Below are 54,001 nucleotides of genomic sequence, written 5' to 3'. Positions count from 1 at the left end.
CAGGCGGAAGCGGCGTTAAAGACGTTGGATCCGAATGCTACTGTCACCCCGCCGCCGGCACCGCAGCCGCCTCAACCAAAGGTAGATCCGGGGCAGCCCGGCAGCGAACCGGGAGGGAAGACGGATCCGCAGCCGCCTAAACCGCAGGTAGATCCGGCGCAGCCGGGTAGCGGTGATTCTGGTACGACACAAGGTGGTTCAGGCTCAACGTTGTCAGAGGAATCAAAACAACAGATTATCACGAATAAGCAAGATATTGAAAAGAACAAGCAGGCTATCGTAGTCATGGGACATAAAGTTGATGTCATGGAAGCTAAAGTGAATGAAGCGGTACAAGCTGCTCAAGCGGTTAAGTCGGATGTCAAGAAAGTGGGCGCTCGTGCGGCGGCCTTAGCAGGATTACATCCTGTTGATGATGGTACGGCTAAATTCAGCATAGCTGCTTCTACTGGTGTATATAAGGGCGAAAATGCGATGGCTATGGGCTTATTCTATCGTCCGACACGAGATATTCTCATCAGTGCAGGGAGTACTGTTGGTGATGAAGTGGCATATAACGTAGGTGTTAGCATTAAGGTTGGCACAGCAACGGTGCATGAAAAGATGGCAACATCAACACCGACTACGCAAGAATTGTATCGTGTTATCGAAACGTTGCAACGTCATATTGTCGCATTGGAACATAAAGTACAACAAATGGATGAAACCAATATGGCAAGACAAGTTAAGTAAGGCGTGATAAAAGAGGCTCCGATGGAGCCTCTTTTTGGGTAGACAAAAAGGACAGGGAAGAGATATGCTTCCCTGTCCTTTTTTTGAGGATTTATAATAAGGTGCGAATGGCATCGGCTATTTTTTGAGCGATATAGGCATTATTCATGGTATATACATGAATGCCATCGACGCCATGGGCTAAAAGATCAATAATTTGGGCGATAGCATAGGCGATGCCAGCATCACGCATGGCAACAGGATTATCGCCGTATTTGGCGATGAGGTGTTGGTAGTGTAGGGGTAAGGTAGCACCACAGAGGGATACCATGCGTTCAATTTGTTTTTTATTGGTTACGGGCATGATACCGGCAGCAATGGGTACATGAATGGATGCAATTTCACACCGTTCTAAAAAGCGATAAAATAAGGTGTTATCAAAAAATAATTGTGAGATGAGAGAAGAGGCCCCGGCATCTACTTTTTCTTTTAAGTGAATAATATCTAAGGCGGGACGTTTTGATTCAACATGTCCTTCAGGATAACAAGCACCGATAATATGAAAATCGGGGGATTCTTTTTTGATGAAGCGGATTAAATCACTGGCGTGAGCAAAGTCATGGGCAGGTTCTTTTTCCGGGGTCATATCACCGCGTAAAGCGAGGATTTTATGAATACGATGTTTTTTCAATTCTTTGAGGGTATTGCACACTTCTTCTTTTGTCAGATAGATGCCCGGAAGATGGGCAACGGGTTCTAAATTAAATTGCTCTTTTATGGTAGCTGCAATTTCGGCGGTACGATTACTTCCCGTTCCTTGAGCACCGCAAGTTACACTGATAAAATCAGGATGTAGTACACTTAATTCGGTAAGGGTGGGATAAACGGAGGCGAGGGGCATTTCTTTTTTTGGAGGGAAGACTTCAAGTGAGAATGTAGTTTTATTTTTTACTGACATGGTAAAACTCCTTTGTAATGATAAACAGGTACCGTTAACAGGTACCTGTTTTATGATGATATTAAAAGCTTGGCAGAATAGCGCCTTTATATTTCGTTTCAATAAATTTTTTCACTTCTGGGGATTGTAAGGCCTTGATTAATTTTTGAATTTCTGGACGATTTTCATCACCGCTCCGAACCACTAAAATGTTTGCGTATGGCGAATCTTTTGGTTCTAAGAACAACGCATCTTTTAATGGATTTAAGCCTACGGGAATAGCAAAGTTGGTGTTTATTACAGCGAGGGTCACGTCATCAATAGCACGTGGAACTTGGGCTGCATCGAGTTCAACGAATTTTAAATGATGTGGATTTTCGACAATGTCTTGCAAGGTCGAGGTAACAGAACCACCATTTTTTAATTTTAATAAGCCTGCACTTTGGAGCAATAATAACGAACGACCACCGTTTGTGGGATCATTTGGAATAGCTATTTTGCTGTTGTCTGTTACGGCTTTTAAATCTTTTATTTTATGGGAATAGATACCCATAGGTTCGATATGTACTTTGGCAACGGCTTTTAATGTAGTGCCACGTTCTTCATTAAATTTATCAAGATAAGGGGTGTGTTGATAGAAATTAGCATCAATTTCCTTATCTTGTAGGGATAAATTAGGTTTTACGTAATCTGTAAATTCTACAATTTTTAAGTTTACTCCTTCTTTTTCGAGTAACGGTTTAATTTCTTTTAAAATTTCTTCATGTGGTACAGGTGTAGCACCTACGGTCACGGTCACGGTTCCTTTAGCGGTAGATTCATTGGTTGTACTGCCACAGCCAGATACCAGCAATCCTAAGGCAACGAGTGCGGTGGCTGCAAGTGTAGCAAAACGATTTCTTTTTTTCATTATATTTCCTCCTTTTTTCATCGGGATCGCTTTTGTTATCCAATAAAAAAATCCTCTTTCCGTGAAGAGAAAGAGGTAACTGTAATTTATCTCTCGGAATCTCTTCCGCAGGAATTAGCACCGTCGTTATCGGTTGCCGGGTTTCATCGGGCCAGTCCCTCCACCACTCTGGATAAAAGCGTATCTATTTTGATGTTGCATTTATTATACCATTATACGTGTATTTGTCAATTGATAAATAGATAAAAAAGTTTGTGTTTTTTATAATATAAAATACTTGACAAATATTTTTTTTTGCGTATACTAATAACAACAGCAATTATAGTATGTCGATGATCGAAACGAGTATACATACAGTGACGGGTACAGCGAGCCGATGGTAGTGTAAGTTCGGCCCTGCTCCGTATGGGGAATGGATTCGAGAGATGCAGCCTGAAACGGTAGGAGTAGGGTGAGCCGGTGTTGTTCCATCGTTAAAAAAGAACCGTGTATCGCTTCGGCCGTACATGTAGAGTGAACGCACGGCGTTAATGTGGGTGGTACCGCGGAAGTTGATGAGTCTTTCGTCCCAATAGGGATGAAAGGCTTTTTTTGTATGGAAAGGAGAAAATGAGATGCTGGAAATGAGAAATATTTCTTTTGCTTATGACAAAGGAGCCTCTGTATTATCAAATTTACAATTACAAATTCATGAGGGTGAATGTATTGCTTTATGTGGAAGAAATGGTAGTGGTAAAACAACGATTACACGATTGTTAATGGGATTAGAAAAACCGCAACAGGGGTCTATATATTACCAAGGGAAGAATATTACTACGTGGTCTCCAGCAGAGCGAAGCCGTATTATTGGATATGTGTTTCAGAATCCTGAGCGGCAGATGTTTCGACCAACTGTACGTGAAGAAGTTGCGTATGGGGTGAAACAGCTTCATTTGACGGAAGAAGAGCAACAAACACGGGTAGCTGAAGCGTTACGAGAAACGGGACTTTCTGAGGTTGCCGAGGCCTATCCACTGAATTTGAATCGCAGTGAGAAACAGCGGGTTGCTATTGCTTCAGCACTGGCGATGAAAACGAAATTTGTCGTGTTGGATGAACCGACAAGCGGTCAGGATAGGGCATCGACAAAGCGATTAATGGAATTGTTGCAGAAGGTACATCAGCAGGGAATTACGGTTGTTTTGATTACGCATGATATGGATGTTATTGCTGAATATTGTCAGCGCGTGATTGCTTTGGGTGCTGGGGGGATCCGTTTTGATGGTACGCCAGAAGCGTTATTTACGACATGTGAGGAGTTGTATTCGTTGGGGTTGCGGCGACCTGCTTGTGTTCGCCTTTCGTTGGCGGTGCCAGCGGTGGGATATTGCAGGACCATGCGGGAGTTTACCGCGAAGATGAGCCAATATATAGGAGGTAATGTGTAATGAAACGATTTGTGCCTTTGAGTAAGTTAATTGCTACGTTTGCTTTTTCTTTTTGTGCATTGGTTATGCATACGCCAGGGCCTCTTGTGGGATGGGTTATCTTAGAGCTTATTTTGTTACTTATTAGCGGACAGTTGCGACAGAATGGAAAAGCCGTATTTAGTTTAGTGATTTTTGCAGTTTTTCTAGGGGTGGTGCAATATTTAGGTGGCGGTTCGTTGGTATCTGCTTATGTAACGGGGTTACGTATGTTGGCGATGACGATCATCTTTATTATTTTATTGACAACGACACGTTTACAAGATTTGACTGCTTCATTGGTAACGCAATTGCGTATTCCTTATGAATATGCTTTTATGTTTACGGCGGCACTTCGTTTTGTTCCTGATTTTATCGCGGAAAGTAAGTATGTACAGGAAGCACAGTCTTGTCGTGGATTGGTATCTACGGGAAATGTGTTTAAAAAGTCAATTCAATATATGAGTGTAGTACAGCCGTTGTTATTAAAGTCGCTAGGGCGTGCAGAAACAATGGCGTTGAGCTTGGAGTTGCGGGGCTTTGGCAGTACGGAACATCAGTTTATGAGTAATGTGAGATTAACTAGTCGGGATTATATATTAGTGGTTGTGATGGTAGCTGTAAGTGTAGGGATGGTTTACCTACGTATGCAGGGACAGGTATAGGAGGAAAGGGTATGCAAGTAGTAAAAGATATGGCAACATTAGAATTTCAACATCGTCAAGGTGGTCAGTTTCGGTGGATTACAATATCTACGTTATTATTAGCTGTAGGAACGATTTTGCATCTTGTTTCACCGAGCGTTGGTGGGGTCACGCCTAATTGGTCTACTGCTGCATATGGAGTGGCTATTTGTTTGACGCGTCCTTCATATAAACAAGGATTAGGTATTGGTTTAGTCGCTGCATTAATTAATATGTTAACGTCTAAATCGGGATTTCCTTATGGCAATTTGTTGAGTGAACCCGTTGGGGCATTGACGTGTACCTTTTTAGTTCATTGTTTGCCGCATGCACAAATTAAAGGTAAATCGTTATTGCCCAGTCTTTGCGGTTTTATTGGTACATTTATGAGTGGCCTGGTATTTGTTTCTATTTTAAAAGTTGTGATGAATTTACCTATGGTTGTATATTTTACAGGGATGATTCCTTTAGTTGCCATTGTTGGTGTATTAAATGCGTTAGTTACGCCGGTATTATATTTTCCTGCCTTGCGCTTATTTGTATCCCGGGGATTGTTGGACACGGCACAGGTCGAAAAGAAGGCATCTGATCATAGTCAATTAGTGTTAAAACCGACACAAGAGGGTCTTATTTCACTAGAACATGTATCGTATATTTATAATCGTCAAAAAACGCCCGTTTTACAAGATGTGCAGTTTACTATTCAGAAAGGTGATTTTTTGGTTCTTACGGGTGCATCGGGAAGTGGTAAAAGTTCTGTATGCAAGGCGTTGACAGGGGCTATTCCCCATTTTTGTGGGGGCGTTATGCATGGGATGGTCTTTGTTGATGGCGTGGCAACAACGCAGACGACAATTTCTAAATTATCAAGTAAAGTTGGCTATATGTTAGATGATTATGATAGTCAGTTGGTGGCAATGACGGTGGAAGAGGAAATTGCATTTTCGTTAGAAAATCATGGTGTTGCTGTCGATAAGATTAATCAGGTTATTGATGATGTGTTAGAAAAGGTACAGTTGTCGGGATATCGTAAACGTACATTGGCTAATCTTTCAGGGGGACAACGGCAACGTTTAGTTATTGCTAGTATTTTGGCATTGAATCCGGAAATTCTCGTGTTAGATGAACCGACATCGGCGTTAGATCCGGAAGGGACGAAGGCTTTTTATGAATTGTTACATACGTTAAATGTGACTTATGGACATACGATTATTGTTGTTGAACAAGATTTAAATAGTGTATTACCTTATGCTAATCGATTGGTTTTATTGGATAAGGGGCGTGTTGTGAGTGATGGCACGGTAGAGCAGACATTACGTTATATGTATAGGCATAAGGTTTATGATATTGCGATTCCACCTATTGTGACGTGCCGTTTTGAATTAGAAAAATTGGGCGTGATTTTTGATAATCCGTTTATTTCTATTGAAGCGGGAGAAGAAGCATTACAACAATTGTATAGGCAAAAAAAGCAAGTATCGTAATAACGGGTATAAAAAAAAGGTTCGTAACTATGTTACGAACCTTTTTTTGGTCGGAACGGCGAGATTTGAACTCGCGACCTCTTCCACCCCAAGGAAGCGCGCTACCAAGCTGCGCCACGTCCCGTTGACTTCATTATATTACCAAATACATGTATATTTGTCAATGAGGGGGACTATAAGGTGAATATGATTTGCAATAAAATGGATGTTCCTGTGGTATAATAAATAATGAATAGGTATATGAAGAAAAGAGGAATGAGAATGAAACCATTTGTCCATTTACATGTGCATACACAATATAGTTTATTGGATGGTTTATGTCGAATTCCCCGTATGGTACAAATGGCAAAGGATATGAATATGCCAGCTATTGCGATTACGGATCATGGGAATTTATATGGGGCAATGCATTTATATAAAGAGGCAAAAGCACAAGGCATTAAACCGATTATTGGGTGTGAAATTTATATGACCCGTGGTAGTCGTTTTGAAAAAAAGACAAGGGAACGGTTATGCCATCTTATTTTATTAGCAAAAACAACGCAGGGATATCATAATTTGGTGAAGATTGTTTCTAAGGGATATACGGAGGGTGTTAATAATTACCACAAGCCACGTGTGGATTATGAGTTGTTGGAACAATATCATGAAGGGGTTATTGCTCTTAGTGCGTGTATCGAAGGACATATTCAACAAGATATTTTAAATCATGATGAGGAAGGTGCTATAAAAGCATTAGAGCGGTTGGTAGGTATTTTTGGTAAGGATGATTTTTATTTAGAAGTGCATAATCACGGGTTACCCGAAGAAAAGATTGTACGAGACACATTTAAACAGTGGGCACCTCGATATGGGCTTAAATTGGTGGCAACAAATGATTACCATTATTTGGAAAAGGAAGATGCAACGGCTCAAGAGGTTAAATTGTGTATTTCTACGGGAGATACGCTGAATAATCCGAATCATTTTCGATTTACCAATGATTCTTTTTATATGAAGTCATATGATGAAATGGCAGAGTTGTTTCCCGATATGCTCGAAGCCTTGGATACGACATTGGAAATTGCTGAGAAGTGTAATGTGGAGATTGATTTTTCTCAACGTCATTTGCCAGCGTTTCCTGTGCCTGAGGGGGAAACAGATGCGTCTTATTTGCAAAAGCTTTGTGAAGAGGCGTTAACGCAAAAATATCATCCCGTTACGGAGAAAGTGCGGCAACGGTTGGCATATGAGTTGGATGTTATTTCTAAAATGGGATTTCCTTCGTATTTTTTGATTGTTTGGGATTATGTGAAATTTGCTCGTGATCATCAGATTGCGGTTGGTCCCGGAAGAGGCTCGGCAGCAGGTTCGGTAGTTGCATATTTGCTTGGGATTACGGGGTTAGATCCGTTGGCATATGATCTCTTGTTTGAACGGTTTTTAAATCCGGAACGAGTTACGATGCCTGATATTGATATGGATTTTTGTTATGAAAATAGAAGCCGTATTATTGATTATGTCACTGAAAAATATGGTAAAGATCATGTTTCTCAGATTATTACGTTTGGTACATTAGCAGCTAAGGCGGTTATGCGTGACGTGGGAAGAGTATTGGATATTTCCCTTAGTGAAGTGAATCGTGTCGTTAAAATGATTCCTAATGAGTTGGGTATTACGTTGCAAAAAGCGTTAGAAACAAGTGCTGATTTTAAAGCTGTTTATACGAGTAATGAACAGGTTCACCGTTGGATTGAGTTAGGTAAATCATTGGAAGGGTTGGTACGGCATCCATCGACACATGCAGCGGGAGTCGTTATTTCAGCGGCCCCTATTGATGATTATGTGCCGTTGCAATATACGAAAGAAGGGTATTTAACGACACAATATGATAAGGATTTAATTGAAGAGCAAGGGCTGCTTAAAATGGACTTTTTAGGTTTGCGTACATTGACGGTTATTAGCGATACGTTGCGGCTTATTAAAGAAAATCATTATGTCGATATTGATATCAATAATATTCCTTTAGATGATCCGGCGACTTGTCAATTATTAACCGTGGGTGATACGGCCGGTGTCTTTCAAATGGAGTCGGATGGTATTACGGCTTTAGTTAAAGAGTTGGCACCGAAGCATTTTGAGGATATGATTCCTTTGGTTGCTTTATATAGACCGGGTCCGTTAGGTAGTGGTATGGTCGAAGATTTTATTAAACGGAGTCACGGAGAAACAGAAGTAACGTATTTACATCCTCTTTTGGAACCAATTTTAAAGGACACGTATGGGGTTATTTTATATCAAGAGCAAGTTATGCAAATTGCCTCATCTATGGGAGGCTTTTCGTTAGGGCAAGCGGATTTATTGCGGCGTGCCATGGGGAAAAAGAAAGAAAGTATTTTAAAAGCACAGCGTGAAAGTTTTTTACAGGGAACGAGGACCAATCATATTGATGATGAAATTGCTAATAAGGTATTTGATTTACTGGTGTATTTTGCGGGATATGGGTTTAATAAATCACATTCGGCAGCATATGCGTATGTAGCTTGGCAAACGGCGTATTTAAAGGCTCATTATCGAGCAGAATTAATGGCGGCGACGATGACGAGTATGATCAATGATGTGTCTAAAATTAGTTATTATATAGGTGAATGTCGTCACCATGGCGTACCTGTTTTATGTCCTGATGTTAATGCGAGTGTTTCTACGTTTTCTGTTGTTGATGGGAGCATTCGTTTTGGTTTATCCGGCGTGAAAAATGTAGGGGAAAATGCTATTGATTTGATTGTGCGTGAGCGAGATAAGGGGGGACCTTTTTTATCGTTAAGTGATTTTTGTAGCCGTGTTGATAATCATGTGGTCAATCGGCGTGCCCTCGAAAGTTTGATTCGTTGTGGCGCGATGGATTCGTTTGGAAAATATCGTTCACAATTATTATATGTATTGGATCAAGCGATGGCGATGGGGGCATCAAAGCAAAAAGATCGCGATTCCGGGCAATTAGACTTATTTGACTTTGGTGAGGAAGACAATGCGGAAGCATCTGTATTGGAACTTACGTATCCAACGATTGATGAGTTTTCCATGGAAGAGATATTGGCGATGGAAAAAGAATACGATGGATTTTATTTTAGTGGACATCCGTTGAATCGGTATGAAAAAATCATGAAAACATTGGTTCCGTTTTCACGATTATATGGAGAAGAGGCGTCTTCGTATGACGGTAAAGAAATTGTTTGTGGTGGATTAATTACGACAAAAAGGCAAGTGATGACGAAACGAAATGAGATGATGGCTATTTTGACGGTTGAAGATTATACACATAGTATGACCGTTGTTGTTTTTCCTAAAGTGTATCGTCAATGTGCAGGTATCTTGGTAGAGGATCAGGCGGTAGCTATTCGTGGGAGTGTCGATGTAGCTGATAATTCGGTGCAAATGTTAGCTAATTCTTTGGTGCCTTTAGCACAACAGGAGCAAGTATATGCAGAGGAACGCAAACAAGCGTCTGGCAAGGTGGAACGGCAGCAAGAAGTGTGGCGTACGGAAACGGGCGAAGCAGGTGAAAAATTATTCCTTAAAATTCCTGCGGAATTAGAACAATCTTCATTAAGTGATAAAATTCTTAGGGTTTTACAGCAACATCCGGGAACGGTAAAAGTGTATTTTTATTTAGTCGGGAGTAAGAAAACGATCATTGCTTCTTCCGTGTATTGGGTTACGCCGACGGTATCTTTACGTCAAGCGTTAGTGGCGTTGTTAGATGAAACATCGGTGGTGTTACAGTAGTTGTTTTATGAAGGGAGAAAGGGACCGGAAAGGACTTTGCTTTTTGGTCCTTTTGGTAACTCATAGACGGTACTGATATATACATGGTAATGGGGGTTTTGCTGTTTAATAGCTTTATTAAGGGTATCCAGAATTGTTGATAAAGGTGTTTTTTCTAGTTCGTGTGGCGGAACATAGAGGTCACAAATGATATTTAATCTTGTCATGCCAGCGGTAATACGAAGGTGATGACTTTCGTAATGAGGAAATTGTGATTGAATAATTTGGTCTAAGGTATGTCGCACGCGAGTGATAATTTTGTCATTTGTACAAAGGGGATCCATATGTATGTTTACTTCCATGTGGTATTGATTGCGTAAATCATCTTCTAAATTATCAAGGGCGGCATGGGCTTCTGACAAATCGGTTGTGTCGGGGATTTCTGCATGAAAGGAAGCAAATATTCGTCCTGGTCCATAATCGTGTACTCGTATGTCATGGATTCCTGTAATATACGGGGAGGATAAGGCACAATCGGTGATTTCTTGAAGTAATTGAGGCGACGCCGCTTTGCCTAAGAGGATGTTTATGATATCTTTGGCCGTGGAAAATCCCGTATACATAATTAATAAGCCCAGTAACATTCCTGTTAAGGCATCTAGGGGGAGTGTTGTATATGGTTGTAGGAACGTGGAGATACATACGACGCCTGTCGCAATAACGTCATTTAGGCTATCCGTGGCAGTTGCTTTGTGAACGGAAGAGTGAATGGTTTTGCTAATATAGAGATTATATTGATACATCCATAATTTTATTCCTATAGAAAATAATAAAATTAGAAAACTGAGGTATGATGTCGTTAAAGTGATAGGAAGAAAAAATTTATGAAAAGATGTTTCGCATAGACTAAAACCAACAATGAGAATAATCGTGGCAACGGTTAAGGAGGCGAGGTATTCAAAACGTCCGTGCCCGAAGGGATGGTTTTTATCAGGAGGCTTGTTACTGAGTTTTGCACTGATAATGGAAATAAAGGATGTAAACATGTCCGAAAGATTGTTAAAGGCATCTGAAACAATTGCCATGCTATGGGTTATCGTACCGATGGTGAGTTTGAGGATGAAAAGGAGGATGTTGCAAATAATACCAAGTAAACCGCCGAGAATGCTATACTGTTCGCGTACCTTGGGATCGTGTGTTTGATGATAGTTTTTTATGGTGTGTTTGATAATTAGTTGAATCATGAAAGCAGCCCTCCCTTAAGGTGTATACATGTTACATTATATTATTATTTTTCAATACCCCAACGAGCAGCAATACCACGATCAAATGGGTGTTTTTGTTTTTTTATTTCTGATATATAATCCGCATAAGGATGAATGTGGGGACAAGGTGTTCGTCCGGTTAGGACGACTTCTGTTTGAGTGGGTTTGTTTTTTAAAAAGGTAATGATGGACGCTTCGTCGATCATTCGTACATGGCAGGCGATGAGAATTTCATCTAAAATAAGTAAATTGGGTTTTAATTGATGACATTTTTCTTGTATGCGTTGCCATAGTGCTTGTTGTTGTAGTTGTTTTTGTTTTCGTTCTTGTGGTGTTAGTTGGGATGTAAATTTAGATGAACCGGTAGAGCGTATGATTGTAATTTTGGGTAGTTGAGATAAAATGGCTAATTCTCCCGTGGGCGTTGTTTTTAAAAATTGCGAAAAGAGAACACTTCCGTCGTGCCCAGCACAACGAATGGCTAAGCCGATGGCAGCAGTTGTTTTTCCCTTGCCGGTACCATAATATATGTGTATTAATCCTGTTTTCATAACGCATGTCCTTATTGATATATTATTTCGTTTGGTTTAGTATAGCACGGGTAGAGGGGATTGAACAGCAAGGCAGTTGTTTTTTTCGTTTGCTACTCAGATGAATATAAACGTGATATAATATTAAATTATTATAATATAGTATAATACGGGAGGCATGATGATGGATTCGCGTGTACGGTGCTGGCTTAGTGCACTTACTGATGCAGGATATGAGGCTTATCTTATCGGCGGTGCTGTACGAGATTTTTTGCTTGCCCGTGTGCCTAGTGATTATGATGTGGTTACGAATGCACGACCAGAGCAGATAAAACAGATTGCCGTTGCTCATGGTTGGATCTGTATGTCGTCACGGGGAGAACGTTTTGGTGTCGTAGTTATCCGCGTTGATACGTTAGAAATAGAGACGACAACGTATCGTAAGGAGGTATATGACCGAGAAGGATATCGACCGACACGTATAACATATGTTTCGTCATTACAAGAAGATGTGCGACGGCGAGATTTTACGGTGAATGCTCTTGCGATGGATGAGTATGGGCATATTATTGATTATGTGCAAGGACAAGATGATCTTATTGCACGACGGTTAGTTACTATTGGTAAGCCCGAACAACGGTTGCGAGAAGATGCGACCCGTATTTTGCGAGCTTGTCGGTTTGTAGGTCAGTTAGATTTTAAAGTCGATGCGGTGTTAGAAGCAGCGATACCAACCGCACTTTCCCAATTTAGGACGATTTCACTTGCTGTAGTGTTACGAGAGTGGGAGCACATAATGAGAACGGAGCATGTAGATAAAGCGTTGGCGTTGGCGTGGCGGACGGGTGTTTTTTCTCTTATGTGCAGGCAGCGTAACAAGGGGATAGATAGGACGGTACCTTTTTTTACAGATGAGATAGGTATGGTGGCTAAGCCTGGCGTATTTGTTGCAGCGGTACCACCGATAGAGCAAGCGGTGTTGTCGTTGGTCGTGTCTGTGCCACCATGTGGGGTTGTACGCTATGCCGCGTTATTTTATGGGTTGTTAAGATGTTATGTATTTCCTTCTGCGGGTGAGAAACTTACACTACCACAGGTTGAACGAGGGGCTGCTTGGGTAGAAAAGCTGTTGATGTACTGGCAGACATCGGTATCATGGAAACGGCGTGTGTGGTGGCTGGTTTTTAATCACTTGCGTTTTAGTTATTTTGGTAAGCATTTAGGGAAAGCATTAGATCCGTGGCTGAGGAGAGAAGCAAGGAGTGCCTTTTTTCGTATACAACAAGATTGGATAGAAGCGGTGCAACAATTGTGCTGGTTAGTTATGGCGGATAGTATTATGAAGGATGCGGTACAGACGGTGCTTGTACCACGGGAGAATGCAGGTACAGGGATGTTGGCTGCCGCAATGAAAATACCTGTGTCTACACGATATTTGTTGTATAGTAAGGAGCTTGTAAGCGTTTGTGGACAGAAAAGCGGTGCCTGTTTACAAGCCGTATTGAAACAGGTACAGAATGGCACATTGGAAAATAGTCGCGAGAGTGTAGATCGGGCTATCGTACAGTGGTTACAGCGACAATAAATGAGGGATAGATAATGGAAAACAAGATGCGAGAAGAACAAGATAAAAGAATTAGGAAGCAAGCAAAATGGGTAATGATGCTCTTAGTATTCGTGTTTTTTATTGTGTTTATTCGTATTTTTGAATTGCAAATTGTCGATAGTGCAGAAATGACGAAATATATTGATCGTCAAGCGGAAACGGATCGCAAGTTACAATCGCCGCGAGGTACTATTTATGATCGCAATGGCAAAGTATTGGCTATTAGCGAAGTGGCACAGTCGTTATATGCAGATCCGAATATGTTGCGACGAGATGCAAAAAATTATAAGGCTAGTGGGCAGGGCGATCTTATTGGTGTTTTGTCTTCTGAGTTAGCACCTTATGTTAAATTGGATGCGGCAGAAGTGCAACATCGTTTACAGCGTAATACGGGGTTTGTTTGGTTGGCACGAACGATGGATAGAAGTTCGTATGAAGCCGTTCGACAGATTATTCGTAAACATAAAGTAACGGCGTTGCGTTTTGTAGATGAAAATAGACGGTATTATCCTAATGGTATGTTGGCAGCCCAATTGATAGGTTTTGTGGGAGAAAATGATAAAGGTTTAGATGGGATTGAAATGGTATTAGATAGTGTTATTCGCGGGAATGTACAATCTATTAAAACGTTGATTGATCCAGCTAAAGTTCCTATTTTGGATTCTGCTTTAACGAATGTCTTGCCAGAAAAAGAACGAACTGTTAAGCTTACTATTGATAGTACTATTCAATTTGTAGCAGAAAAAGCGTTAAATGGTATTATGGAAAAAAATCATCCTGAAGGTGCCGCTATTATTATTATGAATCCGAAAACAGGTGAAATTTTAGCTATGGCAAGCAGACCTAATTTTGATCCCAATGATTTTGGTAAGGGGAATCAAGAGTCCTATAAAAATAGGGCGGTGGTTAATTTATATGAGCCAGGATCTACCTTTAAATCTATTATGGCGGCCGCTGCTGTTGACTCGGGAGCGTGGAGTCTTAATTCCTCGTATGTTGATACAGGGACTATTCGCGTGCAAGACCGAGTTATTCATAATTGGGATAAATCAGGGATGGGTAATGTCACGTTACGAGAAATTTTGAAATTCTCTATTAATACAGGGATGGCTCACATTGCATTGCAAACTGGTGGGGATACGTTGACGTCCTATGCTAAAAAATTTGGTTTTGGTAAGATGACGGGTATTGAATTGCCGGGAGAAGGTACAGGAATTTTGTTTAATGCAAAAAAAATGAGCCAAGTAGATACAGCTATTATGGGGATTGGACAAGGGGTCGCTGTTACGCCGTTGCAAATGGTGCAAGCTTTTGGTGCGATTGCCAATGGCGGGAAAATGATGAAGCCGTTTGTGATACAAGAAATTGATAATCCCGATGGTAGTGTATATAAAAAGACGTTACCGAAACAAGTAGGTCAACCGATCAAGAAAGAAACGGCTGATGCAATTTCTCGCATCTTATCAGAAGAAATTACATCGGGGGGCGGTCAGAATGCTAAAATTGACGGCTATACTTTTTGTGGTAAAACAGGTACAGCCCAACGGCTTAATAAAGAGGGAACCGGGTATGCGATGAATCAGCATATTGGTTCTTTTATTGGGTTTGGTCCTTTTGAAGATCCTCAATATGTTGTGTTAATTGTCGTTGATAATCCGAGCGGTGTATATTACGGTGCACAAGTAGCGGCTCCCGTATTTAAAGAAATGATGACGGAAATTGTTCGCTTTAAAGGAATTAGACCATCCCATCCGACAGATGTGAAGGAAATCGCCTCATCTAGTCAAAATCGTAAACAACGGGATTTTCCTGCTATTACGGAAACAGATAAGGGGATTGTACTGCCTTCCTTTATTGGATGGGATACACGCGAAGTTAATTCTTGGTTACATAAAGCTGGATTAGGCTTCGTTCCTCGCGGTATGGGATATGCCGTATATCAATCTCCACGGGAGGGGAAAACGGTGGCGCATGGAAGTACTGTTACTGTTACATTTTCACGTTAGGAGGGAAGGAGTGTGCAAATTTTAAATGGAAAAGAAGTTGCCGCTTTTCATAGAGAGAAATTACAACAGCAAGTTGCTTTATTGAGGGATAAGAACATTATTCCTGAGTTAGCATTGGTCTTAGTCGGCGAGGATCCTGCAGCAGTGATGTATGCGGCGTCATTACAAAAGGCGGCACAACAAATTGGTATAACAGGACGGCTGTATCAGTTTCCAGATATGGTGACAGAGACGATGTTATGTACGGCTATACAAGGATTAAACAATAATCCTATCGTTTATGGCATTATTGTGTTTATGCCATTACCCGAACATATTTCGGCACATCGTATTACGAATACAATTAAACCGGAAAAAGATGTTGATGGGTTAACGGAAACCAGTATGGCACGATTATTTATGGGCAAACCTCTGTTCGTCCCTTGTACACCGAAAGCTGTTATGGCGATGCTTGCATATTATCAGATTCCGCTTGAAGGAAAAGAGGTTGCTATTATTGGCAGGAGTAATGTTGTCGGAAAACCTTTATCTCAGTTGTGTTTACAAGCACATGCTACGGTCACGATATGTCATTCCCATACACGGAATTTGGAAAAGATTGTTCGTCGGGCAGATGTTGTGATTGCGGCAGTAGGGAAGGCCGAATTTATTACTGCGGATATGATTAAACCAGGCTCAGTAGTACTTGACGTAGGTATTAATCGGAAGCATAATCAGGTTGTAGGCGATGTTGATTTTGCAAGCGTTTCACAAGTGGCAGGGGCGATTACTCCAGTGCCAGGCGGGATTGGTGCGGTGACAACGATTATGATGCTGGAAAATATTTTATTGTTTAAAGGGGATTTAGGTTAAGGGGGGTTTTATATGAGTATTTTAGATTCATTCTTTATTCATTATTTACATCGGTTTGATAAATATTGTTTTACTGTTACCTTACATGGTAAAACCTATACGATTGGTGCTGGGGAACCGGCTTTTCATATTATCGTTCATAAAGATATTCCGAAACGGGAATTATTGGCTTCTACCTCGTTGGCATTAGGAGAAGCATATATGCGGAAAGATTTAGAAATTGAAGGCGATTTATTTACAGCTTTAAAGTGTATGTTAAGTCAACATACGCAGTTTTCTTTAGATAAAAGCGCATTAGGGCGTATTTTATATACCGCGGAATCAAAGTCAAAACAAAAGGAACAAGTATCATCTCATTATGATTTAGGAAATGATTTTTATTCATTGTGGCTTGATCCGTCAATGAGTTATTCATGTGCGTACTTTAAACAAGATACGGATACATTAGAACAGGCACAGAAGCAAAAAGTTCATTATATCCTGGAAAAATTGCATTTGCAGCCGAATATGACGTTATTAGATATTGGTTGTGGTTGGGGGTATTTGTTATTAGAAGCCGCCCAGAAATATGGAATTAAAGGTGTAGGTTGTACTCTCAGTAAAGAACAGTGGAAAAAAGGACAGGAACGGATTAAAGCGATGGGGATGGAAAATCAGGTTGAAATTGAACTGATTGACTATCGTGATTTGGAAAAGGAAGGACGGAAATTTGATCGTATTGTGAGCGTTGGCATGTTAGAACATGTAGGGCGTTCTAACTATCCTTTATATATGGAAACGGCTGATCATTTGTTATCTCCAGGTGGGCTTTTCTTGTTGCATTATATTAGCGGCCATGATGAATCGGTAGGCAATCCATGGATGCGGAAATATATTTTTCCCGGTGGGGCTTTACCGTCTTTGCGAGAAATTATTAGTTTAGCGTATGACAATGATTTTCAGGTTATTGATGTAGAAAGTTTGCGCCGTCATTATTATAAGACCTTGATGTGCTGGTATAATAATTTCCAAGGGGTACGCGATAAAGTCATTGCGGCTAAGGGAGAAAGTTTTGCACGTATGTGGGATTTATATTTATGTGGTTGTGCTGTTTCGTTCTTTATTGGGAATATTGATTTACATCAAATATTAATGACTAAAGGAACGAATAATGAATTACCGATGACGCGGTGGTATTAAATGTAAGAAAAATAGTCACATTGTGAGGCAATGTGACTATTTTTTTCTTTAAGGAGAGGGTATTGACATATAATGGATAATCGTTATAATTAAAATTTAAGTACGATAATAGAAAAATACTTTTATTTTATATATATTACGTGATGTTTTATATAAAGGAGGCGTATTATGGATTTTAAGAAATTATATATTAATGGCAGTTGGGTAGAAGGGGCATCAGGTACTTACATTGGTGTAGAAAATCCTGCAACGGAACAGATTTTTGCCGAAGTTCCAGCGGGTACGGCTACGGATGTTGAGCGTGCTTCAAAAGCGGCACAAGTGGCGTTTGCTTATTGGAAGAATGTCCCTGTATCCGAGCGAATGGCGTATATGCAGCGAATGTTAGATATATTTACAACCATGAAAGCTGATTTGGTACAAGTGACGATACAGGAATTGGGAGCACCTGTACAATTTGCACGTACGGCACAAATTGAATATCAATTTACGCGTATTCAATCGTATATTGATTTAGCTGAAAAAGCACCGTTGGAAGAAAAGTTGCCTCAATCTACGGTATATCGTGAACCTGTTGGCGTAGTAGGGTGTATTACGCCATGGAATTATCCATTAGGTCAGATTGTACAAAAAGTCGTTCCGGCTATTTTAATGGGGAATACGGTAGTATTAAAGCCAAGTCAATATACGCCGTTGACTGCGTTTTATTTAGCGGAGGCGTTTCATCAAGCAGGATTCCCGGCAGGTGTATTTAATTTAGTCACCGGTCGTGGCGGTGATATTGGTGATGTAATAGCTGAACAAGATGAAATTGATATGATTTCGTTTACTGGTTCTACGCCGGCAGGTATTAGTGTAGGGCGTTTGGCCTTACAGCACTTAAAGCGTATTAGTATGGAATTGGGAGGCAAATCGCCGTGTATCATTTTGCAAGGTGCGGATTATGAAAGGGCGATTCGCATGTGTTTTAATTCTATCTTTTTAAATTCAGGGCAGACTTGTACGGCCTTATCTCGTTTGCTTATTCCCTATGCACACAAAGATGAGATTAAACAGTTGTTATGCCGTATTGCTAAGGAGTATGTCGTAGGGGAGCCGACACGGGAAGATGTACAATTAGGAACGGTTGCATCAGCACGACAATTTAAGACGATTCGTGCTTATGTGGAGCAGGGAATTCGTCAAGGGGCGACTTTATTAGTTGGTGAAGTACCTCAAAAAACAGCGGTAGGATACTATGTTAAACCTACTATTTTTACAGATGTGACAAATGATATGACTATTGCGAGAGAAGAAATATTTGGTCCTGTTCTTTGTGTTTTGACTTATCAGACGGAAGATGAAGCCATTCGCATTGCGAATGATACAACTTTTGGTTTAAGTGGTGCCGTTTGGGGACCGACAAAAGCAGAAGCTATTCGTATTGCTCGGAATATTCGGACGGGAAATGTGTATATTAATGATGGACCACGGGATGTAACCGCACCATTTGGGGGGTTCAAAGAAAGTGGGTTAGGTCGCGAAGGAGGTATGGATGGGTTATTAGAGTTTACGGAGCCACAAGCATTGTTTGATGCTGGTGAAATTGGTTAATGGGAAGTAAAAAAGCTACTCGTTTATTTGATGTGTACCCAAAAAACTGGACACATTAATATTTAGTTTACATGGTGGATGCTAACCTATACAAAGTAGGTGGCATCCATTTTGTTTTCTTCTGAATTCTTTCGTTGTTGTAGTAGTATATATATTCGTCAATTGCTTTTGAAAAATCATCAAATGTTTTAAATTCTCTCTCACATCCATAATACATCTTTGTTTTAAGTCTTCCAAAGAATGTTTCCATGATACAGTTATCGTAGCAGTTTCCTTTTCTTGACATTGACTGAGTTATTTGATGCTTTTCTAATTCTTTGATGTAGTAGCTGTTTTGATATTGCCAGCCTTGATCTGAGTGCATGATTAAGCCTTTTACACATGGAAACTTTTCAAATGCTCTATTAAGCATTCTTGATACTTGTTCTAGTGTTGGATGCAATGATAAGTCGTATGAGATGATTTCGTTTGTGTACATATCTAATATTGGTGATAGATAGCATTTGCCCCACGCGAAGTTAAACTGGGATACATCTGTAGTCCACTTAGCAAATGGCTTTGTTGCTGTGAAGTCTCTATTTATGATGTTACTTGCTACTTTACCAACGCTTCCCATATATGAATGATACTTTTCTTTTGGTCTCTTGCCTAGAAGCTGCATATTGTGCATAAGCCTTTGAACTCTTTTATGGTTTACTATATATCCTTTACTTAAAAGTACTTGATGCACTCTTCTTACTCCGTATCTACCTTTGTTTGAAGTAAATATTTCTTTTATTTGTTCTTTGATTTCCTTGTTTCTGAGATCAACTTGGTCAACTTTACTTAACTCAAAGTAGTATGTTGATTTAGGCATGTTCATAGCTTTTAAAAGATATTTTAGTATGTGACCTTCACTTCTTAGTTCTCTGATGACTGCTGCTTTTTCGCCTTGAGATATGCAGCATACTTTTCCCTTCTCAAGGCGTCTAATTTTTTTTCGACTGCTTGAACTGTTCTTAAATATTCATTTTCTTCTCTTAAACGAATAAGTTCTTCTCTTTCTGATTCGTTAAGTGGCTTTGGCTCTATATTAGTGTTTTCATTATTTTCTTTCATTTTAGATGGACGTCCTCTCTTCTTAATTTCAAGAGCATTATACCCCAATCTTTTATATTTATATACCCAATTATGAAGTTGACCGTCTGGAATGCCAGCCTCTATAGCTACAGACTTACATGAATTTCCAGTTAACACTTTTGATACATACTTAAATTTTTCTTCTGCAGTCCACTTTTTATTCTGTTCTTTATGTTTAAGAATTTCTTCACCATGAAAATCTACAAGCTTACTCCAATACCAAATCTTATATCTGAATGTTTCTTGTGTAACGCCTTCTGGTGTTTCCATCCACTTTCCTTGTCTGTATAGTTCTACGCATTCTTTTTTAAATTCATAACTATATCGCATAAAAATACCCTCCTTACTGGTTTGTCCAGTAAAGAGGGTACATATCAATTACGAGTAGCTTTTTTAGTAGGAGCGTTTATAAAGGAATGGCTTAGTACAGTCGATGAGGTATTTTTGTCTAATGTGGGTGGTGTATTGATTGAGATGTGGAAAGGTATAGGTGCCACAGCTGGTAACACCGATGATACCTAAGACGGAATTGGTCATAAAACATTCGTCAAATTGGGTGATATCATTAGGTGATATCAGGCATTCTTGAGCAGAAAAGGTATCTGTTATATAGGCCCGGACGATACCCGGTAAGAGTCCGCAAGATAGGGAAGGAGTATAAAGCGTTTGATTTTTGATGAAAAAAATATTGGTAGTAGCTCCTTCGGCAATATATCCCTTTGTGTTTAGAAATAGGGGTTCATCAAAACCGTTTTGGTGTGCTTTTCGTTTTTCTAAGATGGAATCACCATAATTAGCGGTTTTATGAAAGGTAAAGGGAGATGTTTCGTTACGACAAGTGGAAGCGTATGTTACAGAAAATCCTTTTTTGTATATTTCTTCTGTATACGTATTGGGACGATGGGTAAAACAAATATTGTTGGATGAAATTAATAATTTTACTATTTTATTACCTTGTTGCAGATGACAATAGGCGGTGAGATCCGTTGCGATAGAGGGGGGCAAGGGCAGATTAAAATAGGCGATACTAGCAGATAAGCGTTGGATATGAGCTTCAAGCCAATATGGCTGACCATCTTTTACCGGTAATGTTTCAAATACAGCGAGTCCATATTGACACGCTTCATCATAATTTATTTTCATGATATCCTCCTTGTAAAACCCGTTGAAGGGCAAGGGCTTTTTGCCATGTTTCTTCATATTCCGCAGCAGGATCGGATTCGGCGGTAATGCCACCACCGACACCTATTTGATAGATTCCGTTGTGGTGGACGGCGGTACGAATGACAATATTTAGATCACAATCGCCGTTTAAGGAAATATAACCGATGGAACCGGTGTATATGCCACGTTTGGTTGGTTCTAATTCAGCAATGATTTCCATAGCCCGTTGTTTGGGCGCACCTGTGATGGAGCCGCCGGGAAATAGTACCGGAAGTATATCTATGGCAGTTGTATGGGGCAGGAGTTTACCTTGAATGGTAGCAACTAATTGAAATACCGTTGCATAGGCTTCGATTTGGTAGAGCGAAGGAACGGTTATCGTTCCTGTTTGGCAAATGCGAGATAAATCGTTTCGTTCTAAATCGACAATCATGAGCAGTTCGCTTTTATCTTTTGTCGAATGTTTCAATGCTTGGTAATAGGCTATATCTTTTTGAGGCTGGTTACTTCGTGGACGTGTGCCTTTGATTGGTCGCGTTTCGATTGTTCCGTGTGAAATTTTAATAAACCGTTCCATGGAAGCACTAATTATTTGACAGTGGGGGTAGTTTAGATATGCCCCAAATGGAGCAGGATTAGATTTCCGTAAGGCAGTGAAGAAAGCATAAGGTGATTGATTACTTTGGAAGGTGAGCATTTGCGTAAAATTTATCACATAAATATGACCGTCTAATATATAGGAATTAATTTTTTTTAGGTTCTTTGTGTATTCTTCTTCAGGCATATAGGACAGTAGTTTAGCCGTGGTTGGCGAGGGAGTGACGGAAAGAGGCGAGGCGTGAGCTAATCGTTTTTGTATTTCCGTCATCATGGAATGCATTAATTTCTCGGCTGGTTGGGTATGTCCGCCTGCAATAAAGGTAACCGTATGATCGAGATGATCTTCAATGATAAAAAAATCATAAAATATCCATGTCATTTCGGCACCCGGAAAATTAGTGGGACGGGGATCCTTTAGGTGAAAAATAGATTGACCGTAATCGTAAGAAATATAACCGATAGCACCATTTAGGAGTGGTAATGACGTGTTGTTTTCTTGGTGATGGGTATGGAGGTATTCTTTTAGAAATATTTCGGGCGTGCATGGGTGTAGCGTTCCATTGATTAGGCATCCCTTTGGATGAGATTCTACAATTATATGTGGAACGAGTCCGATAATGGAAAAACGGCCTAACTTATTTTTTAAGGATGAATCAAGAAAGGAAACGTTTTTTTCGTAATGAAAGAGGTGAAATAATTTGGTGGCAGAAGCTGCAAATGGAGATTTTTTTATTATATAATTAGACATAGTAATCACCTTCGTGAGAAGAAGTATAGGCATGGGCTAAAATACAGAAGTGTTGTAATAGTTCGTGTCCATATTCAGTTAATAATGCCTCTGGATGAAATTGAACTCCCCATAGTGGTAATGTTTTATGGCTTAGTCCCATGAGGACACCATCGGTGGAAAAGGCATCGCAACGATAGGTACGGGGCAATGTGTTAGCTTGTACTATCAGCGAGTGATAGCGGGTTACGTGAAAGGTGGGGGGGAGATGCATAAATAATCCTGTGCCATGGTGCGTAATAGGGGTTATTTTTCCGTGCATGGGACGTTTTCCGCGTGTAATGGAAGCACCCGCAGCATAAGCGATTAATTGCATACCTAAACAAATCCCCAGGATAGGAATTTTCCCTTTGTAGGCAGTGAGTATGTGAAATGATTCGATAGCGTCTTTGGGATGTTTGGGACCAGGTGAGATAATGATTCCTTGTGGTTGTAAGGTGTTGATGATAGCATCTGAAAGTTGATCGCAAGGATATACGGATACATTATAATGTAGACTTTTAATGTAGTCGGCAATGGTATATACAAAAGAATCGTGATTATCAATGATAAGAAACATAATATACTCCTAAAAAAGGATAACGACTGTGCTTTGCAGCATATTCAGTCGTTATCCTTGCGGCTCGTAAACTGGATAATAATATCATTATATTTGCATGTATGAATAGTATAGCATATAGTCAAAAAATAGACAATTTATGTTAGTGAGAGAAAGAGAAAATAAAAATGGGGTGAGGTGACGATAGGCGTTATTTTATGGTAAAATAGTATTAGTAAATATAGGAATAATATAGGATTTTTATATATGAATAGGTGTATATATTAGAGCATTTGAAATGGGAAGAAGATGTATACAGCATAGACGGTTATATGTCATAAAATTTGTAAGGGAAATGATTTCTGCAAGAGATATCTTAGGGGATTTAGAAATTTTTCTTTACAAGGGAATTGATTTTTTGTTATAATGAGCAAGTAATATTTAAAATTTATTATATTGTTCATGCGGATGTAATTCAGTGGTAGAATGTGAGCTTCCCAAGCTTAAAACGAGGGTTCGATCCCCTTCATCCGCTCCAGATGCTGAATACCATTTTTCCTAAAGGAAAAATGGTATTTTTTATTTTTTTAGGTGGTATAGTTGTGAAAGGGAGGTATATATGTTAGGAAATTTTACGTATCAAAATCCAACGACCTTATATTTTGGCGAGGATGCATTAACCGATTTAAGAAAAGAATTGGATAAGTATGGTGAAAGGGTACAGCTTATTTATGGTGGGGGTTCAATTAAGCAAAATGGTATTTATGATGCTGTAATTTCACTTTTACAAGAGGCAGGAAAAGTGATTATTGAAGATGCCGGGGTGATGCCTAATCCTACGGTAGAAAAAGTACGAGAAGGGTGCCGCTTAGCAAGGGAAGAGAAGGTAGATTTATTATTAGCTGTTGGTGGCGGCTCTACCTGTGATTATGCTAAGGCTGTTTCGGTAGGAGCCCATAGTGAAACGGATGTTTGGGATACGTATTTTAAGCATATGCGGCGATTAAAACATATGCCTCTTCCAGTAGGATGTGTCTTGACTATGGTGGGAACGGGGTCTGAAATGAATGGAGGTTCTGTCCTTACTAATACCGAAGAAAAACGAAAAATTGCACGTGTATTTGATACACGCGTATTTCCGAAATTTGCTATTTTAAATCCGGCTTTTACATTTTCGGTACCAGTGTATCAAATGGTAGCAGGATGTTATGATATTATGTCACATATTATGGAACAATATTTTTCTGGTACAGATGATAATGTAACGGATTATATTGCTGAAGGGATGATGCGTTCGCTTATTCATAGTTCGCGTATTGCTGTGGCAGATCCCTTAAATTATGAAGCAAGAAGTAATATTATGTGGTTAGCTACATGGGCATTAAATACGTTTTTGGCCAAGGGAAAAAGGCAAGATTGGATGGTGCATATGATGGGACAATCTATTGGTGCGTATACGAATGCTACACATGGTATGACGTTAGCGGTTGTATCCCTACCTTATTATCGGTATATTTTGCAAGCGGGACTACCTAAATTTGAGCGGTTTGCTAAATATGTTTGGCAGGTTCCAGCTGAAGGCAAGACTGCACTAGAAATAGCAAATAAAGGATTAGATTGTTTGCAAGAATGGATGGAAGGGATTGGTCTTGTTTTGCATGCTCGGGAACTGGGTGTGACGGAGGATAGCATTGAAAACATTGCAGAAGGTACGTTTATTATGCAAGGGGGGTACAAAGTATTAACGAAGGAAGATATTATTGCTATTTTAAAAGAAAGTTTATAAATATTGTCGTATATGGTGCTGTTAGGGATGAAAAAGAAGTTAGCGAATGCGACTGGTTGTTAAGGTTACGTCTTTTAGGAGTAAATCGACAAAGGGGGCAGGGATTAGTGTGCTTAAATCTTGTGGAGCAAGGATAATTTGAAGTCCTCGTTGCCCCGCACTGATGCTGATTACGGTTTGCTCTCGGGCAGAAATATCAAGGTAAGTAGGAAATTGCTTTTTCATACCTAAGGGGGAGCAACCACCTCGAATATAGCCAGTTATGTGTAATAAGTCTTTGACGTGTAGTAGTTCTACTGATTTATTACCACTGACGTGGGCGGCTTTTTTTAAATCTAATTCTTTGTGACAGGGAATACAAAAGACGACTGGGCCTGTTGTTTTTCCCTGGGCAACTAAGGTTTTAAATACACAGTCAACGGGGAGTCCAACGGCTTCCGCTGCATGGATGCCCGAAAGATCTTCTTCTGTATAGGTATATGATTTAGTTGTGTAGGAAATTTTTTTTGTATCTAATAAGCGCATGGCATTTGTTTTTTTGTGTTTGCTCATAAGGATCCCTCTTTTTTTATGATGTCTTTGCTACTATAACAAGATTAGGGAGCTTTTTCAAGGGACCATGGTTTTATTTTGCGGAGAACAAAAGGAGAATATTTATGAAAGTTGCAGGTATACAATGGAATGTACGATTAGGGGATTGTGAATATAATTATGCTATGGCTGAAAAATATATTATTAAAGCAGCAAAGCAGGGAAATGAGGTGCTGGTATTACCTGAACTGTGGAATACGGGTTTTTTTCCTAAAAATATTTATGATATAGCCGATGAAAAGGGGAATTATACGCAAGCGTTTTTACAGCGGTTAGCGACGACGTTAGGGGTACATATCATAGGTGGTTCCGTAGCTGTACGCGAGCAAAAGCGATTGTATAATCGATTATATACGGTAACTCGTACGGGTGAAATTGTTTGTACTTATGATAAAGTGCATTTATTTACACGGGGACATGAAGATGAATATTTTTCTGCTGGCTTTAGGTGTGGTAGATGGCAGTTAGATGGAATTTCTATGGGGGCGATTCTTTGCTATGATTTGCGTTTTGGGGGATGGATACAAAAAGTAATGAATGAACCTTGTGATGTTTTATTTGTTTCTGCTGCTTGGCCTACGAAACGAGGGATGCATTGGGATTTATTGAATCGTGCACGGGCGATTGAACATCAATGTTATGTAGTGGCTGTCAATACGTGTGGTTCTATTTTGTATGGACATTCTCAAGTGATAGATCCATGGGGTAATATTTTAGTTCAAGCAGGTATAGAGGACGAGATTATTGAAGGTGAAATAAAACCAGAAACGGTTGTAGAAATACGGAATAAGATTCCTGTACAAGCTGATATACGCAAAGATTTATATTAGGTAAGTAATAAAATATGACGGTGAAGCAATGTGCTTCACCGTCATAGGTGTGTATGAATGGTCATCTTGTATATGGTTGCAAGGGTATTACAATTAGAATACGCCTTGTGCAATCATAGCATCTGCAATGCGTTCAAAACCTGCAATATTAGCTCCAGCTACGAGGTTATATCCTAATCCGTTACGAGCAGCAGCGTCTTTGCTGTTTTTGTAAATTGTATTCATGATGTGTTGTAATTTTTGATCGACTTCTTCTTCTGTCCAAACTAGGCGTTCGCTGTTTTGGCTCATTTCTAAAGCAGATACGGCAACGCCACCAGCATTTACGGCTTTAGCCGGAGCTACGATCATATCTTTTTGTTCTAACAAGTAATTTAAAGCGTCATTAGTAGTTGGCATGTTTGCTACTTCGATATAATAACGAACTTTATTAGCGGCAATTTGTTTTGCTTGTTCCATATGTACATCGTTTTGCATAGCTGAAGGCATTACAATATCAGCTTTGCGTCCCCAAGGTTTTTCGCCAGGGAAGAATTCTACGCCGAATTTATCTGCATAATCTTTTACGCAGTTGCGACCGCTACTACGCATTTCTAATAAGTATTCTACTTTTTCATCGGTACTTACGCCATCGGGATCATAAATATAGCCATCAGGACCAGATAAGGTAATTACTTTAGCACCCAATTCTTTTGCTTTTTTGCAAAGTCCCCAAGTTACATTACCAAAGCCGGAGGCAGCAATAGTTTTACCTTTAATATCTTGACCATCGTCTTTTAATACGTTGAGTAAATAATAAATTGCACCATAACCAGTTGCTTCAGGGCGAATTAATGAACCACCGTAACTAAAGCCTTTACCTGTTAATACGCCGTTTTCAAAAGCACCTTTTAAGCGACGATATTCCCCATACAAGTACCCGATTTCACGACCACCGACGCCCATGTCTCCTGCAGGAACGTCAACATCAGGACCAATATAGCGATATAACGCTTGCATATAGCTTTGGCAGAACCGCATGATTTCTGCATCGGATTTGCCTGTGGGATCAAAGTCAGAACCGCCTTTGCCACCGCCGATAGGCAAGCCCGTTAAAGCGTTTTTAAAAATTTGTTCAAACCCGAGGAATTTTATAATTCCAGAATATACGTTCTTTTGGAAACGCAAGCCACCTTTGTATGGTCCAATTGCACCATTAAATTGGAAACGGTAGCCTGTATTGGTATGATAATTACCTTTATCATCTTCCCAAACAACGCGGAAAATAAATTGCCGTTCTGGTTCTACTAAACGCGATAATAAATCATATTTTTCGTATTCAGGATGATTATCCACAACGGTAGATATCGAAGAGAGAACCTCTTCAACGGTTTGCACAAATTCAGGTTCGTTTTGATGTTTTTGACGAACAGCGTTAATTACTTGTTCTACATAATTATTCATAACAATCACCTCGAAAAAATAATTTAGACAGCTTTTGTAATTACAAGTTCATCATAACACAATTTTTGAATAATGCAACAGGTGCAAATATAAAATAATTAATACGCATAGATAAATTTGTTTTGTTTTATTGTATCTGATTAAAAAAAACAAGAAAAACACAAAATAATTTGTTTTATTATAACGCTATGAGATTATTTTTTAAAAAAATAAACACTTACAATTTTGGTATTCAAGATAGGTACATATGATTATTAGGTATGACACCTTGTACATTAATAGTTGTATTCATTTGCAATAGAAGTTGAATAAAAATGTACAGATAAAAATAGGGATTTATTGATATATGAATGAAGGCATGAAGGTATGTTATATTAATAACTATATACAATTATATATGGGGGTATAGCTCAGCTGGGAGAGTGATTGAATGGCATTCGAGATGTCAGCGGTTTGATCCCGCGTATCTCCACCAAAGAATTTGAAATTGAACTATTTATTTTTACGTAGTAATACAAAAGCTATCTTAGGTAAAAGATAGCTTTTGTAGAGAAGAAACCATAGTATATAAAAAGAGATGATTCCTCATGAATCATCTCTTTTTATATACTATTACACATCACGCTGAACTTTGTCGGAACGAAGGCAACGAGTGCAGACATTAACATGTTTCACTTCACCTTCTACCATAGCGCGTACTTTCTGGATATTCGGTTTCCAGGTTCTTTTGGTTTTTAAATGGGAATGGCTGACATTCATCCCGCTCATTTTACCTTTGCCACAAATTTCGCAATAGTTTGCCACTGGTCACACCTCCCTGCACCACTCACAGTACAACATACAAAGTTTATCATAAATAAAGTTCTAAAGCAAGATTTATTTTTTAACTTGTTTTATGGGAATGTGATACAATGAAAATATATATAGATATGAGAGAGGTTTATTTATGAATGATTCATTGTGCCAATTGAAAGGTATTGGAGCAAAAAAACAGGCACTTTTTGCTCGCTTGGGAATTCATACGATACAAGACTTATTACAATATTTCCCGCGTCAATATGAAGATCGGCAACATATTGTACCGATAAGAAGTATAGGACGATGGGGGGATAAAAAAGTACTGGTTTGTGGAGTTATTCAGCAAATTCAAGAAATTCATCCTCGCAAAGGTTTATCTATACTTAAGGTACGTGTTTCTGATGATACGGGAATGGTAGAATTGATATGGTTTAATCAACCGTATAAAAAGAAAAGTCTTTCTTTATTTTCGCAGGTTACGGTTTTTGGTAATGCCACATTATCATATGGGATATGGCAAATGAATAATCCTGAAATAGAACAAGGGTGTTGTGTTTATGAAGCGTTACTTCCGCTGTATGGTTTGACGGAGGGGTTACGGCAGCAGGATATTCGTAAGGCGGTACAGGCAGCTTTGGCATTAGTAAAACAAAGAAATAGTATAGACTCAGAGCCTCAACAAGGGTTTGTGGTCAATCCTTATCGTTGTATGAGTACTTATGAAGCATATGAAAAAATGCATTTCCCAAAAACGATGGAAGTTCAGCAAAAGGCTCGAAAGCAATTAGCTTTTGAAGAGTTGTTTGATTTACAATTAGGACTATTATTGAGAAGACGACATGAACGTATGGTAAAAGGGGTTAAATGTACGGTTAATGGAGCGTTGTTAAAGCAATTTATTTCCTCTCTTTCTTTTACGCTCACGAAGGGTCAGATAAAGGCATTTTTAGATATCCAAGATGATATGGAAGGGGATGTGCCGATGCAACGTCTTATTCAGGGCGATGTAGGGTCGGGAAAAACGGTGGTTGCTGCTTTGGCGTTATTAAAGGTAGTAGAAAATGGATATCAAGGGGTATTGATGGCACCAACAGAAATATTAGCGACACAACACTTTGAAGAGTTTTCACGCCTTTTCCAATCTTTTCCTGTAAAAATTGCGTTGTTGACGGGTAGAATAAATCGTACTCAACGAAAACAATTAGTAGAAGAATTGCAGCAAGGAACTATTCACATTCTTATCGGTACACATGCGTTATTACAGCCTGATGTTATTTTTTCACAATTAGGCTTAGTGGTAACGGATGAGCAGCATCGATTTGGTGTACGGCAACGTGCTATTTTACAAAATAAAGGGAAAGCACCACATGTTTTATTTATGACAGCAACGCCTATTCCTAGAACGTTAGCACTTTCTGTATATGGTGATTTAGATGTATCTTCGATTCGGGAGATGCCACCAGGCAGGCAAATTGTTAAAACCTATGTTATAGGCGAAGCTATGCGGGCACGGATGTATCAATTCATGAAAAAGATAATGATGCAAGGGCAACAATGTTATGTGGTATGTCCGTTAGTAGAAGAATCGGCTCATTTAGATGTACAGGCCGCAACGGCATTATATGAAAAGTTAAGTACGCAGGTTTTTACTGAATTTCGTTGTGCTTTGGTTCACGGGCAGTTAGGCAGTACAGAAAAAGAAGAAATCATGACAGCTTTTCAGCAAGGGAAGATTGATTTGTTAGTGGCCACAAGTGTTATTGAAGTGGGAGTGAATGTACCGAATGCGACGATTATGGTTATTGAAGATGCAGAACGATTTGGCTTGGCCCAATTGCATCAATTGCGCGGTCGTGTTGGTAGAGGTACAGCACAGTCTTATTGTATTCTTTTGGCTAAAGGAAAGAATAAGGAAACACAGCAACGGTTACATTGGATGGAAACGATTCATGATGGATTTGCGTTATCGGAAAAAGATTTGTTATTGCGTGGTGCAGGACGACTATTTGGTTATGTTCAGCATGGGTTACCTGATTTAAAAGTTGCGAATATTTTAGGGGATATTGATATTTTGATAGCAGCAAGAGAAGCGGCAACCTTATATGTGCAAGGTAATATAGATGAAGTTGCGATTATAGAGAAAATTAGCCGTCGCTTTGGTGGGCATTTTACGAGAATATTGAATCATTAAGTTTTGCTTTGGAAAGGAGCTGATTGGTTTTTGTGTTCATTCGTTGACAGTGGGAAGATAGCATGACATAATGAAAAGAATATATGAGAGCATAGGCGATGTGATGTTTTGATGGGAGGCGTATTGATGAGAGATGAGCGAATTATCGTAGCTTTGGATATGCATACGATGGAGGATATGAAGCAGATGGTTACCCAGTTAGGCGATAGCGTATCGTTTTATAAGGTGGGAATGGAGTTATTTTATAGTGTTGGCATTGACGCAATTACTTATTTGAAACAAGCAAATAAGCAGGTGTTTTTGGATTTAAAGTTACATGATATTCCTCATACGGTAGCACAGAGTGTGCGTGCTTTAACGCGGTTAGGCGTTGATTTAGTCACGGTACATGGATTAGGAGGTAGAACGATGTTATCAGCTGCGGTAGAAGCAGCAAAACAAGAAGCGGAGATAAAGGGGGTTAAACGACCGAAGATTTTAGCAGTGACCATTTTGACTAGTATGGATACGAAAGATTGGCAAGAAATAGGCGGTGCTTTTGATGTATCACAAGAAGTAAGCTGTTTGGCTTCAGTTGCCCGGTTGGCAGGAGTTGATGGAATGATATCTTCTCCGCATGAAGCCAAGGTGGTTCGTCAGCAATATGGTTCAGATTTTCTTATTGTTACTCCAGGGATTCGTCCAGCGTTTTCTATGTCACAAGATCAAAAACGTATTGCTACACCAGCACAAGCGTTGCGTAATGGTGCCTCTTATTTGGTTATAGGAAGACCGATTACGGCTGCGATTAATCCTCAAGAGGCAGCAGAAAAAATAATAGAAGAAATACGGGAGGTATAGATATATATGATGACAGAAGAGAATGTTAAAAAATTATTAATTCAGACAAAGGCTATTTTAGAAGGGCATTTTTTATTGACATCGGGATTACATAGTCCTCTTTATGTAGAAAAATTTAATGTGTTACAACATCCCGAATATACAGAAATGTTGTGTAAAGAATTAGCTCGTCGGTTTGCCGATAAGCACGTACAAGTTGTTATCGGGCCTATGACGGGGGGGATTTTATTAGCACATGAAGTGGGAAAAGCATTAGGAACACGGGCTATTTTTACGGAACGAGAAAATGGGGTTATGACGTTACGTAGAGGTTTTCGCATTGCCCCAGGCGAACGGGTTTTGATTGTGGAAGATATTGTGACTACGGGTGGATCTGTACGAGAGGTTGTAGATGTAGTAAAGCAAGCTGCTGGAGAAATTGTAGGTGTAGGTTTATTAGTAGACCGTAGTGGAAATAAAGCTGAATTTGGGGTGCCCCAACAGCAAGTGGAAGCATTATTGCATTTAACCGTACCTACTTATAAACCTGATATGTGTCCGTTATGTAAGGACGGGGTACCGATTACAGAACGTGGCAGTCATCATTTAAAATAAGGGAGGAAATAAAGCAATGGAAAGTGTTATGATCATTCTTCCTTTTGTAGGAGCAGGTTTATTTAGTGCTGTTTTTTCTCGCCTAACAGGTATGAATTTAAGTATGTGCATGATTTTTATCTTTTTGTATATGGGCGCAATTCCAGAGCAAGCGGTGGCGGCATTATTAATGTTTAATGCGTTTACGTATTTTACGACTTATTCACAAAAATATCCGGTACAATTTCAAACATTTACGTTTTTTAAGGGAGCTAAATTTTTGATTCCTATTGTTATTACCTTTGCTTTGGCGTTGGTAAATCCTTTCTTTGGCATTGTGTTTTTTGTCATTGTTTTTTTAGCGGAAATATTTGCAAAAATGTATCAGGCATTACCTGTAAAGGTGCGACCGTCAAGAAATCAAATTATTCGGATGGCTGTTATTGCTTCAATTTTGGCTGTAGTGGGAGTTAGAGTGGTGCATGTTATTCCTACTCAGTATTATTTTGCCGTAGTAGGGATAGTGGTTGTTGGCATAGTTCTTTTGATGTGGTTTGCTGGCGATAGACGCCGGTTTAGTAAATCGTGGGATGCGATATTATATGGCACGGCGTTTTTGACGGGATTAACGGGAATGGAAATTGCAGATTGGTTACAAGCAATGAAACGGACGGAAATAACTGTCTTATCACGGATGTATTCTATGGTTATTAATATTGCTATTATTGTCGCTTTAGTGGCATCATATGGATTTTATAGCTATTTTTCTTTAGCCGCATTGTTTGCTACAATCGGAGCTTCTTTGGGGATTCGTTTTTTTGGTATGTATACGTATAGTGAAAAAGGAGCCTTTTCTTATATCACCATGGGCATTACCTTTGTAGCGGCCTTGGTGTTTATGATTATACAACCGCAACCTAGTGGCTTTGTTGATTTACCCACGGTGACAACGGCTCATTCGATTTGGTCGATTTTACACTTTTAATGACATATGTCATTAAAATATGAGTATATTCTACTTTTTGTTGACAAATTAGATAAGGATATTTATAATAAGTTTAATTTATTGAATAATTAAAATAGTTATGAAAGAGAATAATTTTATTATTCGCTATAGAGAGCTAACGGTGGTGGAAGTTAGTGCGAAGATAAGAGTGTCCGCTCTGGAGCTGCAAATGATGAATTTGACAGGAATCGCCTGTTATAGCGATATCAAGTAGGCTATTATAGCAAGTTGGGTGGCAACGCGGGAATAGATTCTCGTCCCTTTTAGGGATGGGAATCTTTTTTTTGAGGAGGAATAGGGATGAAACGAGTTCATAATTTTAATGCAGGACCATCGGCTATGCCTTTATCTGTACTACAAGAGGTACAAGCAGAATTTCTTGATTATGCAGGTACGGGTATGAGTGTTATTGAAATGAGTCATCGTAGTGATTCGTATCAAACGTTACAAGCTGAAACAGAGACGTTATTACGGGATTTATTGCATATTCCTAAGGACTATCACATTGTTTTTATGCAAGGTGGGGGAAGTATGCAGTTTGTTATGCATGCACTTAATTTTTTGCATTGTCGTGGTGGGTATATTAATACAGGGGTATGGTCTGATAAGGCGATGAAAGCGGCTGCTGCGTTTGGTGAAGTATATGAAGTGGCTTCTACTAAAGCAGAAGGATTTACGCACATTCCGCGGGTATTGCCACAAGCAATAAAAGCACAAACGGATTATATTTATTTGACGTCAAATAATACGATTCATGGAACACAGTGGCAGACATATCCACAAGTTGATATTCCGTTATTTGGTGATTTATCAAGTGATTTCTTAAGTAGACCTATTCCTATTTCTCAATTTGACTTAATATTTGCGGGGGCACAAAAAAATATTGGACCAGCGGGTGTAGTTGTAGGAATTATAAAAGATACGCTTTTAGACAAAGCTAAAAGGGATATTCCTGATATGTTGCGGTATGATACGTATGTTAAACATCATTCGGTATATAATACGCCGCCCGTTTTTTGCATTTATTTTATTTATAAAGTATTGCAGTGGGTACAACAGCAAGGTGGGGTAGAAAAAATAGCACAACGAAATAAAGAAAAAGCAGATATGATTTATGAGGTAATTGATCAAAGCAATGGCTTTTATCGTGGACATGCAGATATACAGTCGCGAAGTGTTATGAATATTACATTCCATTTAGCAACACCGGAATTAGAAAAAATGTTTTTACAAGCATCTCTTCAAAATAATATGATTGGGCTTAAAGGACATCGGTTGTTAGGGGGGTGTCGAGCTTCTTTATATAATGCAGTAACCGAAGAAAGTTGTGCTTCTTTGGCAACCTTTATGAAATCATTTCAGCAAGCACATTAGTGCACGTATAGGAGGTACGGCAATGAAAATTTTAGTAAGTGATGATGTAGCCCAAGAGGGCATTTATTTATTGCGTCAGCATGGATATGATGTAGATGTAAAAATGAATTTAAAAGAAGCCGATTTAATTCAGTGTATTGGAGAATATGATGGACTTATTACTCGTTCGATGACGCATGTTACAGAAGCGGTTATAAAGGCGGCAACTAAGTTGAAAGTAATTGGACGAGCCGGCGTTGGTGTAGATAGTATTGATATTAAAACAGCTACGCGAAAGGGAATTATTGTAGTTAATGCCCCGACAGCGAATACGATTGCGGCAACGGAACATACTTGTGCTATGATTATGGCTATTACGAGACATATCCCACAGGCACATTATTCATTGATGGCAGGACAGTGGACACGCGAAGCATTTACGGGAATTCAATTAAAAGATAAAACGATTGGAATTATTGGTGTAGGTCGTATTGGTTCGCGGATTGCAAAACGCATGCAGGCGATGGAAATGAGGACGATTGGCTATGATCCGTATATCCCCAGAGAACGGGGTATACAACTTGGTGTGGAATTGATGGATTTGGAGTCACTTTTGGAACAATCTGATTATATTACGTTACATACGCCTTTGACGAAAGAAACACGGAATATGATTGGAGCAGAGCAAATTCGTAAAATGAAAAAGGGGGTCCGTCTTATCAATGTTTCGCGGGGGAAAGTTGTGGATATTAAGGCGTTAGCTGAGGCTCTTTTGCGTGGGCATGTTGCTGGAGCGGCCTTGGATGTATTTCCGGAAGAACCTTTATCGCAAGAGATAAATCCTTTTTTGGGGATGGATAATGTGGTGTTGACGCCTCATTTAGGGGCTTCAACAGTAGAAGCTCAAATTGGCGTTTCGATGGATGTGGCAAAAGGGGTTATAGCAGCATTACAAGGAGAACCTGTACCGACAGCGGTTAATATGGCACCTGTTCCGCCTAATGTATATAATGTAATTCAACCATATTTTAATCTAGTTGAGCGTATGGGAACGATGGGTGCGTACTTGGTATCAGCACCGATGCAAGAGATTCAAGTGGAATATACGGGAGAATTAGCTGAAACAGAAACAAGGTTATTGACTACAGCGGCTATAAAGGGAGCATTGAATCCGATTTTACAAGATTCTGTTAATTTTGTTAATGCGGCCGATGTTGCAAAGAGTAGACATGTGTCGGTTAAAGAAATTAAGTCCCAACAATCAGGTGATTTTACGGATGCTGTAACTGTTAGGATTAAAACAGAAAAGGGAGAACATGCTATTGTAGGAATGTTGTTTAATAAGAAGGAACCGAAAATAGTACAAATTGATAATTGGCGGTTAGATTTTACGCCTGAAGGATATTTGATCTTGGCACCGCATCGCAATCAACCAAATATGATTGGTCAAATTTCTACTATTTTAGGACAGGCTGGAATTAATATTACGGGTATGCAAGTAGGTAAAATGACGGAAGCTGATATTAATATTATGGCAGTGGCTGTGGCAGAAGATATTCCTCACGATATTATGTTAAAATTGCGTGCAATTGAGGGGATTTTAGATATTACATTAATTCATTGTGAAATACATTAAGGAGATAAGATGATACGGATTATATTAATTCGACATGGTGAGACATCATGGAATGTAGCAGGACGATTCCAAGGGCAAGAAGATACATGCTTAAGTGAAGCAGGACAACGGCAGGGGAAGCAAGTTGCTGAAGCGTTACGAGGGACGGCGATTGATGCGGTAGTGGCAAGTCCATTGCATCGTGCAAAAGTAACGGCACAATATTGTGCTCAGTTACATGACTTGCCCGTCCATACAGATGAACGGTTAATCGAAATTAATCATGGTAAATGGGAAGGTATGTTAGTAGATGAAGTACAAGCGACATATCCTGAACTTTATACACAGTGGCATCAACATCCACATTTGGTGACGATGCCGAATGGTGAAAGTTTAGCGGATATGAAACGCCGGATTCAGGACGCATTACATGAATATTGTTATAAATATGAGGGGAAAACGATATTAGTAGCTGCTCATGATGCAGTAAATAAAGTGATGATTTGCTCTATGCTGGGGTTGGATATGAGTCATTTTTGGCAAATAAAACAAGATAATACTTGTATTAATATTCTTGAAGGAACAGAACAGGCATGGCGAATTGTTTTATTGAATTCTGTTTCTCATCGTAATGTATTGTTTTGCGAAATGGAACAAAAGGGATTATAGATGATTATGTGGTGTAAGAAAAAGATACCTTTTGATATAGTGATAATCAATTGCTTTTCTCGTTGTGGGTGGATGCGTTAGAAAAGAATGTTGTAAGAAAGGCTAGTTTTATAGTATAGTAATAGAGGTATATAATTGTTTTGATACGGTTTGATTGATGTATAGAGAATTGTATTGTAGAGAGGTAATAAGGAGGAACGAACACGTATGTTAGATGCAAAATTTGTTCGTGAAAATGTAGAAGCGGTAAAGGAAAACGTAAAAAATAGAAATGCTCATGTCGATATAGACGCATTTGTAACGTTAGATGGACAACGGCGTTCATTGATTCAAGAAGTTGAAGCAATGAAAAACAAACGAAATACGGTAACACAGCAAATTGCTAAATTAAAGCAAAATCATGAAAATGCGGATGCAGAAATTACGGCTATGAAAAAATTAGGTGAGCAAATTGCGGAATTAGATCAAAAGCTGCATGCAACGGAAGAACAATTGCGGCAAGTTCAACTTATGATTCCGAATATGTGCCATTCATCTGTTCCCGTGGGAAAAGATGATCAGGATAATCCGGAAATTCGTAAATGGGGCATTCTTCCATCTTTTGACTTTACGGTGAAAAATCATTGGGAAATTGGTGAACAATTAGGTATTTTGGATGCAGAACGAGCGGCAAAGGTTACGGGAGCCCGGTTTTATTATTATATGGGGATGGGAGCTCGCTTAGAACGTGCTTTGTATAATTTTATGTTAGATCAACACACGGAAAAAGATGGATATACTGAAGTTATACCTCCGTATATTGTGAATAAGGATTCTATGACAGGAACAGGGCAGTTACCCAAATTTGAGGAAGATATGTATGCGCTACAAGTAGAAGGTGCAAATATGTATTTAATTCCGACAGCGGAAGTACCACTTACAAATTATTATCGCGGAGAAATTATTGATGCGGCAAAGTTACCTATATCTTTTACAGCAATGACACCTTGTTTTCGTGCAGAAGCAGGATCAGCGGGTCGTGATACGAGAGGCTTAATTAGACAACATCAATTTCATAAAGTGGAAATGGTTAAGTATACAACGCCTGAAACAAGTTATGATGAATTGGAAAAATTGACAAATCATGCAGAAGGTATTCTTAAAGCATTGCAATTGCCCTATCGGGTGGTTTGCCTTTGTACGGGTGATATTGGTTTTTCTGCAGCGAAAACATTTGATCTTGAAGTGTGGTTTCCCGCACAGGGAAAATATCGTGAAATTTCTTCTTGTTCGAATACGGAAGATTTTCAAGCTCGTCGTGCGAATATACGATTTCGTAGAGAAGCAAAGGGAAAATTAGAATATGTACATACATTAAATGGCTCAGGTGTTGCTGTGGGTCGTGCTGTTGCAGCGATTTTAGAAAATTATCAACAAGCGGATGGCAGTGTAGTTGTACCGGAAGTGTTACGTCCTTATATGCGTTGTGATGTCATTCGTAAATAATTTTATAAAAAAAGAGTCTATGATAAGGAGTGTATTTGTTACATTTATCGTAATTTAGATAGAATGGTAATGAATATGGATAAGATAGGCTCTTTTTATTTGCGGAGAAAATAAGAGGAATACTCAATATTAAAGAGAATTATGTAAAGAGTAGGAAAATATTGATCAAAGGAGGCAGCTATTATGGATAGGTTATTAACATTAGAGTTTGTACGGGTGACGGAAGCCGCAGCAGTACGTGCTGGTCGCTTAATGGGAAAAGGAAATAAAGAAGGCTCGGATCAATTGGCGGTTGATGGTATGCATGCTATTTTAGCAGGGGTACCTATTGATGGAACCGTAGTTATTGGAGAAGGGGAAATGGATGAAGCACCAATGCTTTATATTGGTGAAAAAGTAGGTGCAGGTGGTACGCCAGTAGATATTGCGGTTGATCCTCTAGAGGGGACTAATTTAACGGCTAAAGGGCAAGATGGCTCAATTGCTGTTATAGCTATTGCTGGTAAGGGAAATTTACTTCATGCTCCAGATATGTATATGGAAAAATTATGTGTAGGTCCTCGTGCTAAAGGGCGTATTGATTTAACGCAACCGGTTACAGAAAATTTGCGACGTATTGCCGAAGGGTTAGAACGTAGTATTGATGACATTACGGTAGTAATTTTAGATCGGGAACGTCATCAAGATATGATTAATCAATGCAGAGAAGCTGGAGCTAGAATTAAATTAATCACAGATGGAGATGTATCACCAGCAGTTGATATCGGAATTGAAGGTTCGGGTGTGCATGTGTTGATGGGGATTGGCGGCGCACCGGAAGGGGTATTGGCAGCAGCTGCTTTAAAATGTTTAGGTGGAGATATGCAGGCTCGATTATTGCCAGCAACGGATGAAGAATATAACCGGTGTGTGGCTATGGGGATTACCGATGTTAAGCGTATATTAACCTTAGATGATTTGGTAAAAGGGGATGATTGTATCTTTTCTGCTACAGCAATTACGAATACGCCGTTATTGCGAGGTATTCAGTATTTTGGCGGTGGTGCACGTACGATGTCGGTGGTAATGCGGTATAAGAGCGGTACTATTCGAGTTATTGATACCTTCCATCGGTTTGAACGGGATAGCAAATGGAGTATTCATTTATAAGTAATAGTGAGGATGGTAATAGGGGTGTCAGTCAAGTCGTATTTTCAATATAAACACTTTTAGTTTTGGGGTATTTATGGTACAATGACTTGATAGTAAAAGCGTTATGATGTATAGCATTATACATATAGATATATACTTGACTCATTATTATTAGGAGGCACCGGAATTGGAGAAACTTGTTATTCGGGGTGGAAATCCGTTACATGGAACGGTTCGTATCAGTGGTGCAAAGAATGCTGTGCTGCCCATTATTGTAGCATCTATGCTTGGTACAACCGAAAGTACGTTAACGGAGATTCCAAAGTTAGCAGATGTGTACACGGTTTGTGAGGTAATTCGTTCATTAGGAATTAGCATTGAAATGGTACACTCAGGAGTGTTAAAAATTGATGCATCGTCATTAAATAATACAGAGGCTCCTTATGATTTAGTACGGCGTATGCGTGCATCATTTTTGGTTATGGGACCGTTATTAGCACGAAAAAGAAAAGCTTGTATATCGTTGCCGGGAGGATGTTCTATTGGTGCACGACCTATTGATTTGCATTTAAAGGCATTTGAGGCGATGGGTGCACAAATTACGTTGCAAGATGGTAATATTGAGGCACAAGTCCCGAATGGTTTGCAAGGAGCTCAAATATATTTGGATTTTCCAAGTGTAGGTGCTACGGAAAATGTATTGATGGCAGCATCTATGGCAAAGGGAAAAACGGTATTAGAAAATGCGGCCGAAGAACCAGAAATTGTTGATTTAGCTACGTATTTAAATAGTATGGGAGCCAATATTCGCGGTGCAGGTACGAATGTAATTCGTATTGAAGGGGTGCCGCAGTTACATGGTGCAGTGCATTCGGTTATTCCCGATCGTATTGAAGCTGGTACGTTTATGGTAGGGGCAGCTATGACGGGTGGGAATGTGTTTGTCGAAAATGCACTATCAGAACATTTAAAACCACTTATTGCTAAATTAAAAGAAGTAGGTGCAACCGTAGAAGAAGAAATTGACGGTATTCGTGTTATCGGCAATACGTCGCTTGTTGCAGCGGATATAAAAACGTTACCGTATCCGGGTTTTCCAACGGATTTACAAGCACAGTTTATGGCGTTAACTACTATTTGTAAAGGTACAAGTGTTGTTACGGAAACGGTATTTGAAAATAGATTTATGCATGTAGATGAATTTAAGAGAATGGGAGCTAATATTATCATTGAGGGACGAAGTGCGATTATTAAGGGGGTGGAGCAGTTACGTGGAACTGCCGTTAATGCGACAGATTTGCGTGCAGGTGCGGCTCTCGTTTTAGCGGGATTAGTAGCGGAAGGTAGGACTGAATTGGGCTATTTATATCATATTGATAGAGGCTATGATAATCTTGTAGCGAAATTACAAAGGCTAGGTGCAGACATTGTTAGGGTTGAGATGGAAGAAACATAACAAGGGACAAGCATTGTTAAATATTTCGTTCTGGCATCGTTCGTGGTGGAAACAAGATATTGCGATTGATTTGGGGACGGCAAATATTATGGTGTATGTAAAGCGGCGTGGAATTGTAGTTGAAGAGCCAGCCGTTATTGCTGTAGATACGCTGTTGCATCGTGTTGTTGCTATAGGCAAAGAGGCCTATGATATGTTGGGGCGGACACCACGTAATATTTCTGCGTATTATCCATTACAAAAGGGTGCCATTGTTGATTATGATGCGACAGCGTACATGATTACGTATTTTATACAAAAAGCGATCGGGCGGCCGTGGTTGTTTAAACCTAATGTTATTATTAGTGTTCCTGCTAGTGTTACGAATGTAGAACGTCGTGCGGTAATAGAAGCCTGTATGCAAGCTGGAACAGGTAAAATTGTGGTAATGGAAGAAACCTTGGCAGCGGCTATTGGCGCGGGTCTTGATGGGACAAATTCGAATGGCTTTATGGTGGTTAACATAGGAGGAGGTACTACTAACGTAGCGATTCTTAGTGCGAGCGGTATTGTTTTTAGCGAATCTTTGCGTATGGGCGGACAGGCATTTGATGAAGCTATTTGTCAGTACTTGGAAAAGAAAAAAAATATTATTATAGGACGACAAACGGCGGAATTATTAAAAATTCATATTGGTACTGTGTTAAAAGAGAAGCAACAGGATCATGTTGTTGTACGAGGAAGAAGTGGTGAAACGGGGCTACCTGTACAAGTTGATGTGGATTCGCAGGAGATACGTAGTGCTTTACAAGAACATGTAGAAGCAATTATAAAAATGATTGTAGAAGTATTAGAAAAAGCACCTCCAGAATTAGCTTCGGATATTATGGATCATGGAATTGTTTTGGCTGGGGGAGGTATGCTTTTACATGGCTTAGAACGCCTTATTTCGGATCGTACTGGCATTGCGGCATATTGTTGTGATGATCCGTTGCGCTGTGTGATACAAGGTGCGGGAAAAACATTGTATAAGATGCAACGTTTAAAAGATAGTTTTTCAGAAGGATAGGGTGAAAACAATGAAGTTACTTTATAAAATCATTGCTTTTTTTGGATTAGCTAGTTTTTTTACATTTCCAGTGGCAGCGGCTGAAGTTTCATATACATCCGTATTAGCAGGTACGGTAGCGAGTATTGTTACCGTAGGGAGGCCTGTGAATGAGGGGGATGTATTGGTGACGATTCAATCGTTAGCAGGACCCATGGCAGCCGCAAGGGCTAATGGCAAAGGGGTTGTAAAAGCGGTATATGTCACACCTGGAACAGCAATTCAACAGGGGAGAGTAGTTGTTATAGTAGAGGAAGTATAAAGGTAGTTATTTATGAAAACGATAAAAACGAAGATATGTATATTTATTAGTATCTCTTTGCTTGTTCTTTTAGGGATGGTAGCTACGGTAGTACAAGCACAAGAATTTATGCAGGTGAAAGATGTTCGCGAAGGGATGACGGGGTATGCAAAAACGGTTGTTCATGGACATAAAATTGAAACATTTCCTGTAGAAATTTTAGGTGTAATGAAAAATAGCGGCCCATCGGGGGATTTAATATTAGCTCGTTTTTCTGGACCATTAATAGAGCGTACTGGTGGTATTGCACAAGGTATGAGTGGTAGCCCTGTATATATTCAGGGAAAGTTATTAGGTGCGATAGCTTATGGTTGGGCTTTTTCAAATTCTCGTTTAGGCATGATTACGCCTATAACAGATATGGTAAAGTTATGGGATACGCCTACGAGTGAAGAAATTAGACCATTTAATGCACGGGAAGAATCGTTAGTACCGATTGCTACTCCATTGATGGTATCTGGTTTTGATGCATCTTCTTTGGATTGGATGACCCAAAAATTGCCACAGTATCATTTTTTACCAGTTGATGCACCTACCTCAGAAATCGATGAACGCACTTTTACTTTAGAACCAGGAAGTGCAGTGGCCGCAGCTTTTGTGAATGGTGATATGAAAATGGGTGCTATTGGTACGGTTACTTATGTTGATAAGGATCGTGTCGTAGCGTTTGGGCATCCATTTTTAAAAAAAGGAAGTACGCATTACTTTATGCATAATGCATATATTTTTACTGTTGTAAATAACCTTAATTCGTCTTTTAAATTGGGATCTATTGGTGCTGAAATTGGCAATATTGATCAAGATCGTGGCGCGGGTATTGCGGGAGTGCAGCATTCTCTTGCGACAGGAATTCCGGTTGAAATACGTGTAGATGATGAAGATACAGGTGTATCTTTGGTGAAACGGGTTAAGATTATAGAAGATAATGAATTAACTCCCGTTTTGGCTTCTACGGCAATTTATAATACGGTTAATAAAGCCCTTGATAGAGTAGGGGGCGGTACAGTTACATTACAATATACAATTCGTAGTACAACGGGAGAGACCTATACTGTTTCTCGGCATAATATGTATTATTCATCTGATAATATTAATGAAAAAAGTATTGATGAATTATATAATGTAGTGGATCTGTTAAAGCATAATGAATTTGTAGAATATCCTGTGTTAGATATCAATATGCACATGCGTATTTCACAAGCGAAAAAAATAGCACGTATAGTGGATGCGACAGCTGCTCCAGCAGTAGTTAGTCCAGGAGATGAAGTTTTTTTTAATATTACATTACATCCGTATAGAGGCAAAGATGTACATCAAATCATGAGTTTTACTGTGCCGAAAGATCAACCTTTAGGGGAAATGATTTTGGAAATACGAGGTGGGGGTGTGATGCCTTTACCTTATTTGATAGAACGACAAAAATATAATTTAACGGATGAAATTTTAGCTCGTTTACGCAAGTATAAAAGTTTTGCCGATTTAAAAAAGAAGATTGAAGAAGAAGAGGCTAATAATGATGTAGTGGTAGAAATATTAGAAAAAGATGTTAGCATGGTTCCTGATCACGAAAAAGGTCCTGGCAAGGTGAAAATTAGCGGAAAAGACACTCCTACGAAATCAGAGGATTTGGTGAAACCGAATAAGCATAAATTAAAAGATGATAATAAAAAAGAAGCTAAATCCATGGCCCAAACTCCCTATATTGTTGTGGGAGATGGACAGATATCATTGCAAGTGGTACGTCCAGAAGAACGGAATGCATATTTAGCTAGACATCGTCAGAAAAAGATGGCAAAAGCGGTTATGAAAGAAGAAGTGGAATCGACAACAGAAAAATCTACCACGGAGAAATCGGAAAAAGGTAAAAAAGAAGATACATCGCATCAAGAAAAAGTGATTGATGTATCTAATTATAGGTGACTTATTTTTTGAAATAAAACATTCGATATGTCTTGTTAAAAAGAAATATCGAATGTTTTTTTATTTATAGGTGTATAGATGAAACATTTAGTAAAACAATTGCCGTCTTACTGATATAATGATATTATCATTATATCAGTACATATGAACTATATTTACAATAGTAGTTAGCAGGAACATAGATTGCACTTTATATGAAGGGGGAGTTATGGCTGTATTGGAAAGTATTGGTAAGTTTGTTTTGTCTATATTAGAACAAGTTGGTGTTATCACCATTTTATGGGGACAAACGATAAAACAATTGCCTAAAATACAATGGAAATTAACGATTTATCAAATGGCTCAATTAGGCGTAAATTCATTACCCATTGTTACGCTAACGTTATTGTTCGCGGGTATGGTCATGACATTACAAATTGTTGATATTTTACTTCGGTATGGAGCACAAGCAACCTTAGGAGGGGCTATGTCCGTGTCGATGGGACGAGAATTAGGTCCTATTTTAACTGGTGTAGTCATGGCGGGACGAGTTGGTGCAGCTATGACTGCTGAAATTGGCACAATGAAAGTTACCGAGCAAATTGATGCATTACGATGTATGGCGGTTAATCCTATTGCTTATCTAGTAGTACCTCGCTTTATAGCGTGTACTTGTATGGTGCCTTTACTAGCATTTTATGGATATATTATTGGGACGGCTGGAGGATATGCTGTTGCTGTCTTTGGTGCCGGTCTTGCCCACTTTACTTATGTTAATTCAATTGAAGTATTGACCGCAATTACGGATATTATTTATGGATTGATCAAAGCAATGTTTTTTGGTGGGATTATATCTATTATTGCTTGCTATGAGGGCTTACATGCTAAAAGTGGGGCTGAAGGAGTAGGGAAGGCGACAACAAAATCGGTAGTTACATCCATTATTTTTATTTTTATTTGTAATTATATTTTATCGGTTATTTTATATTAGGGGGCATAGATGATATCATTACGAGATATTACTCTGGCTTATGAGCATCAGATTATTTTAGATCATATTTCTTTGGATATTCATAAAGGGGAAACATTGGCTATTTTAGGAGCTAGTGGTTCAGGTAAAAGTACGATATTACGAATTTTAATAGGCTTGCAAAAACCATCAAGCGGACAGATTTTTTTAGAGGGAAGAGAACTTTCATCGCTTTCTGAACAAGCATGGAATAAAGTTCGTGGACGCATGGGAATGGTATTCCAATATTCGGCGTTATTTGATTCGTTGACAGTAGGAGAGAATGTTGCCTTTGGCTTACGCCAACATACATCATTAAAGGAACCTGATATTCGACGCATTGTAGCAGAAAAATTAGCGTTGGTTGGGTTAGTAGGTATAGAGGATAAAATGCCCAATGAATTATCGGGGGGGATGAAAAAACGAGTGAGTTTGGCTCGTGCTATTGCGTTAAATCCAGAAATTATTTTGTATGATGAACCTACGGCTGGCTTGGATCCGTTACGAAGTGCTTCGATTAATGAATTGATTGTATCGTTACAACAGCAATTAAAAGTTACATCGATACTTGTTACGCATGATATGACATCTGCTTTTTCGGTAGCCGATAGGATGGCTTTTTTAAAACAAGGAAAATTTCAACTCATTGCAGATAAGGAAACATTTAAACAAACGAAAGATAAAGATATTCAAATCTTTATTCATGGTGGAATGCTTCCGAATATGGAGGATTATAAAAATGAAGTGGAGTAGTGAAGCAAAAGTTGGATTGGTTACAGTTGTTGGGGTAATTTTATTTTCTTACACGATTATCGACTTGGCACAAGCAGAAATTTTAGGTAAACCTGGATATGAAGTACATAGTATTTTTTCAGATGCAAAGGGCGTCCAAAAGGGAAATACCGTTCGGTATGCTGGGGTCAATGTGGGTCGAGTGTTACGGGTAGAAACAACAAGTAGTGGAGTAGATGTTGTGTTGAAATTAGATAAACAGGTGATAATTCCTAAAGATTCCCCTATTTCTATTACTACTGATGGGCTGTTAGGTGAAAAAATTATTAATATTACACCTGGGAGCAATAAAGAGCGAGGATTACAAGAGGGTGATTATGTATTAGGCACATCAAGTAAAAGTATGGATGACTTGGTGAATACAGCGAATGATTTAATTCAAAATACGAATCAAATGGTAGTGAATGTAAATCGGATTATTGGGGATTCGCAAACGCAAGCGGCTATACGAGATTCCATGATTCATATTAATAATATTACGGCTCAGACGGATGCGATGTTGCAAGCAAATGCTGGTAATATTAGAGCGATTGCTCAAAATATGGCAGACCTTACAGCACAGATGAATAGTTCTTTGCAACGGATAGATGGTGATGGAGCGACATCGGATAATATTCGTTCTCTTGTAAAAAATATGAATGAATCGAGTAAACAATTAACGATGATTGCTAATTCATTTGCCAAGGTGACAGGAGATCCGCATACACAAGAGAATTTACAAATGACATTACAAAATACTGCCGCCATCTCACAAAAAGTAAATCAATTATTATCGGGAAATCGTGAATTGAACACAACGGGTGAAGCGGGAATATTATATAATAATACATCTAAAGAAAGTTATGGTTATGCTACTTTTAAAGTAGAGAAAAATAATAATTTCTTTCTTTTAGGCGCGGAGGGAATTGGTAATCGAACAAAAATGAATTTGCAATATGGAACACATCGGCCTTTTTTTGATATTCGTTGGGGTTTGGTGAATGGAGAATTAGGTGGAGGCATTGATTTGTTTCCTAAAAAAGTATTTCAATTGTCTCTAGAAGGATATAATCCCAATCAATGGCAATATCGGATGAAGGGAAAATATCGAGTAGCGAAGAATGTATATATTTTAGGTCAAGCGATACGTCCTATGAAAGGAGAGGGCGGTGGAAATTATTTCGGCGTGCATTATGTATTTTAAGATGGAGGTTTTTTATGACAAGGCATATTAAAGAAAAAATGATATGGGGGGTAGTATTTTCCCTTTGTTGTTTACCTGTGGGGGCAGCAAATTCAGTAGCGTTAAATAAGGATGATTATGCGATGGTTCGTCCAGTAGATATGACACCGTTGATACGGCAAGAAGTAGCGGATAAGATAACAAAACAGCATCATTTTATTTCTAATAAAAAAACGATATCGACATTGCGAAAGGAGATAAATAGAAATACGTTATCTTTAACATTACCACAAACGGTACGTCTGGCTTTAGCTAATAATCGTGATGTTAAAGTGGCCTACTATACATTAAAACAATCGGATTATGCGATTGCTGAAGCGAAATCAGGAAAAATGCCTAAAATAGAGTATAATTTTTCCGCTGGGCGTACAGGTGAGCATAATGGCATGAATATGTTTGGTCATACGTTGAGTTTATCGCTTCCTGTGTATACGGGCAATCGTCTGGAAAATGCAGTTACATTAGCAAATATAGAAAAAATGGATGCACAAGAGGGCGTATTAAAAACTGAACAGGAAATTAAATTAAATGCTATTAAGGGATATTTTAAGGTCTTGGCAGCACAAGAAGTACAACAAGTTTATCAAGAAGCGGTAGAAAATTTACAAGCGCATGTAAAAAATGTGAAAGCACAATATACGGCTGGAACAGTAGCCAAATTAGATGTATTGAATACAGAAGTATCTTTGGCGGCGGCTGAAACAAAAAATGTGTCCGCCCTTAACGATGTGGCACTGGCATCGGATCAATTGAGTAATATTGTTGGAGTACCTTTACAGACTGTATTAGTATTACAAGATCATACACTTCCTTTTCCGGCATATTCGCGTTCTCTTGATGAATCGGTGCAATATGCTATGAAATATAGACCAGAAGTATTGCAAGCAGCGTTAGCGGTTCAAAAAGCGAATGTGTATGTTGATTTGATGAAAGGGGATACGCGTCCGCAGGCGGGCATTCGGTTGAGTCAAGAGTGGAAAGATACTTCTTTTCCTGGAACGGCTCATTCATCGTGGCGTGTAGGTGGTGAAATTTCTTATTCGCTATTTGATGGGGGTGTTGCAAGAGCTAAAACGGCTAAGGCTAAGCAAGATTTTTTCAAGGCTAATGAAATGGATCAAAAAGTTCGTGAAAGTGTTACGCTACAAGTAAAACAAGCGTATCTAGCTATTTCTAGTGCAAAAAAAAGGGTAGATGCAGCGAAAGCAGCTATTACACAGGCTAAGGAAGGGTTTAAAATATCGCAGGTGCGCTATCAAGCTGGTGTAGGTATTAATTTAGATGTGTTAGATGCACAATTGGCTTTAAATCAAGCAAAAATTAATTATATTCAAGCATTATATGATTATAATGTAGGCATTGCTATGTTAGAGCAAGCAATGGGTATAGATGCATATTCAGGTGTGGTTCGTCCATAATAAAATCATTAATATAGATATATTTTAGGGATAATAGATAGGCAGTATAGATGGGTGACTAAGGTGAGAAAAAGACAAATTGTCATAGGTGCGGTAGGCGTAAGTGTGGTTTTGGTGCTGGGGATGTTTCAAGTGGCAAAACCGGCTATGATATACAAGGCATCTACGATCATACAGACGACAATAAATAAAAAGCTAAATGGAACATGTGGATTTGCAGCTCTTTCTATGGACTGGAGAGGGAGAATTATATTGCAACATCCATTTGTCAAAGATAATAAAGGTCGCCTCGTACTAACGAGTAATCATCTGTCTATACAAGTTAGTCCTTTTAAGATGATTCGTGTTTTACAAGGGCAAAGCATGGTAGAAGCTATTGATCTGATTGAAATACAAAAACCAGTAGTCCATGTATGGCAAGAGAAGGAAGATCATACATGGAATGTGTTGGCTTTAGTGAAAAAGGACAATCGGCCGGTTGAATCTAGGTTTGGTGGTAATGTAGTTTTTCATGATGGTACTGTACGCTTGAGATTAGCAGATGGACAACTTGTCATGATCGAAACTTGCAGTGGTACTGTGAAAAAAAATAGTAATTCGCAATGGGTTGGTTCTAGTGAAGGGACATTGCAAGGGAAAAAATTTCGTATGTTAGGTCAGTATACGAATCCCAATGTATGGCAAGGTCAGTTTCGTTGCGATGAAATTGATGCTCCGTGGATAAATTATGTGTTTAGTGCTAAGCAGCTGTCAGGCGTTATCGAGCAGGGAAAGTTACAGCAGATACAGTTGGGGATAACAAAGAAAAATGGGCCTATGCAAATTCGAGGAGAAGTAGATTTGCAACATCTTCAAGGCGTTATAAAAAATATACGTTTTGCAAAAAGCCAGGGACACATTGTTTTTAATACGAAGGAAATTAAATTACAACGTATTCAAGGGTTGATAAATGGACAGGATTTTCAAATTGCAGGAAAAATCAATTTTTCAGGGACCTCACCAACGGTACAAATGGCAATAGATCTTAGACATGCCAATATGCAAGCTTTTCATGCGTATATACCTAAGGATATACGGGGAAAGATGGATTTTTCTGGAACCGTGAATGGTTCAATTGATGATTTTCATGTGTTAGGTCGTTTAAAGATAAGGAATGGACAGTATCGACAATTACATGTGCGTCAGATGGGCATGAATATTAAAGCAGATCAGAATTATATTTCTCTTGATAATGTGCAAGCACAGATAGGAAATGGGCAGATAAAAGGTCAATTTTCTTATGCTATACAGCAAAAGAAAATAAGGGGAAAGGCCCACATATCTTCTCTTGACTTACGGCATATTCCAGAGATCCCAGCGTCTATAGAGGGAACGGTTACAGCAGCGGATGTCTTACTAAACGGAAGATTGGATTGGCACAATTTAAATGTGCAAATGGTGGGCGAAGGTACGCGGTTGAATGTTTACGGGGTACATATTCCCACGATGCGTTTTCAAGGACGATATCAGCAAGGAAAAGTTTTCATACATTCTTTACGAGCTTGTTTAGGTGACGGTTATTTGTTAGCCCATGGAGAGGTTGACATTATACATAATACGCCTAATGTATGGGTGCAGGCACAACAAATCGCAGTGCATAAATTAGGCGTTTCATTACCTATATGCATTCATGGTTTGCTTAATGGGTCGGGTCATATAGTAGGTAAATTATGGCAATGGAATGGAAATATACATGCTGAACGCGGAAGTATTGCTTCAATGAAATATGATGAAGTGGACGGCGTATTACAAGGGCAAGGAAAACAAATACACATTCCTCGTTTGGTGTGGAAATATGACGAAGGACGCCATACAATTCAAGGAGATATTAATATTCAGAATAATCGAGTAAATCTTCGTGTTGATACAACGAAAATGCGTGTAGAAGATTTATTAAAAGCTGTGCCTCAATCGTTGCCACGCATTACAGGATGGGTTAATAACCAAATGTGGATTAGGGGTACTTTAATGAATCCTCAAATAGAGGGCAATATATCCTTATGGGATGGCTCTATTAAAGGATATTTGTATCAACAAATTAAAAGTACTTATACGAGAAAAAATTCTATTTGGACACTTAAAGAAGGAAGCGGTACCGCTTATGATGCACATTTCTTATTTAAGGGTAATATAGGAAAGACATGTGATGTATCTCTAAGTGGCACGAATATAGATGTATATCGCTTGCTTAAAAAAAATGACAATATTCCTCGGGGTAAGATGGAATTACAACTTCATTTGAGGGGGGCGGTAACAGATCCGATTTTAGAAGGACGCTTTAGCGGAAAACAATTTGCTATTCGGGATACTCTTTTGACAGATATACAGGGCGATATTTATTATCATCGAAAAAAAATTGCGTTGCAGTCGTTTCAGTTTCGTCAAAAGAAGAGTACGTTTAGTTCGTGGCTCCAGTATGATATTGCAACGCAGCGGATACGCGGAGAAGGGCATGTTGAAAAGGGGAATATACCTAGCTTGATTCAATTTAGTAATGTTCCATTGCAACATATCACTGGGCAGGTAGATGGTGATATATCTCTTGACGGTTATTTGACGCATCCTAAAATTGCCGTGAGGGGTTGGATTTCTGAAGGAAATATTGCAGGATATTCTGTAGAGCCAGCTCCTATTGATATTATGTATGATAATAAAAAGTTAGATATCAATACGTTTACATTTAAGAGTGGTCAAACTATATTTGCTGCGAAAGGGGTATATACGACAAATGGACCTGTTAACATGCAGATTGCGTTGAAAAACGTTTCTTCAAAAGCGTTGTTTTCTGTTTTGGGTAGAGATAATATTCCTCTTGTTGCCCCGATGGATGTCGTGCTAGATGTGCGGCGAAAGAATAAACGAGTGCAGGCAGATGTGTCGTTACAGATAGGTGAGGGAACTTTTAATCATATTCCTTTTAGTAAGGCATATGCCTTGGGAAATATTAAAGAAGGAAAATTAATTCTTAATCAAGTGCATGTTTCTAAGGGTAAATATCGTATTAGTGCTAATGGAATGATTCCGTTGGAAACGTTGCGTAGAACCGATTCTATGGAACCGATGTCTGTTGCGTTGAAATTGGATAATGCGAATTTAGATGCATTAACGTTTATCACTCCTTTGGTAAAATCAGCACAAGGGGATGTAAAGGGAACGCTTAATTTAGGTGGAACTGTGTCCCATCCGTTGCTGCAGGGGAATATTGCTTTTACAGATGGTATGATTCAGTTTAGAGATTTGAAATATCCGTTAACGAAGTTAACGGGAGTGCTTTCATTTAATGGACAAAAGGGAAATATGAATATATCGGGTGATATGGATAAAGAAAGCACGTCTAAGCCAGGACATCTTACGGTTATGGGTAAAGGCGCGTGGAAGGGGTGGCAGTTTACTTCTTATCAGATACAAGTTGATGCAGATCATTTGTATGTAGATAGTAAATACTATAAGGGACCGCTCCAAGGTCATATGCGTCTTGAAAATGGAAAAAATATGCCTAAATTAAGTGGAAATGTTATGTTGGAACATGTCACTATGGGTATTCCTTTAGTGGTTTCGGACAGCACCTTTACTATCCCGCTTGGGTTAGATTTCACTGTAACGGCGGGTAATGCAGTGCGGTTGTATAATTCTGCAATATATGATTTAATGATAAAGGGTACATCTACGTTTAAAGGAACAACTTTACAACCTCATGCGGTTGGAAAATTTGTCGCCCAATCTGGGTCTATTCGGTATTTAGATACCAATTTTAAGATAACGAAGGCTCAAGCTGATTTTTCACAACGTAAGTCATTGTTGCCCGTGATGGACATAGAAGGGTATAGTAAAGTTGGTCAATATGATGTTACATTGATTATGCGAGGCCCGGCAGATCAGATGGATTTGGTATTGCGTTCGAATCCACCGCTTACAAAAACACAAATTGTATCGTTGATCACATTGCGAAACAGTAATGGTAAACAGTTAAGTACTTTGGATGATACAAGTATACATCAATTATTTGATTCAGGTATTCGTATGACACTGAATAGTTTGGGTATTACACAAAAATTAGAACAGGCTTTATCATTGGATCGATTGATTGTCACGAACGGTTCATTAAATTTGAATGATCGTAATACGGATTTAAGTCGTAATTATTATAATATTGAAATGGGTAAATATGTACGGGATAATATCATGTTAACTGCTGCATTTGGCTTAAATCATAAAGATAATCGTTTAGGGGTAGAATATGATTTAATGCGGGGACTTAGTTTGAATGCTTGGAAGTCCCGTAAGTCATTATATTTAGGTGGTACATATCGTTACATGTTTTGATGTGGGAGGGAAGTTGTATGTTAACTTCATATTTAAAAGAACTCAATACGATTTCTCTTTTATCGCGAGAAGAAGAAATGCGACTTTGGAAGGCGTATAAAGAAAAAGGAGATATTGCTGCCCGAGCAAAGTTGATTGAGCAATATCAGCCATTGGTTTTTAAAGAAGTGCTCCATTTATCTATGCCGACTGAATGGCAATTAGATGCTATTCAAGAGGGTACATTGGGACTTATAGATGCGGTGGAGCGTTTTCAAATAGAAAAAGGTATTGCCTTTTCTTTGTATGCAGTGCACCGTATTCGTGGCGAAATTTTACATTATTTGCAACGCGAGGGACGACATATGTATCAATCGTTGAATGAGGAAGACGAATACGGGCATATGATCCAAGATTATATTATAGATAGTGCTAACGATGTTACTACTCAAACGGAAAATAAACTTCTTTTTGAGGATGTTATTAAATTACTTGCACGCTTACCTGAAAAAGAACAAGTCGTATTATCAGGCGTATACTTGCAAGATCGGCAACAAAAAAGTATTGCGGAAGAATTGCAAATTAGCGTGTCCTATGTATATCGTTTGCGTCAGAAAGGCATTCGGCGGATTCGAGGTATGGTGAGTCAATTGATGAGAGAGAAAAAGAAGAGTAAATGAGTATTGTCGTTGAGTAAAAAAGAGCAAATAGAATGAATGTATGGTTAATATATTCATTTTGAAACTTTTTATCTGTTGAAAAAAAGGCTTCTTTATAGGATTTTAATAACATAGTCTAGAAGGGAGCTAACTATGAAGAAGAGGGATAAAAAAATGGCGGTACATGTTCGTTCTGCACGAATTTGGTTAGAAAAAGCAGAGCGTGCTTTTGCGACTGATGCAGGGATTAAAGGGGAATTAAATTTGATGCTTGCTGAAGCGGAAATGAAAAACATGCGCAAACAAAACCAATATTATAGCAGTATAAAACGAGTATTGATAGGTTTTAGCTG

General features: G+C 39.0%; 44 protein-coding genes, 2 tRNA genes, 1 riboswitch and 1 other annotated feature (1 of these 48 running past the window's edge). Of the genes, 33 read left to right on the top strand and 13 right to left on the bottom strand.

Annotation, left to right across the window (positions count from 1 at the left end; translation table 11 throughout):
• A partial coding sequence (locus HMPREF3182_RS07335; RefSeq protein ID WP_206445565.1) for a YadA C-terminal domain-containing protein occupies window positions 1-732 on the top strand: 732 nt, incomplete at its 5' end.
• A gap of 91 nt (window positions 733-823) precedes the next feature.
• On the opposite strand, the gene metF is transcribed toward HMPREF3182_RS07335, so the two are convergent.
• Window positions 824-1,669: a methylenetetrahydrofolate reductase [NAD(P)H] gene (gene metF, locus HMPREF3182_RS07330; RefSeq protein WP_007391886.1), complete on the bottom strand. Its 846-nt coding sequence runs from the start codon at window positions 1,667-1,669 to the stop codon at window positions 824-826.
• A gap of 61 nt (window positions 1,670-1,730) precedes the next feature.
• A complete protein-coding gene (locus tag HMPREF3182_RS07325) occupies window positions 1,731-2,558 on the bottom strand; it encodes a MetQ/NlpA family ABC transporter substrate-binding protein (protein WP_062486636.1) in 828 nt (275 codons plus the stop codon).
• Between the two features lie 83 nt (window positions 2,559-2,641).
• Window positions 2,642-2,737: riboswitch (SAM riboswitch) on the bottom strand.
• A 435-nt stretch (window positions 2,738-3,172) separates the two neighbouring features.
• Here HMPREF3182_RS07325 and HMPREF3182_RS07320 point away from each other — a divergent pair.
• From HMPREF3182_RS07320 to HMPREF3182_RS07310, 3 genes are read left to right on the top strand one after another with little or no spacing between them, the layout of a single operon-like run.
• On the top strand, window positions 3,173-3,985 hold the full coding sequence (locus HMPREF3182_RS07320) for an energy-coupling factor ABC transporter ATP-binding protein (RefSeq protein ID WP_062486633.1): 813 nt from the start codon (window positions 3,173-3,175) through the stop codon (window positions 3,983-3,985).
• On the top strand, window positions 3,985-4,668 hold the full coding sequence (locus HMPREF3182_RS07315) for an energy-coupling factor transporter transmembrane component T family protein (protein WP_062486630.1): 684 nt from the start codon (window positions 3,985-3,987) through the stop codon (window positions 4,666-4,668). Before HMPREF3182_RS07320 ends, HMPREF3182_RS07315 begins: the two co-directional genes overlap by 1 nt.
• A gap of 11 nt (window positions 4,669-4,679) precedes the next feature.
• The gene (locus tag HMPREF3182_RS07310) at window positions 4,680-6,170 is read left to right on the top strand and encodes a tryptophan transporter (protein WP_062486626.1); all 1,491 of its coding nucleotides are present in this window, start codon (window positions 4,680-4,682) and stop codon (window positions 6,168-6,170) included.
• Window positions 6,171-6,217: 47 nt separating this feature from the next.
• Here HMPREF3182_RS07310 and HMPREF3182_RS07305 read toward each other — a convergent pair.
• Window positions 6,218-6,294 (bottom strand) — tRNA-Pro (locus tag HMPREF3182_RS07305).
• Window positions 6,295-6,431: 137 nt separating this feature from the next.
• Between HMPREF3182_RS07305 and HMPREF3182_RS07300 the strand changes: the two genes are divergently transcribed.
• The gene (locus tag HMPREF3182_RS07300) at window positions 6,432-9,935 is read left to right on the top strand and encodes a DNA polymerase III subunit alpha (protein WP_062486623.1); all 3,504 of its coding nucleotides are present in this window, start codon (window positions 6,432-6,434) and stop codon (window positions 9,933-9,935) included.
• 5 nt (window positions 9,936-9,940) lie between these two features.
• On the opposite strand, the gene HMPREF3182_RS07295 is transcribed toward HMPREF3182_RS07300, so the two are convergent.
• Both HMPREF3182_RS07295 and HMPREF3182_RS07290 read right to left on the bottom strand, forming a co-directional pair.
• On the bottom strand, window positions 9,941-11,158 hold the full coding sequence (locus HMPREF3182_RS07295) for a cation diffusion facilitator family transporter (protein WP_007391884.1): 1,218 nt from the start codon (window positions 11,156-11,158) through the stop codon (window positions 9,941-9,943).
• Window positions 11,159-11,202: 44 nt separating this feature from the next.
• The gene (locus HMPREF3182_RS07290) at window positions 11,203-11,730 is read right to left on the bottom strand and encodes a cob(I)yrinic acid a,c-diamide adenosyltransferase (protein WP_062486620.1); all 528 of its coding nucleotides are present in this window, start codon (window positions 11,728-11,730) and stop codon (window positions 11,203-11,205) included.
• A gap of 157 nt (window positions 11,731-11,887) precedes the next feature.
• Between HMPREF3182_RS07290 and HMPREF3182_RS07285 the strand changes: the two genes are divergently transcribed.
• The 5 genes from HMPREF3182_RS07285 to HMPREF3182_RS07265 all read left to right on the top strand — a co-directional run bounded on the left by HMPREF3182_RS07285 (window position 11,888) and on the right by HMPREF3182_RS07265 (window position 18,945).
• Window positions 11,888-13,294: a CCA tRNA nucleotidyltransferase gene (locus HMPREF3182_RS07285; RefSeq protein WP_082718229.1), complete on the top strand. Its 1,407-nt coding sequence runs from the start codon at window positions 11,888-11,890 to the stop codon at window positions 13,292-13,294.
• A 14-nt stretch (window positions 13,295-13,308) separates the two neighbouring features.
• On the top strand, window positions 13,309-15,321 hold the full coding sequence (locus HMPREF3182_RS07280) for a penicillin-binding protein (protein WP_062486614.1): 2,013 nt from the start codon (window positions 13,309-13,311) through the stop codon (window positions 15,319-15,321).
• A 12-nt stretch (window positions 15,322-15,333) separates the two neighbouring features.
• On the top strand, window positions 15,334-16,173 hold the full coding sequence (locus HMPREF3182_RS07275) for a bifunctional 5,10-methylenetetrahydrofolate dehydrogenase/5,10-methenyltetrahydrofolate cyclohydrolase (protein WP_062486610.1): 840 nt from the start codon (window positions 15,334-15,336) through the stop codon (window positions 16,171-16,173).
• A 12-nt stretch (window positions 16,174-16,185) separates the two neighbouring features.
• Window positions 16,186-17,352 carry a class I SAM-dependent methyltransferase gene (locus HMPREF3182_RS07270; protein ID WP_062486608.1) on the top strand — a complete coding sequence of 389 codons (1,167 nt, stop codon included), beginning with the start codon at window positions 16,186-16,188 and terminating at the stop codon, window positions 17,350-17,352.
• Window positions 17,353-17,520: 168 nt separating this feature from the next.
• Window positions 17,521-18,945 (top strand): aldehyde dehydrogenase family protein, encoded by a 1,425-nt coding sequence (locus tag HMPREF3182_RS07265; RefSeq protein ID WP_062486605.1) that lies wholly within the window; start codon window positions 17,521-17,523, stop codon window positions 18,943-18,945.
• Between the two features lie 67 nt (window positions 18,946-19,012).
• Here HMPREF3182_RS07265 and HMPREF3182_RS07260 read toward each other — a convergent pair whose 3' ends face one another.
• The 5 genes from HMPREF3182_RS07260 to HMPREF3182_RS07240 all read right to left on the bottom strand — a co-directional run bounded on the left by HMPREF3182_RS07260 (window position 19,013) and on the right by HMPREF3182_RS07240 (window position 23,174).
• On the bottom strand, window positions 19,013-19,858 hold the full coding sequence (locus HMPREF3182_RS07260; RefSeq protein WP_235808668.1) for an IS3 family transposase: 846 nt from the start codon (window positions 19,856-19,858) through the stop codon (window positions 19,013-19,015).
• Complete coding sequence (locus HMPREF3182_RS07255) at window positions 19,846-20,394, bottom strand: transposase (protein ID WP_062486601.1); 549 nt, start codon at window positions 20,392-20,394, stop codon at window positions 19,846-19,848. The genes HMPREF3182_RS07260 and HMPREF3182_RS07255 overlap by 13 nt, the downstream gene beginning before the upstream one ends.
• Window positions 20,395-20,457: 63 nt before the next feature.
• Entirely contained in the window at window positions 20,458-21,207 is a 750-nt protein-coding gene (locus HMPREF3182_RS07250; RefSeq protein ID WP_007391858.1) for an aminotransferase class IV, read from the bottom strand.
• Window positions 21,191-22,576 carry an aminodeoxychorismate synthase component I gene (gene pabB, locus HMPREF3182_RS07245; protein ID WP_062486598.1) on the bottom strand — a complete coding sequence of 462 codons (1,386 nt, stop codon included), beginning with the start codon at window positions 22,574-22,576 and terminating at the stop codon, window positions 21,191-21,193. The genes HMPREF3182_RS07250 and pabB overlap by 17 nt, the downstream gene beginning before the upstream one ends.
• The gene (locus tag HMPREF3182_RS07240; RefSeq protein ID WP_062486595.1) at window positions 22,569-23,174 is read right to left on the bottom strand and encodes an anthranilate synthase component II; all 606 of its coding nucleotides are present in this window, start codon (window positions 23,172-23,174) and stop codon (window positions 22,569-22,571) included. The genes pabB and HMPREF3182_RS07240 overlap by 8 nt, the downstream gene beginning before the upstream one ends.
• Window positions 23,175-23,617: 443 nt before the next feature.
• Here HMPREF3182_RS07240 and HMPREF3182_RS07235 point away from each other — a divergent pair.
• Window positions 23,618-23,691: transfer RNA gene (locus tag HMPREF3182_RS07235), tRNA-Gly, on the top strand.
• Window positions 23,692-23,772: 81 nt separating this feature from the next.
• Complete coding sequence (locus HMPREF3182_RS07230) at window positions 23,773-24,939, top strand: iron-containing alcohol dehydrogenase (protein WP_007391861.1); 1,167 nt, start codon at window positions 23,773-23,775, stop codon at window positions 24,937-24,939.
• 39 nt (window positions 24,940-24,978) lie between these two features.
• On the opposite strand, the gene ybaK is transcribed toward HMPREF3182_RS07230, so the two are convergent.
• The gene (gene ybaK, locus HMPREF3182_RS07225; RefSeq protein WP_007391864.1) at window positions 24,979-25,491 is read right to left on the bottom strand and encodes a Cys-tRNA(Pro) deacylase; all 513 of its coding nucleotides are present in this window, start codon (window positions 25,489-25,491) and stop codon (window positions 24,979-24,981) included.
• 104 nt (window positions 25,492-25,595) lie between these two features.
• Between ybaK and HMPREF3182_RS07220 the strand changes: the two genes are divergently transcribed.
• Complete coding sequence (locus HMPREF3182_RS07220) at window positions 25,596-26,360, top strand: carbon-nitrogen family hydrolase (protein WP_062486592.1); 765 nt, start codon at window positions 25,596-25,598, stop codon at window positions 26,358-26,360.
• A 93-nt stretch (window positions 26,361-26,453) separates the two neighbouring features.
• Here the strand turns inward: HMPREF3182_RS07220 and gdhA are convergent, their stop codons facing one another.
• A complete protein-coding gene (gdhA, locus tag HMPREF3182_RS07215) occupies window positions 26,454-27,803 on the bottom strand; it encodes an NADP-specific glutamate dehydrogenase (RefSeq protein WP_007391865.1) in 1,350 nt (449 codons plus the stop codon).
• A gap of 612 nt (window positions 27,804-28,415) precedes the next feature.
• Window positions 28,416-28,607, bottom strand: coding sequence for a 50S ribosomal protein L28 (rpmB, locus tag HMPREF3182_RS07210; protein ID WP_036257655.1), 192 nt, complete (start codon window positions 28,605-28,607; stop codon window positions 28,416-28,418).
• A gap of 142 nt (window positions 28,608-28,749) precedes the next feature.
• Between rpmB and recG the strand changes: the two genes are divergently transcribed.
• The 20 genes from recG to HMPREF3182_RS07110 form a co-directional block, all read left to right on the top strand.
• Window positions 28,750-30,792, top strand: coding sequence for an ATP-dependent DNA helicase RecG (gene recG, locus HMPREF3182_RS07205; RefSeq protein ID WP_062486589.1), 2,043 nt, complete (start codon window positions 28,750-28,752; stop codon window positions 30,790-30,792).
• A gap of 126 nt (window positions 30,793-30,918) precedes the next feature.
• Entirely contained in the window at window positions 30,919-31,632 is a 714-nt protein-coding gene (gene pyrF, locus HMPREF3182_RS07200; RefSeq protein ID WP_062486588.1) for an orotidine-5'-phosphate decarboxylase, read from the top strand.
• Window positions 31,633-31,638: 6 nt separating this feature from the next.
• On the top strand, window positions 31,639-32,226 hold the full coding sequence (pyrE, locus tag HMPREF3182_RS07195; protein ID WP_007392678.1) for an orotate phosphoribosyltransferase: 588 nt from the start codon (window positions 31,639-31,641) through the stop codon (window positions 32,224-32,226).
• 16 nt (window positions 32,227-32,242) lie between these two features.
• A complete protein-coding gene (locus HMPREF3182_RS07190; RefSeq protein ID WP_007392658.1) occupies window positions 32,243-33,190 on the top strand; it encodes a hypothetical protein in 948 nt (315 codons plus the stop codon).
• 91 nt (window positions 33,191-33,281) lie between these two features.
• Window positions 33,282-33,476, top strand: a binding site (T-box leader).
• Between the two features lie 35 nt (window positions 33,477-33,511).
• Window positions 33,512-34,585 (top strand): 3-phosphoserine/phosphohydroxythreonine transaminase, encoded by a 1,074-nt coding sequence (gene serC / locus HMPREF3182_RS07185; RefSeq protein ID WP_007392650.1) that lies wholly within the window; start codon window positions 33,512-33,514, stop codon window positions 34,583-34,585.
• Between the two features lie 22 nt (window positions 34,586-34,607).
• Window positions 34,608-36,200, top strand: coding sequence for a phosphoglycerate dehydrogenase (serA, locus tag HMPREF3182_RS07180; protein ID WP_062486586.1), 1,593 nt, complete (start codon window positions 34,608-34,610; stop codon window positions 36,198-36,200).
• 9 nt (window positions 36,201-36,209) lie between these two features.
• Complete coding sequence (locus HMPREF3182_RS07175) at window positions 36,210-36,848, top strand: histidine phosphatase family protein (RefSeq protein ID WP_062486583.1); 639 nt, start codon at window positions 36,210-36,212, stop codon at window positions 36,846-36,848.
• Window positions 36,849-37,055: 207 nt separating this feature from the next.
• Complete coding sequence (gene serS, locus HMPREF3182_RS07170; protein WP_007392676.1) at window positions 37,056-38,333, top strand: serine--tRNA ligase; 1,278 nt, start codon at window positions 37,056-37,058, stop codon at window positions 38,331-38,333.
• A gap of 183 nt (window positions 38,334-38,516) precedes the next feature.
• Entirely contained in the window at window positions 38,517-39,482 is a 966-nt protein-coding gene (gene glpX, locus HMPREF3182_RS07165; RefSeq protein WP_007392656.1) for a class II fructose-bisphosphatase, read from the top strand.
• Between the two features lie 169 nt (window positions 39,483-39,651).
• Entirely contained in the window at window positions 39,652-40,920 is a 1,269-nt protein-coding gene (gene murA, locus HMPREF3182_RS07160) for a UDP-N-acetylglucosamine 1-carboxyvinyltransferase (RefSeq protein WP_062486579.1), read from the top strand.
• The gene (mreB, locus tag HMPREF3182_RS07155; protein WP_007392682.1) at window positions 40,892-41,968 is read left to right on the top strand and encodes a rod shape-determining protein; all 1,077 of its coding nucleotides are present in this window, start codon (window positions 40,892-40,894) and stop codon (window positions 41,966-41,968) included. The genes murA and mreB overlap by 29 nt, the downstream gene beginning before the upstream one ends.
• A gap of 10 nt (window positions 41,969-41,978) precedes the next feature.
• A complete protein-coding gene (locus HMPREF3182_RS07150) occupies window positions 41,979-42,269 on the top strand; it encodes a biotin/lipoyl-containing protein (RefSeq protein WP_007392637.1) in 291 nt (96 codons plus the stop codon).
• Window positions 42,270-42,281: 12 nt separating this feature from the next.
• A complete protein-coding gene (locus HMPREF3182_RS07145; protein WP_062486576.1) occupies window positions 42,282-44,228 on the top strand; it encodes a SpoIVB peptidase S55 domain-containing protein in 1,947 nt (648 codons plus the stop codon).
• A gap of 208 nt (window positions 44,229-44,436) precedes the next feature.
• Window positions 44,437-45,198: an MlaE family ABC transporter permease gene (locus tag HMPREF3182_RS07140; RefSeq protein ID WP_062486573.1), complete on the top strand. Its 762-nt coding sequence runs from the start codon at window positions 44,437-44,439 to the stop codon at window positions 45,196-45,198.
• A 9-nt stretch (window positions 45,199-45,207) separates the two neighbouring features.
• Window positions 45,208-45,969: an ABC transporter ATP-binding protein gene (locus HMPREF3182_RS07135; protein ID WP_007392640.1), complete on the top strand. Its 762-nt coding sequence runs from the start codon at window positions 45,208-45,210 to the stop codon at window positions 45,967-45,969.
• Window positions 45,956-47,191: an MlaD family protein gene (locus HMPREF3182_RS07130; protein ID WP_062486571.1), complete on the top strand. Its 1,236-nt coding sequence runs from the start codon at window positions 45,956-45,958 to the stop codon at window positions 47,189-47,191. Before HMPREF3182_RS07135 ends, HMPREF3182_RS07130 begins: the two co-directional genes overlap by 14 nt.
• A 14-nt stretch (window positions 47,192-47,205) precedes the next feature.
• Window positions 47,206-48,648: a TolC family protein gene (locus HMPREF3182_RS07125; RefSeq protein ID WP_072270839.1), complete on the top strand. Its 1,443-nt coding sequence runs from the start codon at window positions 47,206-47,208 to the stop codon at window positions 48,646-48,648.
• Between the two features lie 63 nt (window positions 48,649-48,711).
• Complete coding sequence (locus tag HMPREF3182_RS07120) at window positions 48,712-53,010, top strand: translocation/assembly module TamB domain-containing protein (RefSeq protein ID WP_062486569.1); 4,299 nt, start codon at window positions 48,712-48,714, stop codon at window positions 53,008-53,010.
• A 17-nt stretch (window positions 53,011-53,027) separates the two neighbouring features.
• Window positions 53,028-53,669 carry a sigma-70 family RNA polymerase sigma factor gene (locus HMPREF3182_RS07115; protein WP_007392648.1) on the top strand — a complete coding sequence of 214 codons (642 nt, stop codon included), beginning with the start codon at window positions 53,028-53,030 and terminating at the stop codon, window positions 53,667-53,669.
• Window positions 53,670-53,801: 132 nt separating this feature from the next.
• On the top strand, window positions 53,802-54,001 hold the beginning of the coding sequence (locus HMPREF3182_RS07110) for a hypothetical protein (RefSeq protein WP_156439322.1). The gene runs 361 nt beyond the window's last position; only the first 200 of its 561 coding nucleotides appear in the window; its start codon is at window positions 53,802-53,804; its stop codon lies beyond the right edge, outside the window.

The sequence above is a fragment of the Megasphaera hutchinsoni genome (assembly GCF_001553405.1).
Lineage (GTDB): Bacteria > Bacillota > Negativicutes > Veillonellales > Megasphaeraceae > Megasphaera > Megasphaera hutchinsoni.
This window is presented reverse-complemented; position numbering and strand designations above follow the sequence as displayed.

Coding starts and splice junctions, on each gene's coding strand:
- metF (WP_007391886.1), bottom strand. CDS start 1,669: ATGTCAGTAAAAAATAAAACTACATTCTCACTTGAAGTCTTCCCTCCA.
- HMPREF3182_RS07325 (WP_062486636.1), bottom strand. CDS start 2,558: ATGAAAAAAAGAAATCGTTTTGCTACACTTGCAGCCACCGCACTCGTT.
- HMPREF3182_RS07320 (WP_062486633.1), top strand. CDS start 3,173: ATGCTGGAAATGAGAAATATTTCTTTTGCTTATGACAAAGGAGCCTCT.
- HMPREF3182_RS07315 (WP_062486630.1), top strand. CDS start 3,985: ATGAAACGATTTGTGCCTTTGAGTAAGTTAATTGCTACGTTTGCTTTT.
- HMPREF3182_RS07310 (WP_062486626.1), top strand. CDS start 4,680: ATGCAAGTAGTAAAAGATATGGCAACATTAGAATTTCAACATCGTCAA.
- HMPREF3182_RS07300 (WP_062486623.1), top strand. CDS start 6,432: ATGAAACCATTTGTCCATTTACATGTGCATACACAATATAGTTTATTG.
- HMPREF3182_RS07295 (WP_007391884.1), bottom strand. CDS start 11,158: ATGATTCAACTAATTATCAAACACACCATAAAAAACTATCATCAAACA.
- HMPREF3182_RS07290 (WP_062486620.1), bottom strand. CDS start 11,730: ATGAAAACAGGATTAATACACATATATTATGGTACCGGCAAGGGAAAA.
- HMPREF3182_RS07285 (WP_082718229.1), top strand. CDS start 11,888: ATGATGATGGATTCGCGTGTACGGTGCTGGCTTAGTGCACTTACTGAT.
- HMPREF3182_RS07280 (WP_062486614.1), top strand. CDS start 13,309: ATGGAAAACAAGATGCGAGAAGAACAAGATAAAAGAATTAGGAAGCAA.
- HMPREF3182_RS07270 (WP_062486608.1), top strand. CDS start 16,186: ATGAGTATTTTAGATTCATTCTTTATTCATTATTTACATCGGTTTGAT.
- HMPREF3182_RS07265 (WP_062486605.1), top strand. CDS start 17,521: ATGGATTTTAAGAAATTATATATTAATGGCAGTTGGGTAGAAGGGGCA.
- HMPREF3182_RS07255 (WP_062486601.1), bottom strand. CDS start 20,394: ATGCGATATAGTTATGAATTTAAAAAAGAATGCGTAGAACTATACAGA.
- HMPREF3182_RS07250 (WP_007391858.1), bottom strand. CDS start 21,207: ATGAAAATAAATTATGATGAAGCGTGTCAATATGGACTCGCTGTATTT.
- pabB (WP_062486598.1), bottom strand. CDS start 22,576: ATGTCTAATTATATAATAAAAAAATCTCCATTTGCAGCTTCTGCCACC.
- HMPREF3182_RS07240 (WP_062486595.1), bottom strand. CDS start 23,174: ATGTTTCTTATCATTGATAATCACGATTCTTTTGTATATACCATTGCC.
- HMPREF3182_RS07230 (WP_007391861.1), top strand. CDS start 23,773: ATGTTAGGAAATTTTACGTATCAAAATCCAACGACCTTATATTTTGGC.
- ybaK (WP_007391864.1), bottom strand. CDS start 25,491: ATGAGCAAACACAAAAAAACAAATGCCATGCGCTTATTAGATACAAAA.
- HMPREF3182_RS07220 (WP_062486592.1), top strand. CDS start 25,596: ATGAAAGTTGCAGGTATACAATGGAATGTACGATTAGGGGATTGTGAA.
- gdhA (WP_007391865.1), bottom strand. CDS start 27,803: ATGAATAATTATGTAGAACAAGTAATTAACGCTGTTCGTCAAAAACAT.
- recG (WP_062486589.1), top strand. CDS start 28,750: ATGAATGATTCATTGTGCCAATTGAAAGGTATTGGAGCAAAAAAACAG.
- pyrF (WP_062486588.1), top strand. CDS start 30,919: ATGAGAGATGAGCGAATTATCGTAGCTTTGGATATGCATACGATGGAG.
- pyrE (WP_007392678.1), top strand. CDS start 31,639: ATGATGACAGAAGAGAATGTTAAAAAATTATTAATTCAGACAAAGGCT.
- HMPREF3182_RS07190 (WP_007392658.1), top strand. CDS start 32,243: ATGGAAAGTGTTATGATCATTCTTCCTTTTGTAGGAGCAGGTTTATTT.
- serC (WP_007392650.1), top strand. CDS start 33,512: ATGAAACGAGTTCATAATTTTAATGCAGGACCATCGGCTATGCCTTTA.
- serA (WP_062486586.1), top strand. CDS start 34,608: ATGAAAATTTTAGTAAGTGATGATGTAGCCCAAGAGGGCATTTATTTA.
- HMPREF3182_RS07175 (WP_062486583.1), top strand. CDS start 36,210: ATGATACGGATTATATTAATTCGACATGGTGAGACATCATGGAATGTA.
- serS (WP_007392676.1), top strand. CDS start 37,056: ATGTTAGATGCAAAATTTGTTCGTGAAAATGTAGAAGCGGTAAAGGAA.
- glpX (WP_007392656.1), top strand. CDS start 38,517: ATGGATAGGTTATTAACATTAGAGTTTGTACGGGTGACGGAAGCCGCA.
- HMPREF3182_RS07150 (WP_007392637.1), top strand. CDS start 41,979: ATGAAGTTACTTTATAAAATCATTGCTTTTTTTGGATTAGCTAGTTTT.
- HMPREF3182_RS07145 (WP_062486576.1), top strand. CDS start 42,282: ATGAAAACGATAAAAACGAAGATATGTATATTTATTAGTATCTCTTTG.
- HMPREF3182_RS07140 (WP_062486573.1), top strand. CDS start 44,437: ATGGCTGTATTGGAAAGTATTGGTAAGTTTGTTTTGTCTATATTAGAA.
- HMPREF3182_RS07135 (WP_007392640.1), top strand. CDS start 45,208: ATGATATCATTACGAGATATTACTCTGGCTTATGAGCATCAGATTATT.
- HMPREF3182_RS07130 (WP_062486571.1), top strand. CDS start 45,956: ATGAAGTGGAGTAGTGAAGCAAAAGTTGGATTGGTTACAGTTGTTGGG.
- HMPREF3182_RS07125 (WP_072270839.1), top strand. CDS start 47,206: ATGACAAGGCATATTAAAGAAAAAATGATATGGGGGGTAGTATTTTCC.
- HMPREF3182_RS07115 (WP_007392648.1), top strand. CDS start 53,028: ATGTTAACTTCATATTTAAAAGAACTCAATACGATTTCTCTTTTATCG.